General features: G+C 74.2%; 59 protein-coding genes (2 of these 59 running past the window's edge). 24 read left to right on the top strand and 35 right to left on the bottom strand.

Going from position 1 to position 53843, the window contains the following annotated elements; genetic code table 11:
- On the top strand, positions 1-2527 hold the 3' portion of the coding sequence (locus HGA03_RS07060) for a helix-turn-helix transcriptional regulator (RefSeq protein WP_168629560.1). Its footprint begins 26 nt before the window's first position; the window shows 2527 of its 2553 coding nt (coding positions 27-2553); its start codon lies off the left edge, out of view; the stop codon is at positions 2525-2527.
- On the opposite strand, the gene HGA03_RS07065 is transcribed toward HGA03_RS07060, so the two are convergent.
- The 6 genes from HGA03_RS07065 to HGA03_RS07090 form a co-directional block, all read right to left on the bottom strand.
- Positions 2487-3074 (bottom strand): signal peptidase I, encoded by a 588-nt coding sequence (locus tag HGA03_RS07065; protein ID WP_168629561.1) that lies wholly within the window; start codon positions 3072-3074, stop codon positions 2487-2489. The two genes, HGA03_RS07060 and HGA03_RS07065, sit on opposite strands and share 41 nt — an antisense overlap.
- Positions 3071-4474, bottom strand: coding sequence for a BspA family leucine-rich repeat surface protein (locus HGA03_RS19555; RefSeq protein WP_203767512.1), 1404 nt, complete (start codon positions 4472-4474; stop codon positions 3071-3073). Before HGA03_RS19555 ends, HGA03_RS07065 begins: the two co-directional genes overlap by 4 nt.
- Before the next feature lie 44 nt (positions 4475-4518).
- On the bottom strand, positions 4519-5064 hold the full coding sequence (locus HGA03_RS07075) for an alternate-type signal peptide domain-containing protein (protein WP_168629562.1): 546 nt from the start codon (positions 5062-5064) through the stop codon (positions 4519-4521).
- A gap of 321 nt (positions 5065-5385) precedes the next feature.
- Positions 5386-7521 carry an InlB B-repeat-containing protein gene (locus HGA03_RS07080; protein WP_168629563.1) on the bottom strand — a complete coding sequence of 712 codons (2136 nt, stop codon included), beginning with the start codon at positions 7519-7521 and terminating at the stop codon, positions 5386-5388.
- Positions 7522-7751: 230 nt separating this feature from the next.
- Positions 7752-9014, bottom strand: a complete 1263-nt coding sequence (locus tag HGA03_RS07085) for an Ig-like domain-containing protein (protein ID WP_168629564.1) — start codon at positions 9012-9014, stop codon at positions 7752-7754.
- Positions 9015-9225: 211 nt separating this feature from the next.
- Positions 9226-9630, bottom strand: a complete 405-nt coding sequence (locus HGA03_RS07090; protein ID WP_168629565.1) for a RidA family protein — start codon at positions 9628-9630, stop codon at positions 9226-9228.
- 151 nt (positions 9631-9781) lie between these two features.
- On the opposite strand from HGA03_RS07090, the gene HGA03_RS07095 reads away from it, so the two are divergent.
- The 5 genes from HGA03_RS07095 (at position 9782) to HGA03_RS07115 (ending at position 15606) form a co-directional block, all read left to right on the top strand.
- A complete protein-coding gene (locus HGA03_RS07095) occupies positions 9782-11398 on the top strand; it encodes an N-acyl-D-amino-acid deacylase family protein (RefSeq protein WP_168629566.1) in 1617 nt (538 codons plus the stop codon).
- Positions 11399-11528: 130 nt separating this feature from the next.
- The gene (locus tag HGA03_RS07100; protein WP_168629567.1) at positions 11529-12215 is read left to right on the top strand and encodes a hypothetical protein; all 687 of its coding nucleotides are present in this window, start codon (positions 11529-11531) and stop codon (positions 12213-12215) included.
- Between the two features lie 76 nt (positions 12216-12291).
- Positions 12292-13524: a GAF domain-containing protein gene (locus HGA03_RS07105; protein WP_168629568.1), complete on the top strand. Its 1233-nt coding sequence runs from the start codon at positions 12292-12294 to the stop codon at positions 13522-13524.
- A 118-nt stretch (positions 13525-13642) separates the two neighbouring features.
- A complete protein-coding gene (adh, locus tag HGA03_RS07110) occupies positions 13643-15166 on the top strand; it encodes an aldehyde dehydrogenase (protein ID WP_168629569.1) in 1524 nt (507 codons plus the stop codon).
- A 53-nt stretch (positions 15167-15219) separates the two neighbouring features.
- Positions 15220-15606, top strand: a complete 387-nt coding sequence (locus tag HGA03_RS07115; RefSeq protein WP_168629570.1) for a DUF779 domain-containing protein — start codon at positions 15220-15222, stop codon at positions 15604-15606.
- Here HGA03_RS07115 and HGA03_RS07120 read toward each other — a convergent pair.
- The gene (locus HGA03_RS07120) at positions 15585-17231 is read right to left on the bottom strand and encodes an FAD-binding protein (protein WP_168629571.1); all 1647 of its coding nucleotides are present in this window, start codon (positions 17229-17231) and stop codon (positions 15585-15587) included. The two genes, HGA03_RS07115 and HGA03_RS07120, sit on opposite strands and share 22 nt — an antisense overlap.
- 53 nt (positions 17232-17284) lie before the next feature.
- Here HGA03_RS07120 and HGA03_RS18810 point away from each other — a divergent pair, with 53 nt between their 5' ends.
- On the top strand, positions 17285-17866 hold the full coding sequence (locus HGA03_RS18810; RefSeq protein ID WP_168629572.1) for a TetR/AcrR family transcriptional regulator: 582 nt from the start codon (positions 17285-17287) through the stop codon (positions 17864-17866).
- Here the strand turns inward: HGA03_RS18810 and HGA03_RS07130 are convergent.
- Positions 17841-19103 carry a cytochrome P450 family protein gene (locus HGA03_RS07130; RefSeq protein WP_168629573.1) on the bottom strand — a complete coding sequence of 421 codons (1263 nt, stop codon included), beginning with the start codon at positions 19101-19103 and terminating at the stop codon, positions 17841-17843. The genes HGA03_RS18810 and HGA03_RS07130 overlap by 26 nt on opposite strands.
- A 109-nt stretch (positions 19104-19212) precedes the next feature.
- Here HGA03_RS07130 and HGA03_RS07135 point away from each other — a divergent pair, with 109 nt between their 5' ends.
- Complete coding sequence (locus HGA03_RS07135; protein WP_168629574.1) at positions 19213-19950, top strand: ANTAR domain-containing protein; 738 nt, start codon at positions 19213-19215, stop codon at positions 19948-19950.
- A 64-nt stretch (positions 19951-20014) separates the two neighbouring features.
- Here the strand turns inward: HGA03_RS07135 and HGA03_RS07140 are convergent, their stop codons facing one another.
- From HGA03_RS07140 to HGA03_RS07165, 6 genes are all read right to left on the bottom strand, one after another.
- Entirely contained in the window at positions 20015-21181 is a 1167-nt protein-coding gene (locus tag HGA03_RS07140) for a zinc-dependent alcohol dehydrogenase (protein WP_168629575.1), read from the bottom strand.
- Positions 21178-21588 (bottom strand): hypothetical protein, encoded by a 411-nt coding sequence (locus HGA03_RS07145; RefSeq protein WP_168629576.1) that lies wholly within the window; start codon positions 21586-21588, stop codon positions 21178-21180. Before HGA03_RS07145 ends, HGA03_RS07140 begins: the two co-directional genes overlap by 4 nt.
- Positions 21589-21590: 2 nt before the next feature.
- Complete coding sequence (locus HGA03_RS07150) at positions 21591-22472, bottom strand: manganese catalase (protein ID WP_168629577.1); 882 nt, start codon at positions 22470-22472, stop codon at positions 21591-21593.
- A gap of 115 nt (positions 22473-22587) precedes the next feature.
- Entirely contained in the window at positions 22588-23409 is an 822-nt protein-coding gene (locus tag HGA03_RS07155; protein WP_168629578.1) for an alpha/beta fold hydrolase, read from the bottom strand.
- Between the two features lie 124 nt (positions 23410-23533).
- Positions 23534-24022 carry an SRPBCC family protein gene (locus HGA03_RS07160; RefSeq protein WP_168629579.1) on the bottom strand — a complete coding sequence of 163 codons (489 nt, stop codon included), beginning with the start codon at positions 24020-24022 and terminating at the stop codon, positions 23534-23536.
- Positions 24019-24372: an ArsR/SmtB family transcription factor gene (locus HGA03_RS07165; RefSeq protein WP_168629580.1), complete on the bottom strand. Its 354-nt coding sequence runs from the start codon at positions 24370-24372 to the stop codon at positions 24019-24021. Before HGA03_RS07165 ends, HGA03_RS07160 begins: the two co-directional genes overlap by 4 nt.
- A gap of 131 nt (positions 24373-24503) precedes the next feature.
- On the opposite strand from HGA03_RS07165, the gene HGA03_RS07170 reads away from it, so the two are divergent.
- Positions 24504-25091, top strand: a complete 588-nt coding sequence (locus HGA03_RS07170) for a TetR/AcrR family transcriptional regulator (protein ID WP_168629581.1) — start codon at positions 24504-24506, stop codon at positions 25089-25091.
- A gap of 12 nt (positions 25092-25103) precedes the next feature.
- Here HGA03_RS07170 and HGA03_RS07175 read toward each other — a convergent pair whose 3' ends face one another.
- Both HGA03_RS07175 and HGA03_RS07180 read right to left on the bottom strand, forming a co-directional pair.
- Positions 25104-25793, bottom strand: a complete 690-nt coding sequence (locus tag HGA03_RS07175; RefSeq protein WP_168629582.1) for an ABC transporter ATP-binding protein — start codon at positions 25791-25793, stop codon at positions 25104-25106.
- The gene (locus HGA03_RS07180; RefSeq protein ID WP_203767514.1) at positions 25790-26917 is read right to left on the bottom strand and encodes an ABC transporter permease; all 1128 of its coding nucleotides are present in this window, start codon (positions 26915-26917) and stop codon (positions 25790-25792) included. The genes HGA03_RS07175 and HGA03_RS07180 overlap by 4 nt, the downstream gene beginning before the upstream one ends.
- A gap of 152 nt (positions 26918-27069) precedes the next feature.
- Between HGA03_RS07180 and HGA03_RS07185 the strand changes: the two genes are divergently transcribed.
- Positions 27070-27456 (top strand): DUF1304 domain-containing protein, encoded by a 387-nt coding sequence (locus HGA03_RS07185; RefSeq protein ID WP_168629583.1) that lies wholly within the window; start codon positions 27070-27072, stop codon positions 27454-27456.
- A gap of 1 nt (position 27457) precedes the next feature.
- Here HGA03_RS07185 and HGA03_RS07190 read toward each other — a convergent pair whose 3' ends face one another.
- Positions 27458-27940 carry an NUDIX hydrolase gene (locus HGA03_RS07190; protein WP_239073613.1) on the bottom strand — a complete coding sequence of 161 codons (483 nt, stop codon included), beginning with the start codon at positions 27938-27940 and terminating at the stop codon, positions 27458-27460.
- A gap of 145 nt (positions 27941-28085) precedes the next feature.
- Here HGA03_RS07190 and HGA03_RS07195 point away from each other — a divergent pair, with 145 nt between their 5' ends.
- The 3 genes from HGA03_RS07195 to HGA03_RS07205 are packed head-to-tail and all read left to right on the top strand — an operon-like array spanning position 28086 to position 30118.
- Entirely contained in the window at positions 28086-28418 is a 333-nt protein-coding gene (locus HGA03_RS07195; protein WP_168629585.1) for a peptidase inhibitor family I36 protein, read from the top strand.
- A gap of 18 nt (positions 28419-28436) precedes the next feature.
- Positions 28437-28991 (top strand): RNA polymerase sigma factor, encoded by a 555-nt coding sequence (locus HGA03_RS07200; protein WP_168629586.1) that lies wholly within the window; start codon positions 28437-28439, stop codon positions 28989-28991.
- Positions 28988-30118: a hypothetical protein gene (locus HGA03_RS07205; protein ID WP_168629587.1), complete on the top strand. Its 1131-nt coding sequence runs from the start codon at positions 28988-28990 to the stop codon at positions 30116-30118. Before HGA03_RS07200 ends, HGA03_RS07205 begins: the two co-directional genes overlap by 4 nt.
- On the opposite strand, the gene HGA03_RS07210 is transcribed toward HGA03_RS07205, so the two are convergent.
- Positions 30115-30966, bottom strand: coding sequence for an NAD(P)H-hydrate dehydratase (locus HGA03_RS07210; protein WP_168629588.1), 852 nt, complete (start codon positions 30964-30966; stop codon positions 30115-30117). The genes HGA03_RS07205 and HGA03_RS07210 overlap by 4 nt on opposite strands.
- Complete coding sequence (locus HGA03_RS07215) at positions 30963-31748, bottom strand: histidine phosphatase family protein (protein WP_239073614.1); 786 nt, start codon at positions 31746-31748, stop codon at positions 30963-30965. The genes HGA03_RS07210 and HGA03_RS07215 overlap by 4 nt, the downstream gene beginning before the upstream one ends.
- 17 nt (positions 31749-31765) lie before the next feature.
- Between HGA03_RS07215 and HGA03_RS07220 the strand changes: the two genes are divergently transcribed.
- Positions 31766-32269, top strand: a complete 504-nt coding sequence (locus HGA03_RS07220; RefSeq protein WP_168629589.1) for a 2-thiouracil desulfurase family protein — start codon at positions 31766-31768, stop codon at positions 32267-32269.
- A gap of 247 nt (positions 32270-32516) precedes the next feature.
- Here the strand turns inward: HGA03_RS07220 and mqo are convergent, their stop codons facing one another.
- The 5 genes from mqo to HGA03_RS19295 are packed head-to-tail and all read right to left on the bottom strand — an operon-like array spanning position 32517 to position 36480.
- Entirely contained in the window at positions 32517-33983 is a 1467-nt protein-coding gene (gene mqo, locus HGA03_RS07225; protein ID WP_275407596.1) for a malate dehydrogenase (quinone), read from the bottom strand.
- A 56-nt stretch (positions 33984-34039) separates the two neighbouring features.
- Entirely contained in the window at positions 34040-34405 is a 366-nt protein-coding gene (locus HGA03_RS07230) for a PRC-barrel domain containing protein (protein WP_168629590.1), read from the bottom strand.
- Positions 34392-34802 (bottom strand): hypothetical protein, encoded by a 411-nt coding sequence (locus tag HGA03_RS07235; protein ID WP_168629591.1) that lies wholly within the window; start codon positions 34800-34802, stop codon positions 34392-34394. Before HGA03_RS07235 ends, HGA03_RS07230 begins: the two co-directional genes overlap by 14 nt.
- Complete coding sequence (locus HGA03_RS07240) at positions 34799-36028, bottom strand: Nramp family divalent metal transporter (RefSeq protein WP_168629592.1); 1230 nt, start codon at positions 36026-36028, stop codon at positions 34799-34801. Before HGA03_RS07240 ends, HGA03_RS07235 begins: the two co-directional genes overlap by 4 nt.
- Positions 36025-36480 carry a hypothetical protein gene (locus HGA03_RS19295; RefSeq protein ID WP_168629593.1) on the bottom strand — a complete coding sequence of 152 codons (456 nt, stop codon included), beginning with the start codon at positions 36478-36480 and terminating at the stop codon, positions 36025-36027. Before HGA03_RS19295 ends, HGA03_RS07240 begins: the two co-directional genes overlap by 4 nt.
- A 77-nt stretch (positions 36481-36557) precedes the next feature.
- Here HGA03_RS19295 and HGA03_RS07250 point away from each other — a divergent pair, with 77 nt between their 5' ends.
- The 4 genes from HGA03_RS07250 to HGA03_RS07265 are packed head-to-tail and all read left to right on the top strand — an operon-like array spanning position 36558 to position 38841.
- Positions 36558-36719, top strand: coding sequence for a hypothetical protein (locus HGA03_RS07250; RefSeq protein ID WP_168629594.1), 162 nt, complete (start codon positions 36558-36560; stop codon positions 36717-36719).
- Positions 36716-37210: a hypothetical protein gene (locus tag HGA03_RS07255; RefSeq protein WP_168629595.1), complete on the top strand. Its 495-nt coding sequence runs from the start codon at positions 36716-36718 to the stop codon at positions 37208-37210. The genes HGA03_RS07250 and HGA03_RS07255 overlap by 4 nt, the downstream gene beginning before the upstream one ends.
- Entirely contained in the window at positions 37207-38235 is a 1029-nt protein-coding gene (locus tag HGA03_RS07260) for an NAD-dependent epimerase/dehydratase family protein (RefSeq protein WP_168629596.1), read from the top strand. The genes HGA03_RS07255 and HGA03_RS07260 overlap by 4 nt, the downstream gene beginning before the upstream one ends.
- 36 nt (positions 38236-38271) lie before the next feature.
- Complete coding sequence (locus tag HGA03_RS07265; RefSeq protein WP_239073615.1) at positions 38272-38841, top strand: DsbA family protein; 570 nt, start codon at positions 38272-38274, stop codon at positions 38839-38841.
- Positions 38842-38917: 76 nt separating this feature from the next.
- On the opposite strand, the gene HGA03_RS07270 is transcribed toward HGA03_RS07265, so the two are convergent.
- Both HGA03_RS07270 and nhaA read right to left on the bottom strand, forming a co-directional pair.
- On the bottom strand, positions 38918-40675 hold the full coding sequence (locus tag HGA03_RS07270) for an HNH endonuclease signature motif containing protein (RefSeq protein WP_168629597.1): 1758 nt from the start codon (positions 40673-40675) through the stop codon (positions 38918-38920).
- Between the two features lie 101 nt (positions 40676-40776).
- Positions 40777-42237, bottom strand: coding sequence for a Na+/H+ antiporter NhaA (gene nhaA, locus HGA03_RS07275; protein ID WP_239073616.1), 1461 nt, complete (start codon positions 42235-42237; stop codon positions 40777-40779).
- A 121-nt stretch (positions 42238-42358) separates the two neighbouring features.
- Between nhaA and HGA03_RS07280 the strand changes: the two genes are divergently transcribed.
- Complete coding sequence (locus tag HGA03_RS07280; protein ID WP_239073617.1) at positions 42359-43177, top strand: SDR family NAD(P)-dependent oxidoreductase; 819 nt, start codon at positions 42359-42361, stop codon at positions 43175-43177.
- On the opposite strand, the gene HGA03_RS07285 is transcribed toward HGA03_RS07280, so the two are convergent.
- Both HGA03_RS07285 and HGA03_RS07290 read right to left on the bottom strand, forming a co-directional pair.
- A complete protein-coding gene (locus HGA03_RS07285) occupies positions 43174-43620 on the bottom strand; it encodes an HIT family protein (RefSeq protein WP_168629600.1) in 447 nt (148 codons plus the stop codon). The two genes, HGA03_RS07280 and HGA03_RS07285, sit on opposite strands and share 4 nt — an antisense overlap.
- 13 nt (positions 43621-43633) lie before the next feature.
- Positions 43634-44206: a DUF1697 domain-containing protein gene (locus tag HGA03_RS07290; protein ID WP_168629601.1), complete on the bottom strand. Its 573-nt coding sequence runs from the start codon at positions 44204-44206 to the stop codon at positions 43634-43636.
- Positions 44207-44335: 129 nt separating this feature from the next.
- Here HGA03_RS07290 and HGA03_RS07295 point away from each other — a divergent pair, with 129 nt between their 5' ends.
- Positions 44336-44722 (top strand): hypothetical protein, encoded by a 387-nt coding sequence (locus HGA03_RS07295; protein ID WP_168629602.1) that lies wholly within the window; start codon positions 44336-44338, stop codon positions 44720-44722.
- Here HGA03_RS07295 and HGA03_RS07300 read toward each other — a convergent pair.
- Positions 44719-45270, bottom strand: a complete 552-nt coding sequence (locus HGA03_RS07300; RefSeq protein ID WP_168629603.1) for an NYN domain-containing protein — start codon at positions 45268-45270, stop codon at positions 44719-44721. The two genes, HGA03_RS07295 and HGA03_RS07300, sit on opposite strands and share 4 nt — an antisense overlap.
- A 61-nt stretch (positions 45271-45331) precedes the next feature.
- Here HGA03_RS07300 and HGA03_RS07305 point away from each other — a divergent pair, with 61 nt between their 5' ends.
- The 4 genes from HGA03_RS07305 (at position 45332) to hemQ (ending at position 48479) form a co-directional block, all read left to right on the top strand.
- Positions 45332-45796 (top strand): MarR family winged helix-turn-helix transcriptional regulator, encoded by a 465-nt coding sequence (locus tag HGA03_RS07305; RefSeq protein ID WP_168629604.1) that lies wholly within the window; start codon positions 45332-45334, stop codon positions 45794-45796.
- A 126-nt stretch (positions 45797-45922) separates the two neighbouring features.
- The gene (locus HGA03_RS07310; RefSeq protein WP_168629605.1) at positions 45923-46444 is read left to right on the top strand and encodes a flavodoxin domain-containing protein; all 522 of its coding nucleotides are present in this window, start codon (positions 45923-45925) and stop codon (positions 46442-46444) included.
- Between the two features lie 71 nt (positions 46445-46515).
- Entirely contained in the window at positions 46516-47751 is a 1236-nt protein-coding gene (locus HGA03_RS07315) for a ferrochelatase (protein ID WP_373307697.1), read from the top strand.
- Complete coding sequence (gene hemQ / locus HGA03_RS07320; protein ID WP_168629607.1) at positions 47748-48479, top strand: hydrogen peroxide-dependent heme synthase; 732 nt, start codon at positions 47748-47750, stop codon at positions 48477-48479. Before HGA03_RS07315 ends, hemQ begins: the two co-directional genes overlap by 4 nt.
- A gap of 52 nt (positions 48480-48531) precedes the next feature.
- Here the strand turns inward: hemQ and HGA03_RS07325 are convergent, their stop codons facing one another.
- From HGA03_RS07325 to HGA03_RS07350, 6 genes are all read right to left on the bottom strand, one after another.
- Entirely contained in the window at positions 48532-48882 is a 351-nt protein-coding gene (locus tag HGA03_RS07325; protein ID WP_168629608.1) for an META domain-containing protein, read from the bottom strand.
- Positions 48883-48912: 30 nt separating this feature from the next.
- Positions 48913-49935, bottom strand: a complete 1023-nt coding sequence (locus HGA03_RS07330; RefSeq protein ID WP_239073619.1) for an LLM class flavin-dependent oxidoreductase — start codon at positions 49933-49935, stop codon at positions 48913-48915.
- 38 nt (positions 49936-49973) lie between these two features.
- Positions 49974-51266 carry a Glu/Leu/Phe/Val family dehydrogenase gene (locus tag HGA03_RS07335; RefSeq protein WP_168629609.1) on the bottom strand — a complete coding sequence of 431 codons (1293 nt, stop codon included), beginning with the start codon at positions 51264-51266 and terminating at the stop codon, positions 49974-49976.
- Positions 51267-51361: 95 nt separating this feature from the next.
- Positions 51362-52300, bottom strand: coding sequence for a M15 family metallopeptidase (locus HGA03_RS19560; protein ID WP_168629610.1), 939 nt, complete (start codon positions 52298-52300; stop codon positions 51362-51364).
- On the bottom strand, positions 52297-53076 hold the full coding sequence (locus HGA03_RS07345; protein ID WP_168629611.1) for an aldo/keto reductase: 780 nt from the start codon (positions 53074-53076) through the stop codon (positions 52297-52299). Before HGA03_RS07345 ends, HGA03_RS19560 begins: the two co-directional genes overlap by 4 nt.
- Positions 53073-53843: the 3' portion of an AraC family transcriptional regulator gene (locus HGA03_RS07350; RefSeq protein ID WP_168629612.1), read on the bottom strand. Its footprint extends 45 nt past the window's final position; only the last 771 of its 816 coding nucleotides appear in the window; the start codon falls outside the window, past its right edge — the gene reads right to left on this strand; it ends in the stop codon at positions 53073-53075. Before HGA03_RS07350 ends, HGA03_RS07345 begins: the two co-directional genes overlap by 4 nt.

A 53843-nucleotide genomic window follows, 5' to 3' on the forward strand; every position in this document is an offset into this window, starting at 1 on the left:
ATCCGCATTCCTGCACGACGAGGTGCTGGCCGCGGCGCTGCGCCGGCTGCGTACGCACCGGGATGTGGTGCTGATCGGCGACACCGGCTCCGGGCGCAGCACGGTGCTGGCGCAGCTGGCGGAGCGGCTCCGGGCGGCCGGGTCCGCCGTGGTCGAACTCGCGGGATTGGTGTCGGCGCGCGGTCTGCCGCTGGGCGTGTTCGGGGTGCACCCGGTGCTCCGGCCCCGGGCCGGTGCCCGGTACGGGCTCCCGGAAGCCGTGGCGGCGCTGGGCACGGCGCTCGGGACCGGACCCGCGGCGGTGCTGCTGGACGACCCCCACCTGCTGGACGACGTCTCGGCCGCCGCCGTCGCCGCGGTGCTGCGCCGGCGACCCGCCCGGGTGTCCGTCGTGCTCGGCGCGCCCCAGGGCGTCGACCTGCCGGAACTGGCACCGGATCTGGCCCGGGGCGCCGCCGTGGTCCGGATCGAGCCGATGACCATCAGCGCGACGGCGGCGCTGCTCGCGGAGGAGCTGGACGGACCGGCCGATGGCGGTCTGGTCGCCACCGTGCTCGGCCGCTGCGGCGGCAACCCGAGGGTGGCCCTGGACCTGGTCGACGCGGCACGGGAGGCCGGGGCGGTCGGCCGGGTGCGTGGGCGGTGGGCCCAGACCGGCGTGCTGGACCTGGTCCGGGTCGACGCGGTGGTGCACGACCTGCTCGCCGACCTGCCGGGCGACCAGCGGGAGGCGCTGGACCTGCTGGCCTGGCTGGGACTGGTCGACCTGGACACCGCCCGCCGGCTGGCCGGGACCCGGACGCTGTCGGCCCTGGACGCGGCGGGACGGATCGCGGTGCAGCCCAGCGGCCAGGACCATCTGGTCGCGGTCAGTCCGCCGGCCCTCGGCCAGGCACTGCGGCTGCGGATGACCCCCACCGCCCGGGCGGCGGTGCGGGAGCGGGCGGACCAGGTGCTCGGGTCCGACCGGATCGGGCCGGCGACCTCGGGGCTGCCGGAGAGCGCGCACCTGTCGGCGCAGCCGCCGTTCCAGGCCGCCCAGGATCAGACCGCGATCCTCACCGAGTCGGTGCGCACCCAGGCGGCCCGGCACCTGCGGGTCTGGGAGGACCGCCGCGACGTGGCCGCTGCCCTCCCTGTCCTGCGGCTGCGGCTGCTGGACGGGCTGGCGTCGATCGGAGTGGACGAGATCTTCGCCGGGACCGCCGCGACCTCGGCGGACGACCCGGACGATCTGGGGATCTACCTGCTGCTCCGGGCGCAGTGGGCCGGGTGCCGCGGCCGGTCGGTGCGCGAGGCGTTCACGGTGGATCCCGGGCCGTCCGGGGCACTGGCGATGCCGGAGACGCCCGAGCCGTTCCTGGATCTGCTGGACGCGCTCTACCAGGCGCGGATCTGGCCGGCGGACCAGCTGGCGGCGCTCGACGACCGGGACGTGCCGCCGTCGCTGCGTGACCTGGTGCTGATCTGGCGCGGCCGGCTGGCGATCGAGGAGGGCTCGCCGGACCGGGCGCTGGACCTGCTCGGCGGTTGGCGGCCGTCCTCCGGGCATCGGCCGTTCGCGCACCAGCTGGACGCGCTGCGCGGGGACGCCCTGCTGCTGGCGGGTCAGGTGGAGGACGCGGTCGCCTGGGCGCGGGACCGGTTGAGCGCCGCCTCCGCCGAGCTCAGCATGTTCGGCGTCCGGCTGGCCGCGCGCGGGCTGGCCTCGGCGCTGTTCGTCGCGGGGGAGCACGACGAGGCGCTGCGCGTGCTCGGGGTGCTGCTCGGCGCCGGCCGCTGCGGACCGGTGCAGTCCCCGTACGACGAGCGGATCCTGGCGCTGGCGGCGGTGGGGCACGCGCTGCGGGACGAGCACGACCTGGCGGACGTGCTGCTGGACGAGCTGGCCCGCACCCCGCGCCCGTACCAGCCGGTGCTGGACGTCCTCGACCCCTGGGCCCGCGGGGAGGTGGCCTACGTCCGCACCGGCACGGCCGGCTCCGCCGACGGCGAGGCGATGTGGGCGGCCGGCGAGCGGCTGTACCAGGCCGGTCGCCGCACCTCGGCGCTGCTGTGCTGGGCCCTTGCCCCGCTGGTGCTGGACGACGAGCGGCTCCGCCGGCTGGAGGATCTGGCGGGCGCCACCGCGGTCGCCGCGCTCACACCGGTGCTCCGGCTGAACCGGGCGATCGCGCGGGGGAGCGCCGACCAGGTGCTGGCGGCGGTCGCCGCGCTGCGGGTGCCCGGCCCGCTGATCCAGGTGGCGATCGACACCGCCGCCCGCCGGGGTGGGACGGCCGACGGGATCGCCGATGCCGGCGGCCCGCTGGCGGTCGATGCGGTGCGCCGGGGCCGGGAACGCCGGGCACCGCTGACCGGCCGCGAGCAGGAGGTGGTGGCGCTCGCCCGCGACGGACTCACCAACCGGCAGATCGCCAGCCGGCTCTACCTGTCCGTGCGCACGGTGGAGAGCCACCTCTACCGGGCGATGCAGAAGCTGGGCGTCACCGACCGGGCACGGCTCGCCGACCTGCCCGGCGACTGACGCCGCGGCCCCGCCAGGCGCGCCACCAGAGCACGGCGGCCCAGGCGAACAGGGCCCCGGCGGCCAGCCGGACGCCGGCCGTGCGCTGCTCGGCGGTCAGGGCGTCGTTGAGCGCGCCGAGCCAGGGCACCGCGTACACCAGTCGCCCCCGGATCTGGTGTCCGGCGACCGGGTCGTCCACGGCGTCGTTCGCATCGCCCCGGGTGGTGAATACCCGGCTGCCGTCCTGCCGGTGCCCGATGGCGACCACCCGGTGCGTGACGGCGGTCGGGTCGTCCGGGTAGGGCAGGACGGTCACCACGTCACCCACCCGCACGTCCTCCGGTTCCACCGGGAGCACCACCGCCAGCGACCCCACCGGCAGGGCGGGCGCCATCGACCCGGAGCGCACGGTCAGCGGCACGCCACCGGCGACCCGCGGGATCACGACCACCAGCGCGGCGAGGGCGAGCACCAGGGCCAGGACACCGGCGCCGGTCCCGGCGAGCAGGCCGCGCGCGACGGCGTGCGCGCGGGTGACGGGCGGCGGCGCGGTGCGCGGGGTCATGCGGGGCTCCCGGTGCCGTCGGTGTTATCCGTGTCGTCGGTGCTCTCCGTGTCGTCGGTGCCGGTGGTGTCCTCGGTGCCGGTGGTGTCCTCGTTGCCCACCGTGCCCTCGGCGCCCACCGTGTCCGGGCCGGCGCGGAACTTCACCGGCAGGCGCTCCTCCGTCAGTCCGGAGCCGGTGGCGAAGTCGTCCCATGCCAGCACCCGGCCGACGTCCCACCCGGACAGGTCGTGGTCGAAGGCCACGGCGCCGTGGAACATCCCGGTCATGTCGGTGACCGCGGAGGTGTCCCAGCCGCCGATGTCGGTGGCGAAGGTCGCGGCGCCGTGGAACATCCCGGCCATGTCGGTGACCGCCGAGGTGTCCCAGTCCCGGACCACGTCCCAGGCGATGGTGCCGGCGCCGTCGAACATGTGCGCCATGGTGCGCACCCGCTCCGGCTGCCACCCGGGGGCGATCACGGCCCAGAACGGGTCGTCCGTGCTCGCCCCGGCGAAGGCGTACGAGGTGTCGGTCAGCCGGGTGGGCAGCGTGTCGACGCTGATCAGGTTCACGGCGTTCCGGAACGCATGGGCGGCGGAGGTCGAGCCGACGTCGTCCGTCCAGCCCTTGACCTCCCGCAGCGCCCCGATCTGCTCCACGGTCTGCTCCGGCGAGCCGAAGCCACGGAAGGTGCCGATGATCGCGACCTGCGCCACCTCCAGCGGGCGCACCGTGTTCAGGCCGTCCACCGCGGGCTGGAAGCCGGCCCCCCAGACGTAGAGCGTGGTGTCCGGACCCGGGTCGTCGAGGTGGAAGCCCACCGTCCCGTCGGCGTCCCGGCGCAGGTCGAAGGTCAGCGTGACCACACCGCCGGAGGCCGCCGGCTCCTCGGGGAACCCCGGTTCCTCGGGCACGGCCGGCCCGGTCACGAGTGTGCCGGCGTCGAGGGTGGCCGCGTCCGCCCAACCCCGCCCGTTGGTGAGCGTGATCGTCAGGGCGGTCAGGTCGACCACATGCCCACCGGCGGGCAGGTCGGCGGAGGTGGTGACCTCGATCGTGACGGCGGTCTGCCGCCTGCCGTCCGGGCCGGAGTCCACCCCGCGCACCGGATCGGCGGCCACGGCGAGCGACACGTGCGGGACCAGGACGTCCGGCACGACCGCGCCGTCCACGCCGAACTCCGCCACCAGGTTGTCGCCCACCACGGTCACCGGGAACTCCGGCACGGCATGGGCGAGCGTGACCCCCGCGGGCAGGGCGTCGCCGGTGCTGAACGGTGCGCCGTCGAGCGTCCAGGTCCCCGGGTCGAGGGTCTCCCGGTCGATGGCGAGCGCACCGGTCGCGGTGGCGGCCGTCCCGACCGGCGAGGAGACGCTCCACAGCGCCGCCGCGCCCGGCGGGAACCCGGTCGAGATCACCAGGGCGACCGCGACCGCCCACCACGCCGGACGCCGGTGCCGGATCAGTTCAGCACCTGCCGCAGGTCCACGCTGATCGCACTCAGGTCGATCGGTTCCGACATCGAGGCCGCGGCGTCCGCGTCGAAGGCCAGCGTGATGGTGGCGGTGAGCTCGTGCCGGGTGCCGGTGTTGCTGCCCTCCAGGCGCGTCACCGGCTCGCCCTCGCCGTCGGTCAGGGTCACCTCGGCGGTGACGTCCGCCGGCAGCGCGCCCTCGGCGTAGTGCAGCCCGGTGTCCACCAGCAGGTTCTCCCCGGTGGCGGTCACGGAGACGCCGGTGGTGCCGACCAGCGTGTCGCCGGGCACCATCCGGAACGCGGTGATGTCCTCGATGGGGTTGCCCGCTCCGTCGGTGGCGTCCCGCCACCTGGTCTGCGGGTCGAACTCGGCGGTGAGCGCACCGGTGCCGGTGCTGCCCGAACCGATTGCGCCCTGCTGGTTCCACAGGGCGAAGGTGCCTGCTCCGGCGAGCAGCACCGCGATGCCGGCGGTGGCGGCGACGGTCCCCTTGAGCGCGGAGTGGCGGCTCGTGGTGCGGGGGGTCGTCATGGGGTGAGTCCTCCTTCGTCGTTCCCGCCGCGCGATCCCGGATCGTGTCGCGCGCGCGTCCGGGCACGAGGGTGCGCCGCCGGGACGGCCCGGTGGGCGAGGAGGAGGGTCTGCGTCAGTACCACGACGGCCTGACCTGCGCTGATGTGCGCGGGGCCGGCCGAATGCCGTAGTCCCGCCGGATGGCTCAGGATGCCGGGATCCGCAGACGAAGGCCCGCCCGCACGGGGGAGGGGTGCGGGCGGGCCGGGGGGTGTGGATCGCAGTCCACACCGGTGGGCGGGTCGGGTCGGAGGTGACGCTCCGTCCGGCCCGGCCCGGTCAGTGGGTGCGGGCGCGCCGCCGGGCGATCAGGACGGTCGCGGTGCCGGCGCCGAGCAGGACGACCGCGAGGCCGGCCCACAGGGCGATCGGGCCGGCGCCGGTGGTGGCCAGGTTCCCGGTGCTCGCAGTGCTCGCGGTGCCGGTGCCCTTGTCGTTGTCGTTGTCCTGAGTGGTGTTCCCGGCCGGGGTGGTGGTGATGTCCACGCCCAGGTCGGGGCTGGTGGAGGCGGACCAGATGACCTCGCCGGGGATGAACTCGACCCGCAGGGTGTGGGTGCCGGCCACCGCGCCCGGGTAGGTCAGCTCGGCGGTGCCGTCCGCAGCGACCGGCACCGGGTCGCCCACGGCCTGGTCGTCGACGAACAGCTGCGCCGTTCCCTGCGGGACACCGGCGGCCGGGTCGGCGGCCGCGACGGTGGCCTGCACCGGCACGTCCTGCCCGGGGCGCGCCGTGTCCGTGGCGGTCGCGGCGGTGGTGGTGCCGGACAGCCACTGGGCGTAGACGGTGCGGTCGCCGGTCAGCGGGGTGTCGGCGTCGAAGGACACCGAGGACCGGGTGGCGGGCAGTCCGTCCACGGTGTCGGCCCAGCCGATGTGGTCGAAGCCGGTGCGGGTCGGTGAGTCGGGCAGGCTGCGGGCACCGGCGTTGAAGCTGGTGGCGAAGGTCCGGACCTCCGCGGTGCCCTGGCCGCCGTTGGCGTGGAAGGTGGTCAGGTAGTTGTTCGGGGCGAAGGACAGGTCCGCCCAGTCCAGGTTCTCGGTGGGCAGGACCACCGCGCCCTCGTTGACCACGTTGCCGTCGCCGCGGATCTCACCGTCGCCGGTCACCGTGACGCCCTCCGGGATGCGCAGCTCGGCGCCGTCGGGGATCACCAGGGTGGCGGGGGAGTTGATCTCCAGCGAGCCGAAGTCGGTGCCGTCGCTGCCGGACCCGACCGCGGAGGTCTGGTACGGCCTGGTGGTGTTGATCGCGGTGGTGGTGCCGCCGTCCAGGACAACGTCGGCGCCGCCGCCGTCCTCGGTCCAGGTGCCGTCGCCCGAGCCGCCGCCGATCCCGGCTCCGGCCAGGCCGGAGGTGGCGGTCACGGTCGCGTCGCCCGTCACGTGCAGCGAGCCGCCGTCGACCCCTTGGTCCCCGGCGCCGATCCCGGCGCCGAGCCGCTCGGAGGTGGCGACGACCACCGCGTTGCCGCCGATCGTCACGTCGCCGCCGTTGCCGCCCTCGAACCGGGCGCCCGCGTCGCGCTGGGCCGCGTGGCCGCCGCCGATCCCGGCACCGAGCGCCAGGCTCCCGCCGGTCGCGCCCGCCTTGCTGACGGCCGTCACGTTCGCGTCGCCGTCGATCCGGACGGTGCCGCCGTTGCCGCCGCTCACGCCGCCGCCGATCCCGGCGCCCTGGTAGCTGGTCGCCTCGACCACGGCGTGGTCGGTGATGGTGATGTCACCGCCGTCCTGGGCGGTCCGGCCGCCGATCCCGGCGCCGAACTGCGAGTGGGCGGTCACTCGGGCGTTGTCCTCGACGACCAGGGTGCCCACCGGGGGCTGCCCCGGGCGCAGGCCAGTCCCGCCGACCGCGATCGCGGTCTCCCAGGCCCGCGCGTCCACGACGGCGTCGCCGCCGATCGTCACGGTGCCGGTTCCGGAGGTCACGCCGATCCCGGCGGTCACGATCGTCCGGCTGCCCTGGATGTTGTCCGGGTCACCGGCGTCGACGGTGACGTGCGCGCGGCCCTCGATCGTCAGGGTGGCGTTCTCCAACGCGATCGCCGCGTCGGTGGCGGGGTAGGCCGGGTCGACGCTGTCCCAGCTCGCGGCGAAGGTGCCGGGGGTGCCGGTGGAGGAGTCGGTGATGGTCAGCGCGGAACCCGCGGCGAGGGTGACCTCCGAGGTGGTGAGGTCGAAGCCGTTCAGGTCCAGGGTCAGGGACTGGCCGGCGGCCAGGGTCAGCTTCGGCGAGGCGCCCTGCGCCAGGTCGGCGTCGAGGGTGACCTCACCACCGACGGCCGACGGGTCGGCGAAGGCGTCGGCAAGGTCCGCGAACGAACCAGCGGGGTCGGCGGAGGCGGAGCCGGCTCCGGCGACCAGGCACACGGCGGCCAGGGCGGCAGCGGGCAGGAAGACACGAGGGGACATGCTCAGAATGATCGGGAGTTCAGCCGCCACACAGGCGGGCGCCCGGGAGGTAGGTAGGTAGGCGCCCGGCGTCGCCGCTGCTGACGGCGCCGGATCCGCCGGGCCGTGGACCGCTGGGGGTGGCACGGGCCGGTGTTCCACGCGGCGGGGCCCGCGCGAATAAGTGAGCCCACGGCGACGAGGGCCCGCACCGCCAGGCGGTGCGGGCCCTCGTGCGGGGGCCGCGGCCGTCAGCGCCGACGGGCGAGGACCCGGCGGGTGGCGACCAGCACCAGGCCGGCCACCACCGCGATCCCGGCGGTGAGCAGCAGCCCCGGGGTGGCGGAGTCACCGGTGGTGGCGATCCGGTCCGGGGTGGATGCGGAGGCCACCGGGGTGGCGGGCTGGGTGGCCGCGGGGGTGCTGCCGGGGTCGGCCGGGGCGACCGGGGCCGGTGCGGTCGGTTCCGGGTCGGTGGGCACGACCGGGGTCTGGCCGGACGAGGCCACGTGCACCGTCGTGCCGGCGGTGCCGACCTCGGGGACCTGGGTGCCGTCCACCCGCTCGGTGGCGGTCAGCGGGTTGTCCCCCAGGATCAGCCCGGTGACCAGCACCGGGCCCCAGGTGCCGTCCGGGTTGACGGTGGCGCTGCCGACCGTCGCGCCGGCGGCATCGGTGACGGTGACCTCGGACTCCGGGTCCGCGGTGCCGCTGACCTGGACGCTCCGCGCGGTGGCGTCCGGGGTGCCGGCGGCGATGGTGACCGGGTCGGCGACCCGGAAGGTGCCCTGGTCGGTGGTGGGTGCCGGGTCGCCGGTGACGGTCTGGGTGGCGGTCAGCGCGACCTGCTCACCCCAGTCGAAGGCGATCTGCGGGGAGAACGCCCAGGTGCCGTCGGTGGCGACCTCGGCCTGGCCGACCGTGGCGCCGTCGGCGTCGCGGGTCACGACCACCTGCGCCCCGGGGTGGCCGGTGCCGCGGATCTCCGGCTGGCGGGTGAGCACCAGGCCGGTCGGGTCGGTCAGGTCGATCTGGGCGATGAGCTGCGGCGCCTCCACCCCGAAGAACCCCTCCTGGGCCCAGTCGACGATCCCGCCCTGGCTGGCATCACCCAGGTAGTTGCCCTGGTAGGGGCCGTCGGCGGCCATGAAGCCGATCCGGTTGCTGCCCACCTCGGCGACGGTGGTGATGTTCTGGCAGGCGTTGGTGGCGGCCGGTCGCCAGTAGACGACCACGGCTGCGCTGCTGCCCTGTTCGGCGGCGACGCAGTACACCTCGCCGGTGGAGATGGTGTACTCCACCGGCCCGGTGGTCCCGACGGCCGGGACGGTGAACTCGCGGATGGTCGCGGTCGCACTGTTGACGCGCACATATCCCAGGGTGTCCGTGGTGCCCCAGTTCGCGATCGTGGTGGTGATCCGGTCGGTGGGGGCTGCCTGGGCCGGCGCGGCTCCGACCACGGTGAGCGCGGCCAGCAGGGTGGCGGCCGTGCAGAGAGAGGAAAGGCGTCTCATGGTGCCCTACTGCTTCGGGGGTGCCCCTGGGTCTGCGGCTGTGGGGTGCGTAGGGAAGCTAGGCGACCCGGGTGGCGGCCGACGTGGGCCCCGAGTGGCGTCTGGGTACCGAACCCGGCGGCGTGGGTGGGCCGGTGTCCGATTCTGGTGATGGCCCTCAGATGCGACGAGGCCCGGCGGCACCTGCCGCCGGGCCTCGTCGTCTGGGTGGTCAGTCGGTGATCGCCAGCGCGTCGATCTCGACCAGCATCTCCTCGCGCGGGAGCCCGACCATCACGGTGGTCCGGCTGGGCAGCACGCCACCCGGGCAGTGCCGGGAGACGAACTCGCCGTAGGCGTCGTTCATCGCGGCGAAGTCGTCCCGGCTGGTCAGGTAGACCCGCAGCATCACCACGTCGTCGAAGGTGGCGCCGGCGGCCTCGATGATCGCCCGGACGTTCTCCAGGGTGCGGGTGGTCTGGGCGGCGACGTCGCCCGGGAACAGGTACTCGCCGGTGGCCGGGTCCACCGGGCCCTGGCCGGAGACCTGGACGAACGGGCCCTTGCGCACGCCCTGGTGAAAGGTGTGCGCGGGCGCCGGGGCGTGCGGGGTGGTCACGGCGGTCTTGGCGGTCATGCTGCCTCTCAGGGTCGATGGTGGCGGTGCGGTGCGACGCTCTCACGCCGGAGGCGGGCTCCACCATCGGGGGCGGCCGGGGCAGGTGCAGCGCAGGACGCCGCCGGACCGGGGTTCGACGCGGCAGGTGGTCGCGCGGTGGACTGGGGCCATGTTGCTGCGCGGCGGGCTGGTGGTGGACGGGACCGGCGCCCCGCCGGTCACCGCGGACGTGCTGATCGAGGGCGACCGGATCGCCGCGGTCGGCGGGCGGCTGGACGTCACCGGCCACCGGGTGATCGACGCGGACGGCCTGGTGGTCGCCCCGGGGTTCATCGACATGCACGCGCACTCGGACCTGGCGGTGCTGACCGACGGGGCGCATCTGGCCAAGACGATGCAGGGCGTGACCACCGAGGTGCTCGGCCAGGACGGGCTGTCCTACGCGCCGACCACCGATGCCGGCATGGCCGCGGTCCGGGAGCAGATCGCCGGCTGGAACGGGGTGCCCGACGTCGGCTACCGGTGGCGCTCCGTCGCGGAGTACCTGGCCGAGATCGACCGCCGGGGCAGCGCCACCAACGTCGCCTATCTGCTGCCGCAGGGCACGATCCGGATGTCCGTGGTCGGCACCGAGGACCGGCCCGCCACCCCCGCCGAGCTGGCCGAGATGCGCGCGCAGGTGGACCGCGGGATGCGCGAGGGCGCATTCGGGATGTCCTCGGGGCTGACCTACGTGCCCGGGATGTTCGCCGACACCGACGAGCTGGTCGCGCTGTGCCAGGTGGTGGCCCGGCACGGCGGGTGCTACGCCCCGCACCAGCGGTCCTACGGCGCCGGGGCGCTGGCGGCCTATGCGGAGATGATCGAGGTGGCGCGCCGGTCCTCGGTCGCCCTGCACCTGACCCACGCCACGATGAACTTCCCGGAGAACCGCGGCCGGGCCGGGGAACTGCTGGCCCTGGTCGATGCGGCCCTGGCGGACGGCCTGGACCTGACCCTGGACTCCTACCCGTACCTGCCCGGGGCGACCACCCTGTCCGCGCTGCTGCCCAGCTCCGCGGCCACCGGCGGCCCGGCGGCCACCCTGGACCGGCTGCGCGACCCGGCGGAGCGGGCCCGGATCACGCACCAGGTCGAGGTGGTCGGCAGCGACGGCTGTCACGGCGTCCCGGTCGACTGGGACACGATCGAGATCGCCGGGGTGCGCGATCCGGCGCTCGCGGACCGGGTGGGCCGGACGGTGGCCCGGATCGCCGCCGACGAGCACCGGCCGCCGGCCGAGGTCTTCCTGGACCTGCTGATCGCCGACCGGTTGGGCACCGGCATCCTGCAGCACGTCGGCGACGAGGCGAACGTCCGGGCGGTGATGCGCCACCCCCGGCACACCGGCGGCAGCGACGGGATCCTGGTCGGCGCCAAGCCCCACCCGCGGGCGGCGGGCACCTTCGCCCGGTACCTGGGCCGGTATGTCCGTGAGCGGGGCGTGCTCACCCTGGCGGAGGCGGTGCGGCACCTGTCCGGCACCCCGGCGGCGCGGCTCGGGCTGCACGACCGGGGCCGGGTGGCTCCCGGTCGCCGGGCGGACCTGGTGCTGTTCGACCCGCTCACCGTCACCGACCGGGCCACCTTCGACGACCCGCGTGCCACCGCCGAGGGCATCGCCTGGGTGTTCATCGACGGCCGGGCGGTGGTGGAGGCGGGGGAGCGGACCGGGCTGCGGGCCGGCCGGGCGCTGCGGCACGGCACCGGCCGCTCAGGACCGCCGGCCGCCACCACCCAGAGCTGACCGGGGCGGGACCCGGCGCCACCCAGGCCGACGGCCCCGCGGCACCCAGTCTGGGCCCGGAGGCACCGGGGCCGTGCGCGCGCGCGTTCTACCGTCACGGCCAACCTGGACTCCGTCGAAAGGCCGCATCGTGCGTACCCGCTCCCTCCTCCCCGTCGCCGCGGTGTGCGGTCTCGCCCTGGCCCTGACCGGCTGTGGCGGCGACGACGACCCCCAGCCCCGTGACCGCGCCACCACCGAGGCCGCCGCCGACCCGGAGACCACCCGCCCGGTCGCCCCGTCGCCCAGCCCGCTGCCGGAGGAGACCCCGGTCAGCGCCGACCCCGGTGACCGGGTGCAGCCGGGCCAGGTGGTGGAGAACGGCGAGTGGATCACCTACGACTGGGTCGGCTACGACGACTCCCGGGCGGTGCTGCAGACCCGGCTGACCGGCGTCACCCCGGCCTCCGAGGCGGAGATGGCCGAGATCGTCGCCGAGAACCCCGACTTCGCCGGGTACCAGGTGATCTGGGTGACCTGGGAGACCCGCAAGGTCTCCGGCGACGACATCGAGTACGACTCCAACGGCTCGGACTTCACCCCCGCCACCACCGAGGGCACCGCCTCGCAGAGCGCCTGGTCGATCGGCGGCAGCTGCAACTCCGGGCTGTTCGACGAGGAGTTCGACCAGGGCACCGGGGTGTCCGAGGGCTGTGCGATGGGCATCGAGGTCCAGGGCGGCCAGCAGGTCGGTGGGCTGCTGTACACCGGTCCGGCCGCCCAGGACGACAACCCGTTCGACGAGTACCACGGCAGCCCGGTCTTCCTCAAGGGCTGACCGGATTCACCCTGGCGTCCGGCCGCGCGCCGGGTGACACTGACCCCCACGCCGCGACGTCGAGGGGGGTGGGCCGGTGCCGACCGACCGGACGCTGGCACGCACCCGGGCCGCCCACGAGCGGTTCCTGACCACCGGTGCCGCCCCGGACGTCCGCCCGCTGGTGGCCGAGTCCTGGCGGCGCAGTCTGCGCGGCGGGGTGGATCCGGAGCTGCCCGGGCCGCCGGTGGTGCTCAGCGAGGCCGAGCTGCGCCGGCACCGGGACCAGCACCCGCTGCGGCACGCGCTGCCGGTGGTGCGGGGGCTGCTCCTGGACGCGGCGGTCAGCGAGGAGTTCCTGGTCGCGCTCACCGACGCCGACGGCCGGCTGCTCTGGATCGCCGGGGACACCCGGGTCCGCCGGGCGGTGGAACGGGTCGGCTTCGTCGAGGGGGCGGCCTGGGCCGAGCGGCAGGCCGGCACCAACGCGCCGGGCACCGCCTTGGCCACCGGGTCGACGGTGCAGGTGCGCGGGGCCGAGCACTTCAGCCGGGCGGTGCAGCCGTGGAGTTGCACCGCGGCCGTGCTGCGCGGACCGGACGGCCGGGTGCTGGGCGCCCTGGACGTGACCGGGCGGGACGGCGCGGCCTCGCTGCTGATGTTGTCCCTGGTCCGGGCGACCGCGACCGCGGTGGAGTCCGAGTTGCGCGCCCTGGATGCGCTGCGCCACCCGGTCGCCGGCACCGCCCGGCTGGAACTGCTGCGCCCGGACTCCGGGGTGCTGCACGGCCCCGGTCCGGGCGCCCGCGCCCTGTCGCTGCGGCACGCCGAACTGCTCCTGCTGCTGGCCGAGCACCCCCGGGGCCTGCGCGCGGAGGAACTGGCGGTGCTGCTGCACCCGGGGGCGATGTCCGACGTGGCGGTCCGGGCCGAGGTGTCCCGGCTGCGCCGGGTGGTCGGCCCGCTGCTGGACCGGTCGCGGCCCTACCGGTTGGCGGCCGAGCTGGACACCGACGTCGCGGCGGTCCGGTCCGGGCTGGCAGCGGGGGAGGTGCGCTCGGCGCTGGACCGCTACCCCGGGCCGGTGCTGCCCCGCTCCCGGGCGCCGGGGGTGGAGGCGGTGCGCGAGTCGCTGGCCGCGGACGTCCGGGCCGCCGTGCTGCACACCGCGGACCCGGTGCTGCTGGAACGCTGGCTGGACCGGGACGAGGGGGTGGACGACTGGGCCGCCTGGGAGCTGCTGGCCCGGTCCAGCGCCCCCGGGTCGGTGTCCCGGGCCCGGGCCACCGGCCGGCTGGACCTGCTGCGGCGCCGACTGGGCCTGCGCTGACCTCGCTGACCTCGCTGACCTGCGGTGCAACGCGATTGCAACCCTGGGCGACCTAGCGTGCCGGGCACGGCGCACCGCAACGACGCGGTGCCCGGTGACCCTGCACGGAGGCATGCAGATGACCGTCTACGCAGCGCCGGGACAGCCCGGCAGCCCCGCGACCTACCGCGAGCGCTACGACCACTGGATCGGCGGGGAGTACGTCGCCCCGGCGTCCGGCCGCTACTTCGAGAACCCGTCGCCGGTGACCGGCCGGACCTTCACCGAGGTGGCGCGCGGTGACGCCGACGACATCGAGCGGGCGCTGGACGCCGCTCACGGTGCCGCCCGGACCTGGGGCAGGACCACGGCCACCGAGCGGGCGGTGATCCTGAACCGGATCGCCGACCGGATGGAGCAGAACCTGGAGTTGCTCGCGGTCGCCGAGACCTGGGAGAACGGCAAGCCGGTCCGGGAGACCCTGGCCGCCGATCTGCCGCTGGCGGTGGACCACTTCCGGTACTTCGCCGGGGCGGTCCGGGCCCAGGAGGGGTCGATCTCCGAGATCGACGAGGACACCATCGCCTACCACTTCCACGAGCCGCTGGGCGTGGTCGGCCAGATCATCCCGTGGAACTTCCCGATCCTGATGGCGGTGTGGAAGCTGGCTCCCGCGCTGGCGGCCGGGAACACGGTGGTGCTCAAGCCGGCCGAGCAGACCCCGACCTCGATCCTGGTCCTGATGGAGTTGATCGCCGACCTGTTGCCGCCGGGGGTGGTCAACGTGGTCAACGGCTTCGGGGTGGAGGCGGGCAAGCCGCTGGCGTCCAGCCCGCGGATCCGCAAGATCGCCTTCACCGGGGAGACCACCACCGGGCGGCTGATCATGCAGTACGCCAGTCAGAACATCATCCCGGTCACCCTGGAGCTGGGCGGCAAGAGCCCGAACATCTTCTTCGAGGACGTGGCGCGGGCCAAGGACGACTTCTACGACAAGGCGCTGGAGGGCTTCACCATGTTCGCCCTCAACCAGGGCGAGGTGTGCACCTGCCCGTCCCGGGCGCTGATCCAGGAGTCGATCTACGACGGCTTCCTGACCGACGCGATCGCCCGCACCGAGGCGGTCAAGCAGGGCAACCCGCTGGACACCGACACGATGATCGGCGCGCAGGCCTCCAACGACCAGCTGGAGAAGATCCTGTCCTACATCGACATCGGCAAGGCCGAGGGCGCCAAGGTGCTCACCGGCGGTCACCGGGCCGAGCTGGACGGCGACCTGGCCGGCGGGTACTACGTGACCCCGACCATCTTCGAGGGCAAGAACTCGATGCGGATCTTCCAGGAGGAGATCTTCGGCCCGGTGGTCGCGGTGACGTCGTTCTCGGACTACTCGGACGCCATCCACACCGCGAACGACACCCTGTACGGGCTGGGCGCGGGGGTGTGGTCCCGGGAGGGCTCGATCGCCTACCGGGCCGGCCGGGACATCGAGGCCGGGCGGGTGTGGACCAACTGCTACCACGCCTACCCCGCGGCGGCGGCCTTCGGCGGCTACAAGGGCTCCGGCGTCGGCCGGGAGAACCACAAGATGATGCTCGACCACTACCAGCAGACCAAGAACCTGCTGGTGTCCTACTCCGCGCAGAAGCTCGGCTTCTTCTGACCGGCGCCCCGTGGGCCCCGGGGAGACCGGGGCCCACGGGGGAGGGAGACACCATGAGCAGGGTCGATCACACCCCAGCCGCCGCCGACATGCTCCGGCGGCTGCGCGAGCAGCACGGCGACCTGATGTTCCACCAGTCCGGCGGCTGCTGCGACGGGTCCTCGCCGATGTGCTACCCGGCGGGGGAGTTCCTGACCGGCGACGCCGACGTCCAACTGGGCGACCTGGACCTGGGCGACTTCCGGGTGCCGGTCTGGATGAGCCGGAACCAGTTCGCCTACTGGCGGCACACCCACCTGACCATCGACGTGGTGCCCGGCCGGGGTGCCGGGTTCTCGCTGGAGGCGCCGGAGGGGGTGCGGTTCCTGATCCGGTCCCGGCTGCTCACCGACGACGAGTGGGCGGAGCAGGAGGAAGGTCAGCGCCCCGCGCCCATGTGACGGGCCCCGCGCATCCCGAACACCGCCGCCGGCCCGATGGTGGAACCGGGTCCGGGATAGGTGCGGCCCATCACGGTGGCGGAGGTGTTGCCCGCGGCGTACAGCCCCTCGATTACCGAGCCGTCCTCGCGCAGCACCTGGGCGTCGCCGTCGGTGACCACCCCGCCCTTGGTGCCGAGGTCGCCGATCACCACCCGGTAGGCCAGAAACGGTGCGCGCTCCAGCGGGCCGAGGCAGGGGTTGGGCCGCACGGTGGGGTCGCCGTAGTACCGGTCGTAGGCGGAGTTGCCGCGGCCGAAGTCGCCGTCCACCCCGGCCCGGGCCTGGGCGTTGAACCGGTCGACCGTGGCGCGCAGGGCGGCCGGGTCGATCCCGGTCCGGCGGGCCAGTTCGTCCAGGCTGCCGGCCTTGATCATGATCCCGGCCTCGCGCATCGCCTTGGTCGCCCGCGGGTCCATCGCGAACGTCCGCAGGTAGCGCAGGGTGTAGCGGTGGTCGGTGATCAACCAGTAGGCGCCGTCCTTGTCGTGCTCGAGCATGTGGTGGCCCAGGTCCACGTAGGACTCGGACTCGTTCGCGAACCGGGCACCGGCGGCGTCCACCATCAGCGAGTACGGCATCGACCGTTCCCCCACGATGAACGAGGGCTGACCGCCGGGCGGCGCGGCGATCGACGCACCCCACCAGGCGTCGTCCATCAGTTCCAGCGCCGCCCCGTGCTGCCGGGCGATGTCGATCACCGCACCCTGGTTGGCCGGGTTGCCGGAGGGTGCGCCGTCGATGCCGTGGTACTTCTGCCGCCACTCGGGGTTGGACTCGAAGCCACCGGCGGCCAGCATCACGCCGAGCCGGGCGTGCACCGTGGTGCTCACCCCGTCGCGCCGGACCCGGACCCCGGTCACCCGGCCGTCCTCGATCACCAGGTCCTCCAGCGGGCTGTCCAGCCACAGCGGCACCCCGCCGCGCTGCACCACCGCGTGCAGGAAGGAGGTGGCCAGCCCGGCGCCGATCCCGGTCAGCCGCTGACCGCGCACCAGACCGCCGAGCGCCCGGAACACGAACTGCGCGCCACGCACGAACCCGCCCGGCGTGGACCAGGCCCGGCCGAGCAGCCACACGTCGTCGGTCTTGGCCGGCAGCGGCACCGCCCCGCGCAGGGTGTCCCACCACTCGCCGATGATCTTGCTGTCGATCGGCCGGACCTCCACCGCGCGGCCGATCTTCCCGCCGGGCAGCTCGGGGTAGTAGTCCGGGTAGTCGGTCGCCCGGACGAAGCGCATGCCGTGCCGGTGCGCGGTGCGCAGGAAGTCGTCCACGCCGTCCACGAACGCCTCGTGCCGGGCCCGGTCCGAGGCACGCCCCGGTTCGCCGACCGTGGCGGCCAGGTAGGCCAGCGCCTCGTCCCGGGAGTCGGCGACGCCGTCGGCCCGCATCAGCGGGTTGTCCGGCAGCCACAGTCCGCCGCCGGACATCGCGGTCGACCCGCCCCACTGCGGCGACCCCTCGACCATCAATACCCGCAGGCCCTGGTCGAGGGCGCCGAGCGCGGTGGCGAAGCCTGCCCCGCCCGAGCCGATCACGACGACGTCGTAGTGCTGGTCCGCTTGCTGCGTGCTCACACTCATGGGGCGCCCCTCCGTAGACCGGACAACCCTGTCCGGATGGCTAGGCTGCCAGCATGACCACCACCGCCGGTCGCGTCAATCGTGGGCCCGCCGCTGCTGCCGGGAACCGGGAGGCCTTGCTGGCCGCCGCCCGCCGACTGTTCGCCGCCCGCGGGTATCACGTGCCGCTGTCCGCGATCGCCCGGGAGGCCGGCGTCGGCCAGGGCGTGCTCTACCGGCACTTCCCGACCCGGATCGACCTGGCACTGGCGGTCTTCGAGCAGAACTTCGCCGAGCTGGACCAGATCGCCGCCGACCCCGGCCCGGACGCCTTCGGCCGGCTCTGGGACCGGCTGATCGACCTGATCCTGACCGACACTGCGGTGATCGAGCTGGTGATCGACGCCCGCCGCACCCTGCCCGGCTACGAGGGCGACCGGCGGCTGGCGGGACTGGTCGCCCGGACCCTGCCCGCGGCGCTCGCGGCCGGCCTGGTGCCCGACCGGCTCGGCGTGCCCGAGGTGATGCTGGTGCTGCGGATGGTGGTCGGCGTGGTGGTGACCGCCGCGGACGACCCCCGGGAGGCGGTCCGGGCCGCGCTCGCGCTGACCCCGCTCGGCCCGGCCCCGCTCAGACCGGCTCCGCCGCCAGCCTGATCCGGTGGTGCGGCAGCGTGACCGGACCCGGCTCCGCCGCCAGGTCCGGGTGGGTGAGCGGCGACCACCGGGTGTCCCGGACCATCGCGGCCAGCAGCGGGGCCATCGTGTCCACCACCACGTCCCGGCCCGGGCAGATCGCCGGGCCCGCGCTGAACGACAGGTCCACCGGCTCGGCGGCCCGGTGCAGGTAGGCGCTGATCAGCGCCACGCCGGTGCCCGGGTCGAGGGTGGTCCGACCCCACCGGGTGGCGGCGGTGGCGTCCCGCAGGATGACCAGGGTGGTCGGCCAGCGGTGCAGCGCCGCCCGGATCGCGTCGGCGGCGGCCTGCTGCCGGTGACCGGGCTGGTGCTCGGCCTCGTGCCGCACCGCGTCCTGCCGCTCCGGGTCGGCGGCGAGCACCGCGAGTGCGCGCCACAGGGTGATCCGGGCGGCGTCGTAGGCGAACAGCCAGTGCGGCACCTGGGTGGCGGCGAAGGCCGGTGACCCACCGTGCAGCAGCCCGGCCCCGGCCAGGCTGGTCGCCGGTGCGGTGTGCAGGTGGTCCAGCAGCCGCCGGGTGAACCGGGCCCGCCGCCGCCGGTCCAGCGGCCGGGCGAAGGCCAGATTGGCCCGGGACCGTAGCCGGTTCAGGTCGTCGGTCAGGGCGGTGTCCGGCCGGGCGCCGGGGCCGAGCACCAGCTCGCGCACGGTGGCCCACAGCGGCCCGTCCGCCTGCTGCCAGCCGAGTTCCCCGCTGCGGCGGGCGGTGGCGGCGAGCTCGGCGCCGTCCCGCTGTGCCACCGCCACCAGGGTGGCCGCCGCCTGGTGCAGGCCGCCGGGTTGTAGGGCCGCCTCGTTCCACTCCCGCAGCGCGGGCCGGTCGTCCTGGTCGCTGATCAGCACCGCCCGGGGCTGGAAGTGCCGCAACGCGGACCGCTTCTCCCCGGACGCCGGGGTGAAGGGTTCCGGTGTGGCGTCCAGCACGTCCCGGGCGTCGTCCGGGTGCAGCGGCAGCAGCAGGGTGCGCGGGCCGAGCCGGACCAGCAGCGGCCGCCGGTCGTAGCGCTCGGCCAGCCGGTCCAGCAGCCGCACCGCCGCGCTCTCCCAGCCCAGGCGGTCGGCGACGGTGACCACCGGTCCACGCCGGATGATCGGGCCCTCGGCGATCAGCGGGACCAGCACCCGCGCGGTGAGCACGGCGCCGGCCCGCGCGGACAGCCGGACCGGGGTGCGCGGGGAGGTGAACGGGGGCATGGAACTCCTTGGAGCGGTTGTCTGGACCGACCGGCAGGCCTAGCGTCGGGGGTTCACGCAGAGTCGGTCGTCACCCACGGACTCCGCCTGCAGAAAGGGCGAGAGACCCATGAACGATCGGACGCGTCCGCGCGCCGCCGAGACCGCCGCCAGCGGCTGTCATTTCGCGATCGACCTGGCGGCCGAACGCTGGTGGTGGAACGACGAGTGCTTCCGCCTGCTCGGCTTCGAGCCCGGCGACGTGCTGCCCACCACCGGTCTGGTGCGTGCGCATACCGAGGCCGAGGACCGGACCCGGTGGCGGGACGCCCTGGACCACTGGGGCCGCTCGGCCGACACCTGGGCCTCGGTGGTCACGATGGTGGACGCGCGCCGCCGCCGGTTCGAGGCGCTGGTGGTCGGCTCGGCCGACGCGCCGGGCGGCCGGGTGGACGGCTACTTGGTGGACATGTCGGCACCGATCCGGGTGATGGCCTCGGCGGAGGCGTCCCGGCAGATCAAGGAGGCCACCGCCAGCTACGCGACCATCGAGCAGGCCAAGGGCATCCTGGCCGCGATGACCGGGCGTTCGGTGGCCGACAGCTTCCTGCTGCTGCGGCAGACCTCGATGGACCGGAACATCCCGCTGCGGGTGCTCGCCGCGGGGGTGGTCGAGGCGGCCGCGCGGGGTGAGCTGGCCGAACTGGGCCTGGACTCGCCGCTGCTGGGTGGTCACGGCCGGACCGTGGAGGCGGTGGCGACCCCGAGTGTGCGGGCCCGCCTGGAACGGCGCACCGCCGCCACCGAGCCGCCGATGGGCCCGGGCGCCCGGCGCCGCGACCGCAGCTACGACCTGCTGCGCGCCTGAGCGGGCACGTCCGGGCCGGTCCGGCATCCCACCGGACCGGCCTGGACGCTCCTCGCGGCGGCTGCTACGGATGGAGCACCGCCCGCAGGCAGCCGTCGTCCTTGTGCTGGAACAGCCGATAGGCCTCCGGCCCCTGGCCGAGCGCCAGCTCGTGGGTGGCCAGCCGCTCGGCATCCAGCTCGCCGGAGGCCATCAGTTCCAGCAGCGTCGGCACGTACCGCTGCCCGTGCACCTGCGAACTGCGCACGGTCAGCCCCTTGTTCATCAGCGCGCCCAGCGGGAACCGGTTCGCCCAGCCCGCGAACACCCCGAGGATCACCACGGTGCCACCCTTGCGGCAGTGGTAGATCGTCTCGCGCACCGCGGTCGGCCGCTCGGTCTGCACCCGCAGCGCCTGGCCGGCCCGGTCCACCGCGGCCTGCACACCGGTGTCGGCGGCGGCCTCCATCCCGACCGCCTCGATCGCGACATCCGGTCCCCGGCCCGCGGTCAGTTCCAGCAGGCCCTCGCCGGCGTCCCGCGGGTGCAGGGTCGGCACCCCCAGCCAGTCCTCGGCGAACCGCCGCCGGTCCTCCCGCGGCTCGATGATCGCCACCTGGGCGGCGCCCCGGATCTGGGCCGAGCGGGCCGCCATCAGGCCGACCCCGCCCGCCCCCCACACCGCGACGGTGTCGCCCGGGCCGACCTCGCCCAGGTCGGCGCCCATCCAGCCGGTGGCGGCGGCGTCGGAGGCGAACAGCGCCCGCAGTTCGGGGATCTCCTCCGGCACCGGGAACGCCCCGACGTCGGCATAGGGCACCCGGACGTACTCGGCGTGCGAGCCGCCGTAGCCGCCCATCGCGTGCGAGTAGCCGAAGCAGCCGCCGGGGGCGAATCCCCACAGTGCCTCGGTGATGCCCGGGTTCGGGTTGCCGTTGTCGCACAGCGAGAAGTTGCCCTGCCGGCACTGCCAGCACGAGCCGCAGGCGACGAAGGAGCTGACCACCACCCGCTCGCCGACCCGGCGGTCCCGGACCTGAGAGCCGACCTCGACCACCTCGCCGATGAACTCGTGGCCCAGCACGTCGCCGTGCCGCATGAACGGCACGTACCCGGCCAGCAGGTGCAGGTCCGAGCCGCAGGTCACCGTCGAGGTGACCCGCACGATCGCGTCGGTCGGCCGGAGCAGCTCCGGGTCGGGCACGGTCTGCACCGCCAGGGAGTTCACCCCGGTCCAGGTCAGCGCCTTCACAGTCGTCCCCTCCGTCCGGCCTGGGAGATCGCCAGATCCAGCAGCTTCCCGCCGGGGGTGGCGGGGCGGTCGCCGGTGTCGTCCGGCGGCAGGGTGTGGCCGGTCTCCAGCACCTGCTTGAGCAGGCGGAGCTGTTGGCGGGTGTCCGGGCCCGCGGCGGACGGCCGCAGTTCGGTGCCGCGGTCGCCGGGGGCGGGGGTGCGGCGACAGGCGTCCAGCAGGTCACGGTGCTCGGCGGACAGGCCGTCCCGCCGGGCGTCCAGCTCCTCGCCGGACAGCAGCACGGTGATCGCCGGCGGCCGGTCGAGGTGCTGCGGCGGCTGCGGCAGCCGGGCCCGCAGCCGCGCGCCCGCAACGGCGGCGGTGGAGGCCACCGCCGCCGTGGTCAGCAGGGTCCGGGCGCGCACGCTCACTCCTTGTGGAAGGCGTCCTGGACCTTGCCGGCCGCCTTCTCGATCGGGTTGGGCGTGCCGGTGGTGCCGTACAGCCGGGCGTCCGGCGTGGTGGGCGGCGGGGCGGGCACGCCCTCGGGCGGCTCGGGGACGTAGCTGAACTCGCCCTTGCCGTCCGGGGTCGGACCGGAGGCCCAGCTGCCCTGGTCCGCCTCGGTGCCGTTGGAGAAGTTGATGTACTGGTAGGACACCTCGCGGTGCTCCTCGGACAGCGGGAAGTTGGACGGGGTCGGCAGCCCCTCCAGCCCTTCCTCCTGCAGCTCCCGGGCCGCGGCGATCCACTGGTTCTGGTGCATGGTGTCCCGGGCCAGCAGGAAGGCGAGCATGTCCCGCACACCGGGGTCGTCGGTCATGTGGTAGAGCCGGGCGACCTGGATCCGGCCCTGCATCTCGGCATTGGCGTTGGCGGTGAAGTCGGCCAGCAGGTTGCCGCTGGCGGTGACGTAGCCCGCCGACCACGGGTTGCCGTTGGAGTCGACCGGCCGCGCGCCGGCACCGGCCACGATGGCGTGCTGCGGGTCGGTGCCGCCGATGATCGCGGCGACGGTCGGGTCGTCCTGGACGGCACCCTCGACCACGCCGAGCGGAGCCTTCTCCAGCAACTGGGCGATCATCGTCGCCAGCATCTCGACGTGGCCGAACTCCTCGGCCCCGATGCCGTAGAGCAGGTCCCGGTACTTGCCGGGCAGATGGCTGTTCCAGGACTGGAAGCCGTACTGCATGGCGACGGTGATCTCGCCGTACTGGCCGCCCAGCACCTCCTGGAGTTTGCGGGCGTACACCGCGTCCGGCTTCTCCGGGCTGGCCTTGAACTGCAGTTCCTGACGGTGGAAGAACATGGAGCCCCCTGTCGGGGAGGGGTCGCCGACGCATCGGCGACCTGCCGACATGCGCCTGGACTCGACGCGCCACCGCCAGTCTGTGCCGGGCCGGGTCCAGGCGCATGTCGAGCGGTCAGCTCCGGATGAACTCCAGCAGGTCGGCGTCGAAGGCGGTCCGGTAGGCGCCGTACACCCCGTGCGGGGCGCCCGGGTAGACCTTCAGCGTGCCGTGGGCCACCAGCTCGATCGCCTTCTGTGCGGCGTCGTGGATCGGCACGATCTGGTCGTCGTCACCGTGCGCGATCAGGATCGGCACGTCCAGCGCCCTGAGGTCCTCGGTGAAGTCGGTCTCGGAGAACGCCTTCACGCACTCGTAGGCGTTGTGCAGCCCGGCGGCCATGCCCAGTCGCCAGAACTGCTCGCGGGCGCCCTCGGAGACCTGCGACCCCTCCCGGTTCGCGCCGAAGAACGGGTACGCCAGGTCGCGGTAGAACTGCGAGGCGTCGGCCAGCAGCCCGGCCCGGATGTCGTCGAAGGCGGACAGCGGGGTGCCCTCCGGGTTCGACCCGGACTGCACCATCACCGGCGGCACCGCACCCGCGGTCACCACCTTGGTCACCCGGCCCTGACCGTGCCGGGCGGCGTACCGCACCGCCTCGCCGCCGCCGGTGGAGTGCCCGACCACCACCAGGTCGCGCAGGTCCAGGTGGTCGACCAGCTCGGCGAGGTCCCGGGCGTAGGTGTCCATGTCGTTGCCGGCGAACGGCTGGTCCGACCGGCCGTGGCCGCGGCGGTCGTGCGCGATGGCGCGGTAGCCGTGGTCGGCGAGCAGCTTCAGCTCGACGTCCCAGGCATCACCGGACAGCGGCCAGCCGTGGCTGAGCACGACCGGGCGGCCGGTGCCCCAGTCACGGTAGAAGAGCTGCGTCCCGTCGGAGGTGGTGAAGTACGGCATCCGGAATCTCCCTGGTGTCCAATTCTGGGCGATACAGCCCGGATTGGAAGGTATGCCCGGATTGTTGCGAACACCAGAGGCCCGGGGTGGCCAGGTGGTGAACACCGGGCCACCCCGGGGCCGGTCAGCCCTCGGCCAGGAGGGCGTCGATCTGGCCGAGCGCCTCGGACATCCCCTCGACCATTCCCATCTCGACCAGTTGCCGCATCTGGGCCGCGTCGGCGAACCGGGACACGATGGTCATCCGGCTGCCGGAGCCGGTGGGCTCGATGGCCACCTCGGCCCGGGTGACCGGCATCTGCTCGCTGGGCGTGCCGTCCTCGTCGGCGAAGCCGTCGTCGAAGACGAGCGAACTCGGCGCCTGCACGGCGTGGAACTCCCACCAGCCGGCCGCCTTCTCGCCCTCCGGGCCGGTCATGAAGTACGACGCGCGGCCGCCCGGGCGTAGGTCCAGCTCGGTGAAGGTGGCGGGCCAGGTCGGCGGCCCCCACCAGCGCTCCAGCTGGCGCGGGTCGGACCACAGCCGCCAGACCCGCTCGGGGGTGGCGGCGAACTCGGTCACGATGGTGAGGCTGAGGCTCTGGGTGTCGGGAGTGGCGCTGACGACGGTCATGGGTGGTCCCCTTCGGTGTCGGTCTCGTCCAGGATCTGGCCGAAGCGGTCCATCCGGCCGCGCCAGACCCGTTCGTACTCCTCCAGCAGTGCGGCCGCCGAGCGGATGGTGCCCAGATCGGGGCGCACCAGTTGCTGTCGGCCGCGTCGGTGCTTGGTCACCAGGTGTGCCCGTTCCAGCACGGCGACGTGCTTCTGCACCGCGGCAAAGCTCATCCGGTAGCCCTCGGCGAGGGCCGTGACGGATGCCTCCTCCCGGAGCACCCGGCTGACGATGTCCCGTCGGGTGGCATCGGCCAGGGCGGCGAAGATCCGGTCCGCCTCGGCCTGCTCCAACTGACGTACAACCATGAGGTTGTACGTTACGCCGGGGGTCGCGGGGTGACAAGGGGTAGGGCGACACCGGCGCGGGCGACGTGACATCCTGCGCTGACGCCCATCGCGCACGACGCGTGCGACCGGGCCGAGAGGGGAAGGGGACCATGCCGCGGATCGACGCCCCGACCGTCGCCGAGCACCGCGCGGTCCGCCGGCGGGCGCTGCTGGACGCGGCCCGGGACCTGCTCACCGCCCAGCCGGACCACGTCCCCTCGCTCGCGGAGGTCGGCGCGCGGGCCGGGCTGTCCCGGTCGAGCGTCTACCAGTACTTCACCTCGCGCGAGGACCTGCTGTCCGCAGTGGTGGCCGACTCCTTCCCGCGCTGGCAGCACCGCCTGGACGCCGCGGTGGCGGGCGCCGCCGATCCCCGGGACCGGGTGCTGGCCTTCCTGCGCGCCAACCTCCAGCTGGTCGCCGACGGGGAGCACGCGCTGGCCCGGGCGCTGGTGGTCGCGGCGCCGTCCGAGGACCTGGCGCGGCAGTCGCGGGAGTTCCACGACCGGCTGCTGGAACCGGTCACCCGGGCGCTGGCCGACCTCGGCGCCCCCGACCCGGCCACCATGACCGCGCTGATCGGTGCCCTGCTGCACACGGCGTCGGTGCAGGTCGAGCAGGACGGCGACCTGGACCGGGCCGCCGCCGCCCTGGACGCGCTGGTCGGCGCCTACCTGCACGACCTGGGCCGCGGCTGACCCACCGGCGGTTCAGGCCGGGCCGAGCCGCCCGTCGACCATCTCCAGCACCTGGTCGCAGTGCTCCAGCACGTCATGGTCGTGCGTCACCATCACGGTGGCGACCCCCGAGTCGTGCGTCCGGGCCGCCAACAGCTCCACGATCTCGTGGCTGCGCCGCCGGTCCAGCGCGGCGGTCGGCTCGTCCACCAGCAGCACCGACGGGGCGGCGGCCAGGGCGCGGGCGATGCCCACCCGCTGCCGCTCGCCGCCGGACAGCCGGCCCGGTCGCCGGCGCGCGTGCTCGGCCATCCCGACCGCGCGCAGCAGCTCGATCGGCGGCACCGGGCAGGGCCGGCCGGTGATCCGCTCCACCAGCCGGAGCTGGTCCAGCGCGGTGAGCGCCGGGACCAGGTTGCCGGACTGGAACACGAAGCCGACCCGGTCGCGGCGGAACGCGGTCAGCGCCCGGCCGGTGAGGCCGGTCAGCTCGGTGTCGTCCACCGCCACCGACCCGGAGGTCGGCCGGCTCAGTCCGCCCGCCACGGCCAGCAGGCTGGACTTGCCCGCGCCGGACGGGCCGACGACGGCGATCAACCGGCCGGGTGGCACGGTCAGGTCGACCCGGTCCAGTGCGGTCACCTGCTGGTCGCCGTCGCCGAAGGTGAGTGACACCTCGCGCAGGGCGAGGCCGGTGCGGGTGCGGGTCGCGGTGGTGGTCATCGGTTCTCTCCCAGGGCGGTGACGGGGTCGATCGCGGCGACGCGGGCGGTGGCGGCCATCGCACCGATCAGGCCGAGCCCGACCAGGAGCGCCGCGCCGGTGAGCACGGGTCCGGCCTGCAGGGCGAAGGGCATGTCGGTGCCCTGGAGCAGCGCGCCCAGGCCGACGCCGACCCCCACGCCGGCCGCCACCGAGCCGATCAGCAGGATCCCGGCCTGCCAGACCCCGTCGGCGAGCAGGAAGCGGGTCGAGGCGCCCATTGCCCGCATCACCGCGAGCTCCCGGGTCCGCTGCACGGTCCACAGCGCGAAGAACGCTCCGACCACCAGCGCCGAGATCGCGTACAGGAACACCTGGATCAGCTCCATCGTCATCATCTCGGCGGTGTAGCCGGGCGAGGAGTCGTAGGCGGCCTCGAGGTCGCGCGCCGAGGTTCCGGCGGCGGAGTCGCCGGCCGTCAGATCGATCGCACCGTCCGCCGCGCGCAGGGCGACCACGCTGCCGAGATCGCGGGCGGCGGGGTCGGCCGGGTCACCGGCCATCGTGCCGGCGTGCACCTGCTGCCAGGTCTCCAGCGGGACGAAGGCGACGTCGACGTGCCCGAAGGTCCGCTGATCCGCGGTGAAGCCGACCACCCGCAGCTCGGTGCCCAGGCGGTCGAGGGTGATCACGTCACCGAGCGCGACGCCCTCGTCGCGGGCCGACGCGCTCAGCACCGCCTCACCGGGTCCCGCGAGCGCGGTTCCCTCGGCGGCCCCGGGGTCGACGAACCCGCCAGGCACCACCCCGAACAGAGTGAGGTCCACGGCGGTGCCGTCCTGGTTCTTGGCGTTGACGATCGAGGTGCCGAGCAACTCGGCGGCGGCGACGTCGTCCCGGGCCGCCCAGGTGTCGCGCTGCGCGGTGGTCACCTCCGAGCGGGTGAAGGCGGAGTCGGTGCGGGTGCCCTCGGCGAAGGCGACCGCGTCGATCGGGCTGCGCATCAGCCCGGAGACGCCGTCGACCACCAGCCCGGAGGACAGTCCGGACAGCAACACCATCAGGATCGAGATCAGGCCGACGACGGCGCCCATCAGGCCGAAGCGGATGCGCGCGAAGGCGAGTTCGCGCAAGGCCAGGAACACGGAGGACCTCCGGGGGACGGGAGGCGCATCTTTACCGACACGCTGTCAGCATCATATCGACATCGTGTCGGCATCCATCACCGCCGGGCCGTGGACGCGCCACGCCGGGAGGGGTGCGGCGGACTATTCGCCACAACCACGAGAATCGCCCCGTGTTCATCGTCAGCCTGATCCCCGGCCTGCTGGCCGCCCTGGTGCACGTCTACATCTTCGTGCTGGAGTCCGTGCTCTGGACCGGCCCGACCGCTCGGCGGATCTTCGGCACCACCGAGGACGAGGCCCGGATCACCCGCCCGCTGGCCTTCAACCAGGGGTTCTACAACCTGTTCCTGGCCCTGGTCACCGGCGTGGGCCTGATCTACCAGGCGTCCGGGTGGACCGAGGTCGGCACCGCACTGATGCTGGCCGGCACCGGGTCGATGCTGGCCGCGGCCGTCGTGCTGGCGGCCAGCTCGCCGGACAAGCGGCGCTCGGCGGCGATCCAGGGGTTCTTCCCGCTGATCACCGTCGTGCTGCTGCTGGTGGCGCTGTTCGGCTGAGTCAGCTCGGCATCGACCACACCGCCGGCAGATCGCCCGCCCGCCACGCGGCGATCACGGCCGCCTCGTGCGGGACCAGCGGGCTGGGTAGGCGGTCGAGGTCGAACCATTCCACCCGGGCGGCCTTGTCCGGCTCGCGGCGGGTGGCCTCGCCGGTGAAGCGGCGGGTGAGGAAGAACATGTCCGCGCGCTGCTCGACCTGGGGGCCGGTGCGCTGGAATCGGTGCAGCGTGGTCAGCGGCACCAGGTCGGCCGGCTGCACGATGATCCCGGCCTCCTCGCGTGCCTCCCGGACGGCCGCCTCGTGGGCCGACTCGCCGGGGTCGACGTGACCGGCCAGGGTGGCCCAGTGGCCGTCGCGGTAGCCGGTGCCGGACCGCAGTTGGAGCAGCAGGCGGTCGCCGTCCAGCACCAGGAGGTAGGCGGCGGCGACCAGCAGGCTCCGGCCGTCGATGTGGTCGTCGGGGGAGTAGCGCTCGGTCACCCGCCGAGTATCGCAGCTACCTAGTGTGATGAAGATCACAGTCGGTTCCGGTGACGGGTCAGGGGCCGAGCGGGATGTTCGAGATATGACTACGCGATCCCCCCTCCGGCGCCGCCTCGCCGCGGTTGCCCTGTCCTGTGCCATGGTGTTCGCCGTTCCCGCGCTGGCCAGCGCGGATGAGGGCGACGGCGACGTGGCGATCACCCCCTACGCGGCCGGGCAGTGCACCGCAGCCCGGTTCTGCATCTGGTCCAACCCCGGCTACTCGGGCGTCTTCTGGAGCACCGGGACCGCCGGGGTGCAGTCGACCAACATGACCACCGCCAAGACGATCTGGAACCGCACCGGCGTGGCGGTGCGGATGTACGCCGTCACCGGTGGTACCGGGAACTGGACCTGCGTGAATGCTGGCACGCTGTTCACCTCGACCGACCTGCCCGTCCGGTCGATCCGTACGATGACGACGGCGATCTGTTAGCGAGTACTTGAAGGTGACGTGGCAGCAGGGGGCGACGCGGGCCAACCCGCCGCGACGGCGAGCACCGTCGCCGCCTTCGGCGAGCTCTACCGGGAGCTCGCACCCCGGCTGCGTGGCTTCATCCGCCGTCAGGTCCCGCCCGACCAGGTCGAGGACGTCCTGTCCGAGGTCTTCCTGGTGGTGTGGCGGCGCTGGGCCGAGCTGCCGGAGCCGGACCGGGTCCGGCCCTGGGTGTACGGCGTGGCCCGCAACAAGGTCCGGCACGCGCACACCGAGCGCGGACGTGCCGCCCAGGGCACGGAGCTGGCGGCCGGCGCGGTGCCGGAGCACGTCCCCGACCCGGCCGACGGCGTGGCCGCGGACGACCGGGCCCGCCGGCTGGTCGCACTGCTGCCGGAGGCCGAGGCGGACGCGATGACCCTGACCGTCTGGGGTGGGCTCACCCCGACCGAGGCGGCGCGGGAGCTGGGCTGCAGCGTGACCGCGGTGACCAGCCGGCTGTCCCGGGCCCGCGCCCGGCTGGCCGGAGCGGTGCAGGACGAACTCGAACAGGAGAGGGGAGGAGCACGATGATCGAGACGGCAGCCGAGCGGCGCGCCCGCGTCGAGGTCGAGGAGCTCGCCGCACTCCTGGGCGAGGCCGGCCTGGGCGGGATCGCCCCCGCCGTCCCCGCGGATGAGGACACCGACCGGGACCGGATCGCGGCGATCACCGGCTCCGCACCGCGGTCCGGTGCCGAGCCGGCGGCGGTGGTGCCATTGCGCCGCCGCCCGCGCTGGACGATCGCCGTCGGCGCCGCCGCCGCGGTGCTGCTCGGCTTCGGGGTGGCGCTGATGCCCTCGCAGCTCGGCGACCCGCCGGCGCAGGCCGCGACCCCGCCGATGCTGGCCTACCCGATCGACCCGGTCACCCTCGCTGCCGGTCGGGGTCCGGCCGCCGGTCCCGAGCTGGCGGAGCTGTCCGCGGTCGCCGCCGCCCAGGTCGATCCGGAACCGGCCGGCGACATCCAGCACACCCGGTCCCAGAGTTGGCTGCTCTCGGTCCGGGTCGAGGCCGACGGCACCACGATGGCGGTGGAGCCGACCATCGGGGAGACCTGGACTGCTCCGGACGGGTCGGCGGTCTTCGTGCAGTGGCGGGGCCCGGGATTGGCACCCTCCGGTGAGCTGGACCGTGATGTCGTGGTGGACACCACCGCCGCGAACGCCCAGGTGGACCGGCTGCCGGCCGGGACGTTCGACGCGGACCAGGTCGCGAACCTCTCCCGCGAGCCCGCCGAACTGCGCCGCCAGTTGCTGGCGTCGCTCGCCACCCTGGGCTGCGACCGGCCGGACTTCCCGGACACCGCCGCCTGCCTGTACCTGGCGATCACCGACCTGGCCGACCGCCTGGTGCTGCCCTCCGACCTGAACGCCGCGCTCTGGCAGATGCTGGCCGACGAGCCCGGGCTCAGCCTCGGCGGCGAGGTGGTCGACCGGCTGGGCGACGGCGCGGTGGCGCTCGCCTTCCCGGTGGCCACCTGGGACACCGACCCGATGCTCCGGGTGCTGCTGATCGACCCGGACACCGGCCGGATCGCCGGCCGGGAGGAGGTCACGTTGTCCTCCGACCTGCTCGAACTGGACCGGCCGGCCGTCACCCAGTTCCGCTACGACCTGACGGTGGACTGGGTCGACCGGATGGGCCCGGACGCCGGCTAGGCGCCGAACTCCACCAGCAGGCCGGGGAACTCCTCGGTCAGCTCCCGGGCCAGGAAGCCGAGCGGCCCGATCCGGGCGGCCAGCCGGTCCCCGGCGGTGGCGTGCAACGCGGTGCCCCAGCTCGCGGCCTGCTCGGGCGGGCAGCCGCCGGCCAGCAGTCCGCCGATCGCGCCGGAGAGCACGTCCCCGCTGCCCGAGGTGCCCAGCCCCGGGTGCCCCGACGCCGTGGCCCAGAGCCGCCCGTCGGGGTGGGCGATCAGGCCGGCGCAGCTGACCACCGCGCCGTAGCGCGCCGCCAGTTGCCCGGCCGCCAGCTCCGGGTCGACGTCGTCGCGCTCCAGCAACCGGGCCGCCTCGGTGAGGTTCGGGGTGAGCACGGTGCCCGCGGGCAGGGTGACCCCGAGCCCCGGCAGCACGCCGAGGGCGAAGGCGTCGATCAGCACCGCGGTGCCGTCGGCGTCCGCGAGCACGGTGGACAGCAGCGCGGCGGCACCCTCCGGCTCGTCCAGCCCCGGTCCGACGATCACCGCATCCGCCCGGGCGATCTCCCGGTCCATCCCCGGCGCCGCCGCACCGGTCGGGGAGCCGTCCGGTCTCTCCGGCAGCGCGAGCGCCCCGGCCTCCGGGAACTGGGCGGCGCAGCTCGGCGCCACGGACTCGGCCACTGCCAGGGTCAGCCGCCCGGCCCCGACCCGGAGCGCGGCGTATCCGGCCAGCAGCACCGCGCCGGGGGTGGGCCGGGCGCCGCCGATCACCAGCACGCCACCACGGTCGTCCTTGCTGCCCGAGCGGTCCGGCAGCGGCCAGTCCCGCAGGGCGGCGGGGGTCAGGGGTGCGGGGGTGGTCATCGCGGGTGTCCTTCCGGTGCGGCCTTGGCATGGCCCTCGGCATCGGTGCCGGGGTGTTCGGTCACGTCGGCGCCGGTGCGGTCCAGGTGCCGGACGTCGTCGGTGCGGGCGGCCGTCCAACCCTGGCCGTCCCGGGTCAGCACGGTCACCGAGGTGTTGCGCACGCTGCCCCGGCCGATCAGGTCGAACAGCTGCTCCTCGTCCAGCTGCTCCAGGATGTAGCGCAGCAACCAGATCACCGCGTCGTGCGCGACCACCAGCACCCGCTCACCCGGCCCGGACTCGATGTCGGCCAGCACCGAGCGCAGCCGCAGGGCGACATCCGTCCAGGACTCGCCGCCCGGCGGCCGGTAGTAGAACTTGCCCAGGTGGTCGCGGCGGGCGGCCTCCAGCGGGAACCGGTCCCGGATCCCGTGGCTGGTCAGGCCGTCGACGATGCCGAGCTCGCGGTCCCGCAGCCGCTCGTCCACCCGGACCGGCAGCGACAGGCCGGCCCGGTCCAGCGCGATCCGGGCCGTCTCCCGGGCACGCAGGTACGGCGAGCACCAGACCGCGTCCGGCAGCGGGTCGCATCCGGCCCAGTGCTCGCCGAGCGCGGCGGCCTGGTCTGCTCCGGTCGGCGACAACGGGGTGTCGGCATCACGGGTGCTGATCCCGACCTCCGCCAGCCCGGCACGCTCCGCCCGGGTGGCGGCCACATTGCCGACGCTCTCTCCGTGCCGCACCAGCCACAGCTCGCTGACCATGCAGGTCACGGTCGCAGCGATGGGGGAGCGGCGCATCCTGGGACACTGTGGCCATGCGCACGGTCTTCGCCTCCGGTTGCCTCGGTCTGGCCCGGCTCCGCTGGGACGGCGGATCGGTCCCGGTGGATCATCCGGTGTGGTCGCGGTGGCAGGCGGAGGGCCGGCTGTTCCAGTTCTGCCCCGAGGTCGCGGCCGGCCTGCCGATCCCGCGCGAACCGGCCGAGATCTCCGGGGGCACCGCCGCCGACGTGCTGGACGGCCGGGCACGGGTGCTGGGCCGGGACGGCAGCGACCTGACCGCGGACTTCCTGCGCGCCGCCGAGCTCGGGCTGGACCAGATCCGCCGCCACCGTCCGGCGCTGGCCGTCCTGGTGGACCGCAGCCCGTCCTGCGGCAGCACCACCGTCTACGACGGCAGCTTCACCGGCACCCGGATCGCGGGCCGCGGGCTGTCCGCCGAGCTGTTGTACCGGGAGGGTGTGCCGCTGTTCACGCCGGAATCCCTGGACGCTGCCGCGGCTGTCATCCTGCGGGAAGATCCGCACTCGGCCGGGTGAGTTCCGCCGAAACCCTCCCGCGCCGCCGCTCCGCGCGTTAGGCTCGCGGCGCGAAGGTCCCGGATCACCCCCTGCTCCGGGGCCTTCGCCTGTTCCCGGGTGGTGTGACGTAGATCACAGAACTCGGATGTGACAACTCCGACTCCCCACCGGATGACCAGATGACACGGTCACGTGTGGAGGGCACTCAGCCGTGTGCGGCCCGTCGGAGTCTGCAGGGGGCGACTCCGGCGGGCCGCCCCTGTGCTCAGCCCCGGTCGACCGGTTCCAGATCGAGGTCCGGGTCAGCGGACGGGCGGTCGGCGTCTACAGCACCCTCGGCTCCCTCGTCCGCCAGTGACGGCATCATCGCCCGCAGCCGGGGCCGCCAGCCGGCGAACCGCTCCGGGAAGCAGCGGCCCAGCAGGTCGACCATCGCCGAGGCGGCGGTGGACGCGCCGGGGGAGGCGCCCAGCAGGCCGGCGATGCTGCCATCGGCGGCGGTGACCAGTTCGGTGCCGAACTCCAGCACGCCGCCGCCGCGCACCGGCTTGATCACCTGGACCCGCTGGCCGGCGGTGATCAGCTCCCAGTCGCCGTCCCGGGCGGTGGGCAGGTACTCGCGCAGGCTGGCGATCCGGCGCCGACGACCGGCCAGCACCTCGGTGATCAGGTAGCGCAGCAGACCGACGTTCTTCAGCCCGACCGAGATCATCGGCCAGATGTTGTCCGGCCGGATGGTGCGCAGCAGGTCGCCCCAGGAGCCGTGCTTGAGGAACTTCATGCTCCACCCGGCGTAGGGGCCGAACAGCAGCGCGTTCTGGCCACCGACCGCACGGGCGTCCAGGTGCGGCACCGACATCGGCGGGGAGCCGACCGCGGCCTTGCCGTAGACCTTCGCGTGGTGCGCGCCGACCAGGTCGGGGTTGCGGGTGCGCAGGAACTGCCCGGCGATCGGGAAGCCGCCGTAGCCGCGGATCTCCCGGATGCCGGAGCGCTGCAGCAGCCGCAGGGCCCCGCCCCCGGCACCGACGAAGACGAAGCGGGCGTTCAGCACCCGCACCGAGCCGGCCGCACGGTCCTGGATCAGCAGCTGCCAGCCGCCGTCCGGCCCGCGGCGCAGGTCCCGGACCTCCTGGCCGGTGCTGACCCGGGTGCCGCGGCCGCCCAGGTCGTCCAGCAGGTGCCGGGTCAGCGCGCCGAAGTCCACGTCCATCCCGTCCGGGGCGCGGGTGGCAGCCACCGGCCCGGGTGTGCGGCCGGCCATGATCAGCGGCGCCCACTCGGCGATGGTCGCCGGGTCGTCGCTGAACTCCATCCCGGCGAACCGGGGGTGGGCGGTCAGGGCGGCGTGCCGGCGACGGAGATAGTCGACATCCCGCTCACCCTGGACGAAGGTCATGTGCGGCACCGGGGTGCGGAAGTCGTCGCCGGGCAGCCGTCCGGTCCCGATCAGGTGGTCCCACAGCTCCGCCGACAGCGAGAACTGCTCGTTGATCCGCACCGCCTTGGCGATGTCGATCGACCCGTCCGGTCGCTCGGGGGTGTAGTTCAGCTCGCACAGGGCGGCGTGACCCGTCCCGGCGTTGTTCCAGGCGTCCGAACTCTCCCGGGCGACGGCGTCGAGGCGTTCGATCACCTCGATCGACCAGGTGGGTTCCAGTTCGGACAGCAGGGTGGCGAGGGTGGCACTCATCACGCCACCGCCGACCAGGGCGACATCGACCTCAGACACGAGGTCGATGGTAACGACCCAACAGGGACCTTCGGCCCACCGGTCGCGGGCTGAGCTCAGTTTTCCGTTCCGTGCGACGCCTCCGGGGTCGGTCCGGGCAGTCCGGCGTCGTACCGCGGCGCCCCCGGACGCAACCACACCCCGCCCGAGTCGGTGCGTTCGACGTCGGTCCAGTGCACCAGGACCGTGCCGCGGTGCCGCCAGCGCAACCAGCGGGCGATCGGCCACGGGGCATTCACGTCGTGCCGCTCGTAGCCGAGGAACGAGCTGCCGGTGCGCGGGCTGACCAGCAGGCCGTGCAGCCGTGGTGCCGCCAGGGTGCCGTCCACCGGCCCGTCCAGCACCAGCCGCACGTCCACCACGTAACCGATCGGGCCGCCGTCGTCGTGCACCGGCAGGTCCAGCAGGTCACTCAGGATCATGACGACCCCCGGGGATCCGCGCGATGATCCGGTCCCGCACCCAGCGTTCGGTCCAGGTGACGGTGAGCTCGTCGGACTCCCGGGCCAGCCGGACCGTGGTGCCGACGTCGGTCACGTCCCGCCAGGCGATCCGCTCCCACCGCGACCGGGGCGGGGTGCCACCGAAGATCCGGGTGCCGAGCACCGGGCCGGCCAACAGCCCGGTCAGCCGCGGCAGGCCCGCCGGATCGACCTCGACCTCGGCATCGGCCACCGTGGTCACCGGCTCGCCGGAACGGTCCAGCACCAGCCGGTCCAGCAGGTGCAGCCGCGCGTCCAGCAGCCGGCCGGGCTGGGCGGGCTCGGGCTGCGGCGCCGGGCCGGCCGCCGGGCCCGGGCGGATCCGTCGCCGGGTCATGCCCCCACCCCCGTGATGATCAGCAGCGGGATCGCCGCGATGCTCGCCGCCAGGATCAGCACCAGGTAGACCAGGCCGAGCGCATTGGTCAGCCGGCCGTTCACCTGGTCGCCCATGTACTCCGGATCGTTGGCCACCACCAGGATCGGCAGATAGGTCAACGGCAGCGCCACCGCGGAGAACACCACCGAGTACTCCGTGATCCGCACCGGGTCGACGCCGGTCATCAGCACCCCCACCCCGATCAGCAGCGCGAGGATCATCGACAGGTGGAACCGGGCGGCCCGGGCCGGGCGGCGGAATTTGCCCCACGACCAGCCCAGGTACTGCGCCAGGGTGTACCCGCCGGACAGCGTGGTCTCCAGCGCGGCGCCGAAGGTCGCGGCGACGATGCCGACGATCACCACCGCCAGCGCCAGCTTGCCGCCCGCCTCGGCCACCGGCAGCACGATCTGGGACAGCGAGCCGACCTCGATCGACAGCGGCATCAGCACCACCGCGGCGCAACCCGCGATCGCCAGCGACAGCAACCCGCCGAGGGGGAAGCCGACCAGCACGTTCAGCCGGGACTGGGACAGGTCCTTGCGGCTCCACTTCTCCTCCACCGCGCCGGAGCTGAAGAAGAACACCTCGTAGGGCGTCATCGCGGCGCCGAACAGCGCGATCGCGTAGTACCAGTACACCGGGGCGGTCTCGCCCTCGGGGATCACCGGGTCCAGCGCCTGGGAGGCCAGCTCGCCCCAGTCCGGCCCGAGCAGGAACAGCGCCACCGCGAACACCACCAGGCACAGCCCGAGCAGCCCGGTGACGTTCTCCATCACCTGGAACTTGGCCCGCCAGATCACCAGCCAGACCGCCAGCGCCGCCACCGGCACCCACAGCCGCGGTTCGACACTGCTGGCCAGTTGCAGGGCCAGCGCGATGCCGCCCACCTCGGCGGTGAGGGTGAGCAGGTTGATCACGAAGCTGGCCGACAGGTTCGCCAGCGCGGTCCGCGGGCCCAGGCGCTCACGGATGATCTCGAACGTCGCCCGCCCACTGACCGCGGCGACCCGGCCGGACATCTGCGCGAACAGGCAGATCCCGACCACCCCGACCAGCACCGCCCAGGCCAGCGACATGCCGAACCGTGATCCGACCACCGCATTCGTGACCAGGTCGCCGATGTCCAGGAAGCCGCCGATCGCGGTCAGCACGCCGAGGGCGACCCCGAGCAGGCGCTTCATGCCGCCGCCGCCAGCTGCGCGACCGCACCGGCCGCCGCGTCCAGATCGCGGAGCACCTGCGGCGGCACCTCGGTCCGGGCGCCGGGATCGCCGGTGATCCACGCCCCGGCGGCCACCACCGCCGTGGTGGCGTCCTGCACCGCGGCCAGCAACTCGTCCCGGGTCTGCCCGGTGGCCGCATCGGGCGGGGACAGGGTGGTCAGGGTGCGGGTGGCCTGCTCCAGCACCCGGATCGAGTCCGCCTGGGTGGTGTCGGCGACCGCCGGGGTGATCCGGTCCTCGCCGAGTAGCCGGACCGCGGTGCGCACGGTGGTCACCGCGGACGCGGCCTGGTCCCCGGCGTCGGACAGGCTCGCGGCCACCTCGGCCGGGTCGCGGTGCTGCTCACCGACCGCGCAGCCGCCGAGCAGCAGCGCCAGCGCCACGGCGATCAGTCCTCGCACCCCTGTCATGCCCCGCATCGTGCTCGCGCCCGGCGGGGTCCGCATCTGCGGGTGCGAACGGGAGGTCACGGTGCGACCGTGGGGCCATGACCACTGACAACGACCCCCAGGGCTACGACCCCGAGCAGGACCCGGACAGCGACCCGGAGATGCTCAACCCGCGCACCGGCGCCCAGGCGGCCGGCGGAGAAGCGGACGGCGACGCCGACACCGACGCCGAGCCGGACAACCTCAACCCCCGATCGTGACCGGGATCGATCGCCACCAGCTGCGGATCTACCTGGCCGACCACCTCTCCGGCGCCTCGGCCGGGGCGGCCCGGATCCGGCGGATGGCGCAGGCCTACCGCGATACTCCGCTCGGACCGGAGCTGGCCCGGGTCGCCGAGGAGATCTCCGGCGAGCGGGACTGGTTGGAGCAGTCGATGCGGGAGTGGGACCTGCCCCCGCACCGGCTCAAGCAGCTGGTGGTCAGCGCCGGTGAGCGGATCGGCCGGCTCAAACCGAACGGCCGGGTGGTCACCCCCGCGCCGATGACCGCGGTGCTGGAGCTGGAACTGATGCGCTCCGCGGTGGCCGGCAAGCGCGGGCTGTGGGAGACGCTGCGGGTGTACGCCGAACCGCTCGGCCTGGACCCGGCCCGCCCCGCGGAGTTGATCGCGACCGCGGACGAGCAGATCGCCACCCTCAGCCGGCTGGGCGAGCGGGCCCGGCAGCGCGCGTTCCGGAGCGCGGCATGAGAGTCGTCGTGGTGGGGGCCAGCGGGAACGTCGGCACCGCGGTGCTGCGCCGGCTGCGCCGGGACGAGACTGTCACCTCGGTGGTGGCGCTCGCCCGCCGGGTGCCGCACACCGCGGCGCCCGCGCCCTACGACGTCGCCGAGTGGCGGCCGGTCGACCTGGCGGCGGGTGGGCCGGACGAGCGCACCATCGACCACCTGCGCCGGGCGTTCGCCGGGGCCGATGCGGTCGTGCACCTGGCCTGGGCGATCCAGCCCAGCCACGACCGGGACCGGCTGCGCCGGGTGAACGTCGAGGGCAGCCGCCGGGTGATCGAGGCCGCCGTGCTGGCCGGGGTGCCGCACCTGGTCACGGTGTCCTCGGTGGGCGCCTACTCGCCGGTGTACGACGACGTCCCCCGGGACGAGAGCTGGCCGACCGACGGCATCCGCAGCTCGGACTACAGCCAGGACAAGGCCGCCCAGGAGCGCCTGCTGGACGAGGCCGAACGGCGGCACACCGGCCTGCGGATCGCCCGGGTACGGCCGGCCCTGGTGTTCCAGCACGCGGCCGGCCCGGAGGTGAAGCGGCTGTTCCTCGGCCCGTTCGTGCCCCGCCGGATCCTGGCCGGACAGCTGCCGGTGCTGCCGTGGCCGGAGGGCCTGCGGGTCCAGGCGGTGCACGGCGACGACCTGGCCGACGGCATCCGCGAGGTGATCGTCCGCCAGGCCACCGGCCCGTTCAACCTGGCCGGCACCGGGATCATCCGGGCCGCCGACGCCGCCCAGGTGCTCTCCGGCGGGAACTGGCGGGAGGTGCCGCACGCCCCGGTGCGCCGGGCACTGTGGGCCGCCTGGCAGCTCCGGCTGGCGCCGATCGGACCCGGCTGGTTCGACATGGCCGCCGCAGCGCCCCTGCTGGACACCTCCCGCGCCGAACGTGAACTCGACTTCCGGCCGCAGTGGAGCTCGGTCGCCGCGATGCGGGACCTGCTGGACGGGATGCTGAACGGCCGGGGGACCGCCAGCCCGCCGCTGAAGCGGTGACCGGCATGGATCACGAGCAGGGAGTGTTGCACCGCCGTGACTGCTGACGACGCCGAACGCTGCGAGGCCGGCCCGGGTGGACTGCCCGAGCCCGCCGCACGCCCCGAGGGACCCGCCCGCCTGGTGCTCGGCGACCCGGACGCCCCGGTGACCGTGACCGAGTTCGGCGACCTGGAGTGCCCGTACTGCCGCCAGGCCGAGGAGCCCCTGCGCCGCCTGGTCGCCGAGTCCGACGGCCGGGTCCGCCTGGTCTGGCGGCACTTCCCACTGTTCCAGGTGCACCCGCACGCCCTGATCGCCGCGCTCGCGGTGGAGGCCGCCGCCGACCAGGGGATGTTCTGGCCGATGCAGCAGGCGCTGTTCGCCCAGCAGGGCCGTCTGACCGAGCCCGACCTGCGCGGCGTGGCCCGCACCCTCGGCCTGGACCCGGACTCCGTCGCCGGGCCGGTCGCCCAGGAGCGCTATGCCGCGCGGGTGGAGGCGGACTACGTCGCGGGGCTGGACCTCGGGGTGGCCGGGACGCCGACGATCTTCATCCAGGGCGAGCCGTACCAGGGGCCGCTCACGCTCGCCGGGCTGCGGCGGGCACTGCCGGCGACGGTCTGAGGACGTCGAGGGGTCGGGCGGGGCGCGCAGAACCGTCCGATTCGGAGTGGAACGACCAGGCAGCGCGGGCCGCGGCTCAGAACGGGATGACCTCGTCCGCTGGGTCGGTGCCCGAGGTGGTGTGTCCCCGCCGGTCCGTTCCGGGTGGCTGTCCGGGTCGGCCGGGCAGCCTGTGGTGTTCACCGTCACGTCCGGGCACGGAGACGAATCGCCGGGTCAGGCTGGTCCACACGATCTGCCCGGCCGTGGTCTGTTCGATCCGGTGCCCGGCGTGCGTGCGGAGCAGGTGGTCGCGTCGGCACAGCGGTGCCAGGTTGCCCGCCGAGGTGGTTCCGCCGTCGCCGTAGGGGATCGTGTGGTCGAGGTCGCAGTGGGTGGCGGGCACCGTGCAGCCGGGTCTGGCGCAGGTCCGGTCCCGGGCGATCACGTGGTCGGCGAGCTCCTTCGGCGGTCGGTATCGGGTTCGCCCGACGTCGAGGACTGCCCCGGACAGGGGGTCGGTGACCAGTCGCCGCCACACGCCCCCTGCGGCCAGCGCCCGGGCGGTGAGCGCGTCGATCGGGCCGTGGCCGTCCAGGTCGGCCGGTTCCTGGTCCGCACCGATCAGGGTGGAGAGCGCCACGGTCACCCGGACCTCGGCCCGGGGCGGGACCACCGACGGAGCCCGATGCGCCGGGCCTGCACCCTCGCCGGCGGTGGTGTTGTCGCCCTCGCCGGCCGTGGTGTCATGGCTCTTGTCGGTGTCGGTGTGCTGGCCGGTGCCGTCTCCGGTGTGCTGACAGGTGCAGCTGCCGGTGGCGGCGTCGGCGTCCTGGCCCTGCCCGGCATCGTGGTGGGTGTGGTGGTCCGGTTGCAGGGGTGCCCACGCCGGTCCGACCAGCGCCGCGTCGAGCAGGGCGTCGGCGCGCAGCTGGGCGACGGTGCGGGGGTCCCCAGCCCGGCGCAGGGCGTGGGCGGAGGCGTTGAGAGCGTGGTCCAACCGGGTGGCGTCGGGGGCGGGTAGGCAGGCCCAGATCCCGGCCATCCCGTTGCCCAGTGCGGTGGGCCGCCCGACGTGCCGGTCCGCCCGGCCTCGTTGGTGTCGTCGCGCCCCACCCTCGGGGTCGATCCGCAGCAACGCCTTCTCGATGTCCCTCGCCAGTTGTGCCGGGGTCCGCTCACCGGCCCTGGGCAGGACGCTGGCCTCGACGTCCTCGACGGTGAACAGGTCGAACCCGTCCAGGGCGCGCACCATGACCCGGGCGCGGGCGGCATCGATCCGCCCGGTGCGCAACGCCTCACCGGTACCGAACAACCGCTGCTCATAGGCCAGGCCCTCGTCCACCAGCGCCCGCGCCGAGCGGCGACCGATGCCCAGACAGATCGCCAACTCGTCCGGGGCGGTGTTCGGCTGGTGCACCGCGGTGGGCCAGTCGGGGTTCATCTGCGGGCGGCGAGCCAGCTGCGCGGCCACCCGCGCGGCGACGGCGTGCGCCCAGGACTCCAGTCGCCGCGCCGCGGCCGCGACCTCCGGCAGGTCCAGCAGGTCCACCGCGTCCAGATCGATGTCCGCCAGCAGGGCGGCCAGCACCGGCCCGTTCTCGGCGCCGAGCATCGAGTCCACCTGCGCCCGCGGGTCCATCGAGGGGTAGGCGGTGGCCTGCTCCGCGGCGGTCCGGGCCGCCACCACCGGGTCGTCCACCCACCGGGGCGGGGCGTCCTCGATCGGCTCGCGCAGATCCTCCCCGTCCAGCCACCACAGGTCGCCACCGACATCCCAGGGGTCGGTGAACACCCGCGCACGCGACCGCACCGGGAGCTCCCGGGGATCGCATTCGCGCAGGTCAACCGCCATGAAACGACACTAGCCGCCACCACTGACACGCCGGCGTGCGAGCCGCCCCGCACCCGACCACAGCAACCCGCCGGACCGCTCCGACCCCCGTGCGCGTCCCGCTAGACCGACCCGACCGCCCACGGCCCGGTCGGCAACCGGCTGGGCAGCGCCTCCTCCGGGGAGCACAGCGGCAGCTTGTTGCCCAGCACCCGCAGCAGCACGCTGCCGAGCACCGCGGCGACCAGCGATCCCGCCAGGATGCCGATCTTGGCCTGCTCCTGCATCGCACCCTCGAAGGCCAGCTCGGCGATGAACAGCGAGATGGTGAACCCGATCCCGGCCAGCACCGCCCCGCCGAGCAGGTGCCCCCACCGCACCCGCCCGGGCAACCGCCCCAGCCCGGTGCGGATCGCCAGGGTGGCCGCCCCGGTGATGCCGATCGTGTTCCCGGCCACCAGGGCCACCGCCACGCCGATGGTCACCGGCGACCCGGCCGCCGCCCGCAGCGCCTCCGGGTCGAGCCGTACCCCGGCGTTGGCCAGCCCGAACACCGGCACGATCGCGAAGGCGCTCCAGGGGTGCAGCAGCCGTTGCAGCCGTTCACTGGCCGGGACGGCGGCCCGGGCGGCGAGCTCGGTGAGGTGTTCGCGGTCCGCGGTGGTCTCGGCGACCAGGCCGTCGGCCCAGCGCGGCACCTGCTCCACGTGTTCGCGGGCCATCGAGCGCGACGGCAGCAGCAGCCCGACCAGCACCCCGGCCAGGGTGGCGTGCACCCCGGAGGCGTTCACCGCGAACCACAGCGCGATCCCGATCAGCGCGTACGGCGTCAGCCGCCACACCCCGAGCCAGCGCAGCACCAGCAGGGCGACCACCAGCACGGCGGCGATGCCGAGCGCGGGCCAGACCACCCCGTCGGTGTAGAACACCGCCATCACGGTGATCGCGCCGATGTCGTCGACGATCGCCAGGGTGAGCAGGAACAGTCGTAGCCGGTCCGGGCAGGCCGGGCCGAACAGCGCCAGGATGCCGACCAGGAAGGCGGTGTCCGTGCTCATCACCACGCCCCAGCCGTGTGCGGCGTCGGTGCCGGCATTGAACGCCAGGTAGATCAGCGCGGGCACCGCCAGACCGCCGAGCGCGCCCAGGGCGGGCACCGCGATGGTCCGCCGGTCGCGCAGTTCACCGCTGGTGACCTCCCGGTTGATCTCCAGCCCGACCACGCAGAAGAACACCGCCATCGCGGCGTCGTTCACCCAGTGGTGCAGGCTCAGATCCAGGCCCCAGGAGCCCAGGTGGAAGCCCGCCGAGGTCGACCACAGCGCGTCGTACCCGTCGGCCCACGGGCTGTTCGCCCAGACCAGCGCCACCACGGTCGCGGCGAGCAGCGCCATCGCGGACCCGGCCTCGGTCGCCAGGAAGTCCCGCACCGAGGGGTTCACCCCCGGCAGCCGCACCCGCAGCGACGGACCCGGGGTCAGCGGGCCGGTCGGCGCCACCGGCAGCGGCTCGGCCTGGGCGGCCGCGGCGGGCTGCGGTTCCTCCTCGGTGGTGGTTCCCTCTCCGGTGGCTCCGGCGGTCACGAGCGGCTCCCTGCAGACGTTCCACGGCTGACGTTCCCTTCCCCGACCGGTGGCAACGCGCCCGGTCCGGCCAGTATGCCCACCTGCGCCGGAGTCGCACCCGGATGCGACGATGGGCGCCATGAGCACCGCACCGCGCACCGCACTCGTCACCGGCGCCGGCCGGGGGATCGGCCGGGGGATCGCCCTCGGCCTGGCCGCCACCGGCTGGGAGCTGGCCCTGGTCGGCCGCACCCCCGAGCACCTGGACGCGGTCGCCGCCGAGATCCGCGCCGCCCACCCGGGCCGCACCGTGCTGACCCTGCCCGCGGACGTGACCGACACCGCCCAGGTCTCGGCCGCGGTCGCTGCCGCCGAGGACGGACTGCCCGGTGGGATCGGCCTGGTGGTGAACAACGCCGGGGTGATCGAGCGGCAGGAGACCGACCTGGCCGCCGACGACGTCGAGGACGTCTGGCGGGTGATCGAGACCAACGTGCGCGGCCCGCTGCTGGTCAGCCACGCCGTGCTGCCGGGGATGCTGGCCCGGGGCAGCGGACACGTGGTCAACATCAACTCCGGTTCCGGCCACCGGCCGTCCGGGGTGTACACCGGCTACGGGATCAGCAAGGGCGCGCTGGCCCGGCTGACCACCATGATCAACGCGCAGTACGCCGACCGCGGCGTGACGGTGCTCGACCTGGCACCGGGGGTGGTGGTCACCGACATGACCCAGGCGATGCCGCTGCACGACGGCCGCGAGCAGTGGACGCCGGTGTCGGCCAGCGTCGAGCTGATCGACGCCTTCGGCTCCGGCCGGCTGGACGCGCTCTCCGGCCGGTTCGTCCGGGCCGGCACCGACACCGTCGACAGCCTGCTGGCCCACGCGGAGCAGATCCGCGACCGGGACGCCCGCACCCTGCGCCTGGCGGCCTGGGGCGAGGACGACCCGGTGGCCTAGAGCGCCGCCGAGCCGAGCTGGGCCGGGACGTTCCCGCCGTGACCGCCCGCCCGGAGCTCCGCCCGCAGTCGCTCGGCCGCCGCGTCCAGCTGCTCGGCGGGCAGGTCGTGCCGGGCGTGGTCGAAGCTGAGCTGCTGCTCGCCCCAGGCCGGCAGCACGTGCAGGTGCAGGTGCGGCACCTCGAAGCCGGCGACCAGGAGCGCGGCCCGCGGGGCGTCGAAGGCCTGCTGCTGGGCGGTGCCGACGATCTTGGCCACCCGCATCAGGTGCGCGAGCAGGTCGTCGTCGGCATCGGTGAACCGGGCGACCTCCTGCCGGGGCACCACCAGCACATGGCCGTCGGTGATCGGCGCGATGGTGGCGAAGGCGACGCAGCGGTCGTCGGCCCAGACGAACCGGCCCGGGATCTCGCCGTCGATGATGCGGGTGAACAGGGTGCTCATGCGGCCACGGTACTCAGCCGCCCAGGTCGTGCAGCTTGCGGGTGACCTTCAGGACGGTGTTCCAGTTCCGGCCCGACCCCTTGGCCCCGGCGGTGCGGTCCAGCACCTTGCCGGTCAGCCGGGAGGTGCCGATGCCGTCGGTGTAGTCGATGTAGCCCTCCTCGCCGTGGAAGGTGGTCGCCTCCGGGCCGTAGGCGCTCAGGTCCGGGACCCCCGCGGTGACCGGGCCGTCGTAGAACATCACCACCAGCCGGGACGGGCGTTCGGCGGCGGCCTGCGGGTACGGGTTGGCCGCGACCACGGCGTCCATCTGGGCGGCGGTGCGCAGCACCAGGCCGAGCGGCAGGTCCAACTCCGCGCGCAGGTGGTCGGTCAGCTCGGTGACCAGGTCGGCGCGGGTGCCGGACCAGCCGGCCCGCGGTCGCAGCAGCAGGTTCCCGGTGGCCAGCCAGGTGCCGACGTCGCGGTGGCCGAGGGCGGCGGTCACCTCGCGCAGCCGGGGCATCGGCACCATGCCGTAGCGGCCGAGGTTCACCGCCTGCAGCAGGGCGACCACGGGGGTGTCCTCGGCGAGCTGTCCGGTCATCCCGGCACTGTGCCCCCTAGCCGGCCCGAGGTCCAGCGCTCAGCCGGGGCGGATGTCCACCCAGACCGGTCCGCCGCGGGTGCCCGCCGTGGTTAGCGTGCGATCGACACCCGCCGACAGGAGCCCCGCATGTTCCCGCCACCCGTTCCCCATGCCGCCCTGCCCCCCTCGTCCCGCGGCGCCGAACAGCGCGGCATGGTCGCCGTCTGCCTGGCCGGTGCCGTGGTGGTGCTGGGGTCGGTGGTCAGGGTGATCACCCACTGGATGGTGTACACCGCATCGTCACAGGGCTCGATGGATCAGTTCCGGGTGGTGAACTTCCTGGACTCCGCGTGGACGGTGCTCGCGCTGGCGCTGGCCGGGGCCGGGCTCGGGCTCGGGCTCAGCGCACTGATCGGTCCCCGGTCGACCCGGGCACGCGTGCTGGGTGCGCTCGCCACCGGGGTGTGCGGCTACGCGCTGATCACCCATCTGGTCGGGCTCGGGCTCACGATGAGCACGAGCCTGTTCGACTAGAGGTAGCGCAGCGGGTCGAACTCCTCCAGGGGGATGATCCGCAGCCGGGGCAGCGTGACGTTGAACGCCTTGACGTCGGTCTCCAGGTCGAAGGTCTCCAGCCCGTCCTCGACCAGGTGCGACAGCTGGTTGCTGGTGAACTCGCGGAAGGCGAGCAGGCCGACCCGCCGGTCGTCGTCGTCGAGCAGCGCCTCCATCTCGGGGGCGAAGTCGCCGTCGTGCGAGGCCAGCAGCACGTCGCCCTCGCGCTCGGCCAGGGCGGCCAGGGTGCGCTTGATGCCGATGTCGACGACCTTGCCCTCACCGGCCAGCGGGATCGGCTGGAACCCGATCGCCAGCAGCGCCTGGACGAAGGACATCGGCAGCGTGCCGCTGGTGGCGTTGAGGAAGAACAGGCCCTTGGTCTCCTGGCCCCAGGTGCGCTGGGCGAAGTCGAGCACCCGCTCCCACCGTGGCCGCTGCTCCGGCGTCGGCCGCCCGTTGAGGATCGAGGATCCGAGCGTGGCGTCGATGTTCTCGCCGTCGACCAGGAGGTAGGTGCTCCGCATGGGCTCAGCGTACGGGCGGTCGGCCACAATGAGGCGGCTGACCCCGACCGAGAGGACGACGATGACCGGCGACGCACGGCTGGCGGCCGAGGCCTGGGAGGAACTGTTCCGCACCCAGGTGGCGATCATGCGCCGGTTGCAGCGCGACCCGATCTGGGACCGGATCTCGCTGCGGGAGTACGACCTGCTGTTCACCCTGTCCACCGCGCCCGGCCACCGACTGCGGCTGCGGGAGCTGGCCGAGTACAGCCTGTTGAGCCAGCCGAGCCTGAGCCGGATGGTGGAGCGGCTGGAGGCGGCGGGCTGGGTGCGCCGGGACCGGGCGCCGGAGGACGGGCGCGGCGTGCTGGTCGGGCTGACCGAGGACGGCGCGGAGCTGCAGCGCGAGGTCGGGCGCCGGCACGTGGAGGCGATCGCGCACTACGTCGGTGGCGCGCTGGACGATCGGCGGCTGCAGCAGTTGCGCGAACTGACCGGCGCACTACGGTCGGCCCAGGCCGGGATCGGTGATCTGCGCCGGGAGTGACCGGCGCCACGCCGCTCCGGGACGATCGGGGACCTCCGGCCCACGAACCGCCCGGAACGGGCACGGACCATGGATCGATCGGGTGCACATCACGCCCCGCTTCGTCTCAGCCGCAGGAGGGACCCCATGCGAGTCTTGGTCACGGTGGCCTCGCGTCATGGCGCCACCGCCGAGATCGGTTCGGCGATCGGCCGCGTGCTGGCCGAGGCCGGGCACGACGTCCGCGAGGTCGCGCCCGAGGACGTCACCAGCCTGGACGACGTGGACGTGGTGGTGCTCGGTTCCGCGGTGTACACCGCGCACTGGTTGCCCGCCGCCCGCGACTTCGCCCGTCGCTGGGAGGAGGAGCTGCGGCACCGCCGGGTGTGGGTGTTCTCCTCCGGCCTGGCCACCCAGCCGGCGGCCTCGGCGAACTCCCCGCACGAGCTGATGGCCCTGCGGGAGCGGGTCGGCGCGCTCGGGCACCGGTCCTTCGCCGGCCGGTTGCTGCGCAGCGAGCTGGCCTTCGCCGAGCGCGCCCTGATCGCCGGGGCCCGCGCGAAGGAGGGTGACCACCGCGACTTCGAGGCGGTCGCCGCCTGGGCGCGGGAGATCGCCGACGAGCTCGCCGCAATGCCGCAGCGCACGCCGGTGGCGCCCGGGAACTGACGCCGCGTCAGGACAACGTCACGGCGGGAGGGGTCCGTGATCGCCATTCTGGAACTGTTCAAGATGGCATGATGCAGGGCGTGACTTCCGTTCTCCCGACGACGTCGTCGCTCGCCCCGTACGACGCCGTGATCCTGTTGTCCTTCGGTGGCCCGGAGCAGCCTGCCGACGTCCTGCCGTTCATGCGGAACGTGACCCGCGGCAAGGGCATCCCCGAGGAGCGGCTGGTCGAGGTCAGCCAGCACTACGCGCTGTTCGGCGGCAAGAGCCCGATCAACGACCAGAACCGCGCCCTGATCGCCGCGCTCGGCGAGGAGCTGGACGCCCGCGGGATCGACGTGCCGATCGCCTGGGGCAACCGGAACTGGGACCCGTACACCGAGGGCGCGCTGGAGGCGCTGCGCGAGCAGGGTCACCACCGGGTGCTGGCCGTGGTGACCAGTGCCTACGGCTCGTACTCCGGCTGCCGGCAGTACCGCGAGCACGTGGCCGCCGCCCTGCGCGGGCTGGGCGCGGACGCCACCGAGGACCCCACCGGCGACCTCGGCACCGCGGGTATCCGGGTGGACAAGCTCCGGCACTACTTCAACAACCCCGGCTTCGTGCAGGCGAACGCCGACGCGGTGACCGAGGCGTACCTCGATCTGGCCGAGCGCACCGGCCGCCCGGTGACCGCGCTGCTGGCCGAGGCCCCGCTGCTGTTCGTCACGCACGCGATCCCGCTGGCGATGGAGGCGGGCTCCGGTGCCCGCCGGCCGTCGTACCTGACCCAGCACCAGGAGGTCGCCCGCGAGGTGGCCGGGCTGGTCGCCGAGCGGCTGGGCGCCGCGCCGGAGTTCGACCTGGCGTTCTGCTCCCGCTCCGGGCCGCCGCAGCAGCCCTGGCTGGAGCCCGACATCAACGACGTGCTGACCGAGCGGGCCGGCGCGGGCGTCACCGCCGTGGTGATGTCCCCGATCGGCTTCGTCTCCGACCACATGGAGGTCGCCTTCGACCTCGACACCGAGGCGATGGCCACCGCCGCCGACCTGGGCATCACCGCGGTGCGCGCCGGGTCGGCCTCCACCCGGGCGCCGTTCGTCTCCGGCCTGGTCGACATGATCGTCGAGCGCGCCGCCCGGGAGCGGGGCGAGGACGCCGAGGTGGTCACCACCGGCGAGCTCGGCCCCTGGCCCGACCGCTGCGCCACCGGCTGCTGCTTCCAGCGCGCCGGCCAGGACACCGGCATCCCCGCGATCGCCGGATCCGATTCCCCCGCCTGCGACGACGCGGGCTGCGCCACACCGGAGGAGACGACAGCACCATGAGCAGCACCCCCGTGGCCGGAGGCCACACCCCCGAGGTCGCCGACCAGATCAACTCCTCGATCCGCTACGCGATGTACGCGGTCTTCGAGGTCGCGAGCCCGCTGCCGGCCGGTGACGAGCGCTCCCGGATGGCCGCCGACGTGCTCGCCACCCTCACCGGCGACGACCGCCCCGAGGACCTGGTGGTCCGCGGCTGGTACGACGTCGCCGGGCTCCGGGCCGACGCCGACCTGATGGTCTGGTGGCACGGCCCGACCGTGGAGTCGGTGCAGGAGGCCTACCACCGGCTCCGCGCCAGCGACCTGGGCGCCCACCTGGTGCCGGTCTGGTCCGTGGTGGCGATGCACCGGCCCGCGGAGTTCAACCGGGGCCACGTGCCGGCGTTCCTGGCGGGGGAGGAGCCGCGCGGCTACCTGTGCGTGTATCCGTTCGTGCGGTCCTACGAGTGGTACGTGCTGCCGGATGCCGAGCGCCGGGAACTGCTGCGCGAGCACGGGCACGCCGCCCGGGACTACGCCGACGTGCGGGCCAACACCCTGGCGTCCTTCGCGCTGGGCGACTACGAGTGGATCCTCGGCTTCGAGGCGGACGAGCTGCACCGGATCGTCGACCTGATGCGTGACCTGCGCGCCACCGGCGCCCGGCTGCACGTGCGCGAGGAGACCCCGTTCTTCACCGGTCCCCGGGTCGAGCTCGCCGAGTGGGTGGAGCGCCAGCCCCGCGCCTGACGGACGCGACGAACGCCCCGGGAGGACGATCTCCCGGGGCGTTCGTGCTGTCTCAGAGCAGTTCGGACTCCGGCGGCGCGGGCACCAGCCGGGCGGTCCGGCCGTCCTCGGCGGACAGCAGCAGCTCGTCCTCGGCCACCGTCACGGTCAGCGGTCCGCTGAGCAGGCCGAGCACCGCGCGCTCCACCGCCATCCGCTCCGGCGGCCCGGCCATCAGCGTCGCCACCATCGGCCCGAAGGTCAGCCGGCCCTCGGTGAGGGTCCAGGTGCCGCGCACCCGGTTCACCCCGCCGGTGCCGTAGACCTGCCCGTCCTGCTCGAAGTGCAGGGTGGGTGGCCGGTCGCCGACCGCCTCCCCGGACAGATCCGTGACCATCCAGCTGCGACCGACGACCTCGTCCATGGCGCCGATGATGTCATCGCAGGCGGCGGGTCACCACAGCGCGGCGATCTCCTCCAGGGTGCGGATCCGGTCGGCCACGTCGTAGGTGGTGGCGGTGAGCATCAGCTCGTCGGCGGCCACCCGGTCCACCAGTGCGCGCAGCTCGGCCACCGCGCGGTCGGCGGTGGTGGCGATCTGGGTGCCCGGGATCTGCGCCATGATCGCCCGGCCGTCCGGGTCCGCGGCCAGAGTGTCCAGCAGTTGCTCGGCCTCCTCCGGAGTGACCACCGGGCCAAGCGGGCCTCGGGTGCGCAGCCGGAGCATCATCACCCGGCTCGGCCCGGACAGCCACGCCGCCCGCTGGTCGGAATCGGCGACGATCACCGAGGACGACACCATGAACCGCGGCCGGTCCAGCACCGCCGACGGCTGGAAGCCGCTGCGGTAGGCCTGCGCCGCCTGCTCGGTCAGGCCGGTGTTGAAGTGGTGCGCGTAGCTGAAGGCCAACCCGAGCCGGGCGGCGAGCTGCGCGCTGTACAGGCTGGAGCCGAGCAGCCAGACCTGTGGGGTGCCGGTGGCCGCGGGGGTCGCGATCAACCGGGTGGCGGCCGGGCTCGGGGCCAGGCCGGCCGGCGGCTGACCCAGCAGGGTCAGCACGTCCACCAGTTCGGCCGGGAAGTCCTCCTCCCCGGTCCGGTGCAGTGCGGCGGCGGTCATCGGGTCCGCGCCGGGCGCCCGGCCGATGCCCAGGTCGATCCGGCCCGGGTGCAGCGCCTCCAGCATCGCGAACTGCTCGGCCACCACCAGCGAGGGGTGGTTCGGCAGCATCACACCGCCGGAGCCGAGCCGGATCCGCTCGGTGTGCGCGCCCAGGTGGGCCAACAGCACGGCCGGGGAGGTGGAGGCCACCGCCGGCATCGAGTGGTGCTCGGCCACCCAGAACCGGTGGAAGCCCAGCCGGTCGGCGGCGCGGGCCAGGTCGGTGGAGTCGGCCAGGGCCTGGGAGCTGGTGCGCCCGGTGCCGACACCGGACAGGTCGAGCACGGACAGGGGGACGGTGCGCTGATCGGTCACCTCAGCCGCAACGTCCCCCTGCCGTCAGGACTTCCCGATCAGGGGTACAGCCCGCGCAGCTGGTGTGCCTCGGCCACCCGGCTGACCCCGATCACCAGCGCGGCGTCCCGCAGGCTGATCCCGTCCGCCCGGGCCCGGGTGGCGACCGCCTGGTACGCGGTGCGCATCCGGTGCGCCAGCTTCTCCGCGATCTCGGCCTCGGTCCACCAGTACGCCTGGTTGGCCTGCACCCACTCGAAGTAGGAGACCACCACGCCACCGGCGTTGGCCAGGATGTCCGGCACCACGGTGATCCCGCGCTCGGCCAGCACCCGGTCGCCCTCGGAGGTGGTCGGGCCGTTCGCGCCCTCCACCACCCAGCGGGCCTTCACCCGGGTCGCGGTGTCGGCATCCAGCACGTTCTCCACCGCCGCGGGCACCAGCACGTCCACGTCCAGCGCGAGCAGCTCGTCGCCGGCGATCGGGTCGGCCTGGGCGAAGCCGACCACCGTCCCGGTCTCGGCCACGTGCCGCTGCAGTGCGGCCATGTCCAGGCCCTCGGCCGCCTGCACGCCACCGTTCTCGTCGCTGACCGCGACCACCCGGGCGCCACCGTCGGCCAGGAACCGCGCCGCGTGCGACCCGACCTTGCCGAAGCCCTGCACCGCGCAGGTCACCTCGGGCAGCCCGGTGCCGGCCTCCGCCAGCGCCGCCTCCGCCGCGTGCACCACGCCGCGGGAGGTCGCGGTGGCCCGGCCGAGCGAACCGCCCACCGCCAGCGGCTTGCCGGTGACCACCGCGGGGGTGGTGAAGCCGGTGTTCACCGAGTACGTGTCCATCACCCAGCTCATGGTCTGCTCGGTGGTGCCGACGTCCGGGGCCATGATGTCCTGCCCCGGCCCGATCAGCGGCATCAGCTCCGAGGTGTACCGCCGGGTCACCCGCTCCAGCTCGGCCTGGGAGTAGCCGCGCGGGTCGATCGCCACGCCACCCTTCGCCCCGCCGTAGGGCAGGTCGGCCACCGCGCACTTCCAGGTCATCCACATCGCCAGGGCGCGCACCTCGTCGATGTCCACCCCGGGCGCGTAGCGCAGGCCGCCCTTTCCCGGTCCGCGGGAAATGTTGTGCTGCACCCGGTACCCGGCCAGCAGTTCGATGCTGCCGTCGTCGCGGCGCAACGGCACCGCCACGTGCATCTCCCGGCGCGGGGTGGCCAGCATCCGGTGCAGGCCCTCGTCGTAGCCGAGCAGCCGGACGGCGGAACTGAGCTGGTCCTGGGCCGTATCCAACGGCGAGACGCGGGGGTGGGTGGGGTCCGGTGCCGCGGGGGTGTGCGGCTCAAGGGCGGTCATGCGGTGCCTCCTGGGCGGGTGGCGGTCCCGGGCGGAGCCTCGTCGCACCGCCGTCGACGGAAGACCGCCGGACGCAGGTCACTGTGCCACACCGATCAGCTGGTGCGACCCGGTTCGTATTCGAAGTGCCAGTACTCGGCATAGGGCTGGCCCTCGCGGACCCGCTGCGGGGCGTACCAGCCGTAGCTGGGGCCGTTCTGGACCAGCCAGGTGTAGCGCTCGGTGCCGAAGCCGTACGTCTGCGGCCACTCCTGCACGTCCAGCGCCAGCCCGAGGCCGTGGCTGGAGGTGCCCGGGGTGGCGGCCAGCCCACCCAGTGCCGCCTTCATCGCCACCTGGTCCTGGTACGACCGGTACGTCAGGTCCAGGTCGAGCGAGGCACCGAAGACCGCCCGGTAGGCGTCGTTCAGCCGGGTGAGGGCGTCCGCGGCGTCGCAGCGCAGGTACTGGGTGAAGCCGAGCTGGTCGGTGCCCCAGCCGATCGCGCACATCGCCGACATCGGCATGTGGCCGTTGGACCCGTCGCCGCCGGCGGTCGGCACCGAGGTCACCCACAGCACGTTGCCGGCGGAGTCGACCGGGCGGCCGTCCACCCAGCCTGCGATCCGGGGGTGGCTCGGGGCGCCGGGCGGGGGTGCCTCACCGGCCGGCTCCGCGGCGGCCTGCGCGGCGGCCCGGTCGGCGGCCTCCTTCTCCGCCGCCGCCGCTGCCGCCTGGTCTGCCGCCGCCTGGTCCGCCGCGGCCTGGGCAGCCTGTGCTGCCGCCTGCTCCGCCGCGGCGCGCTCGGCGGCACTGCGCTCGCGCACCTGCCGGGAGGTCTCCTGCGCGGTGATCCGCTCCCGGACGGCCAGGAACTCCGGCTCGTCCGCGCTCAGGTCGGTCAGGTCGAGGGCCACCGGCACCGGGTCCGGGTCCGGGCGCAGCACCAGGGCGCCGGCGACGGCGGCGGTGGCGACCAGGGCCACCGCCACCGACGCGGCGATCAATCGGGCACGGCGCCGGTGGTGGACCGGGCCCTCGACGGCATGGGTCACTGTCCGAGGGCGTCGATCCGGGCGAGCTCGTCGGCCGAGAGCTGGAAGCCCAGCACGTCCAGATTCGACTCGATCCGCTCCCGGTGCACGGACTTGGGGATCACGACGATGCCGTGGTCGATGTGCCAGCGCAGCACCACCTGCTGCGGGCTGACGCCGTGCGCCCGGGCGATCTCGGTCAGCACCGGGGCGGACATGTCGGTCCGCTTGAACGGGCTGTAGCCCTCCAGCTTCACCCCGCGCTCGGCGTGGGCGGCGACCAGGTCGGCGTCCCAGTCGGTGGGGCTCCACGGGATCTGGTTCACCGCCGGGGCCTCGCCGGTGGCGGCGATCAGCTCGTCGATCTGGGCGATCGAGTAGTTGGACACCCCGATGTCGCGCACCAGGCCCTCGTCCCGGGCGGCGATGAACTCCCGCCAGGTCTCCGGGGTGGCCTGCCGGTTCGGCGGCCAGTGCACCAGCCACAGGTCCAGGTGGTCGGTGCCCAGCTCGGCCAGCGACTCGGCCAGGGTCTGGCGCTCGCGGCCGGCGTGGTCCGGCGGCAGCTTGGTGGTGACGAAGACGCTGTCCCGGTCGATGCCGACCGCGGCCAGCGCCCGGCCGACCTGGGCCTGGTTGCCGTAACCGGTGGCGGTGTCGATGTGGGTGTACCCGAGCTCCAGGGCGGTGATCACGGCGCGCTCGGCGTCGTCGCCCTCGGACTGCCAGGTGCCCAGCCCGAGCAGGGGCATCCGGCCGTGGGGCAGCGGGATGGTGGGAATCGATGGTGCGGTCATGCCCCCATCGTGTCCCGGTCCGGCGGGGACGGCCAGGGGAGACCGCCGGTGGCCGGTTGCCCGTCGCCGGCATCGCGGGCGGCGCGCCGGAACTGGGCGGGGGTCTCCCCGGTGAGCCGGCCGAAGGTGCGGGTGAAGGAGGCCTGGTCGTAGAAGCCGGCCGCCCGGGCCACCTCGGCCACCGGCAGGGTGCTGCCGCCGAGCAGCGCCGCGGCGTGGTCCACCCGGGCCCGCAGCACGTACTGCTGCGGTGACAGGGCGAACACCCGGCGCAGCCGCCGGTCCAGGGTGGCAGGCGAGCACCCGGCGGCCGCGGCCAGCTCGGCCACCGTCGGCGGGTGGGCGATCCGCTCCCGGACCAGGGTGGCCACCCGGGTCAGCGAGGCGACCGTCTCCGGGTCGGCGTCCTGGCCGCGCAATGCCTGGGAGATCGACACCAGCCCGACCACCGTGCCGTCCTCGGCCCGCACCGGCGCCTTGGAGGTCAGGTACCAGCCGGGGGTGCCGCCGGGACGCCGGATCAGCTCCAGCTCCCGGCGCAGTTCGCGGCCCTGCTCCAGCACCTCGCGGTCCTGCTCGTCGTAGCGCGCCGCCAGCATCGGCTCGAACAGCTGGTCGGCGGTCCGGCCCACCACCGCCCGCCGGGACCGCTCGTTGGTCCGGCGGACGAAGGCGTCGTTGACCAGCACGTAGTGGCCCTCGACGTCCTTGGCGCAGAACATGGTGCCGGTCAGATCCTCGGTCATGGTCAGCAGGGCGGGGCTCAG

It is taken from the genome of Cellulomonas denverensis, assembly GCF_012396125.1.
GTDB lineage: Bacteria > Actinomycetota > Actinomycetes > Actinomycetales > Cellulomonadaceae > Cellulomonas > Cellulomonas denverensis.

Excerpts from the sequence above, each read along its gene's own strand:
- HGA03_RS07065 (WP_168629561.1), bottom strand. The coding sequence starts at position 3,074 with ATGACCCCGCGCACCGCGCCGCCGCCCGTCACCCGCGCGCACGCCGTC.
- HGA03_RS07075 (WP_168629562.1), bottom strand. The coding sequence starts at position 5,064 with ATGACGACCCCCCGCACCACGAGCCGCCACTCCGCGCTCAAGGGGACC.
- HGA03_RS07080 (WP_168629563.1), bottom strand. The coding sequence starts at position 7,521 with ATGTCCCCTCGTGTCTTCCTGCCCGCTGCCGCCCTGGCCGCCGTGTGC.
- HGA03_RS07085 (WP_168629564.1), bottom strand. The coding sequence starts at position 9,014 with ATGAGACGCCTTTCCTCTCTCTGCACGGCCGCCACCCTGCTGGCCGCG.
- HGA03_RS07090 (WP_168629565.1), bottom strand. The coding sequence starts at position 9,630 with ATGACCGCCAAGACCGCCGTGACCACCCCGCACGCCCCGGCGCCCGCG.
- HGA03_RS07095 (WP_168629566.1), top strand. The coding sequence starts at position 9,782 with ATGTTGCTGCGCGGCGGGCTGGTGGTGGACGGGACCGGCGCCCCGCCG.
- adh (WP_168629569.1), top strand. The coding sequence starts at position 13,643 with ATGACCGTCTACGCAGCGCCGGGACAGCCCGGCAGCCCCGCGACCTAC.
- HGA03_RS07115 (WP_168629570.1), top strand. The coding sequence starts at position 15,220 with ATGAGCAGGGTCGATCACACCCCAGCCGCCGCCGACATGCTCCGGCGG.
- HGA03_RS07120 (WP_168629571.1), bottom strand. The coding sequence starts at position 17,231 with ATGAGTGTGAGCACGCAGCAAGCGGACCAGCACTACGACGTCGTCGTG.
- HGA03_RS18810 (WP_168629572.1), top strand. The coding sequence starts at position 17,285 with ATGACCACCACCGCCGGTCGCGTCAATCGTGGGCCCGCCGCTGCTGCC.
- HGA03_RS07130 (WP_168629573.1), bottom strand. The coding sequence starts at position 19,103 with ATGCCCCCGTTCACCTCCCCGCGCACCCCGGTCCGGCTGTCCGCGCGG.
- HGA03_RS07135 (WP_168629574.1), top strand. The coding sequence starts at position 19,213 with ATGAACGATCGGACGCGTCCGCGCGCCGCCGAGACCGCCGCCAGCGGC.
- HGA03_RS07150 (WP_168629577.1), bottom strand. The coding sequence starts at position 22,472 with ATGTTCTTCCACCGTCAGGAACTGCAGTTCAAGGCCAGCCCGGAGAAG.
- HGA03_RS07155 (WP_168629578.1), bottom strand. The coding sequence starts at position 23,409 with ATGCCGTACTTCACCACCTCCGACGGGACGCAGCTCTTCTACCGTGAC.
- HGA03_RS07160 (WP_168629579.1), bottom strand. The coding sequence starts at position 24,022 with ATGACCGTCGTCAGCGCCACTCCCGACACCCAGAGCCTCAGCCTCACC.
- HGA03_RS07165 (WP_168629580.1), bottom strand. The coding sequence starts at position 24,372 with ATGGTTGTACGTCAGTTGGAGCAGGCCGAGGCGGACCGGATCTTCGCC.
- HGA03_RS07170 (WP_168629581.1), top strand. The coding sequence starts at position 24,504 with ATGCCGCGGATCGACGCCCCGACCGTCGCCGAGCACCGCGCGGTCCGC.
- HGA03_RS07175 (WP_168629582.1), bottom strand. The coding sequence starts at position 25,793 with ATGACCACCACCGCGACCCGCACCCGCACCGGCCTCGCCCTGCGCGAG.
- HGA03_RS07205 (WP_168629587.1), top strand. The coding sequence starts at position 28,988 with ATGATCGAGACGGCAGCCGAGCGGCGCGCCCGCGTCGAGGTCGAGGAG.
- HGA03_RS07210 (WP_168629588.1), bottom strand. The coding sequence starts at position 30,966 with ATGACCACCCCCGCACCCCTGACCCCCGCCGCCCTGCGGGACTGGCCG.
- HGA03_RS07215 (WP_239073614.1), bottom strand. The coding sequence starts at position 31,748 with ATGCGCCGCTCCCCCATCGCTGCGACCGTGACCTGCATGGTCAGCGAG.
- HGA03_RS07220 (WP_168629589.1), top strand. The coding sequence starts at position 31,766 with ATGCGCACGGTCTTCGCCTCCGGTTGCCTCGGTCTGGCCCGGCTCCGC.
- HGA03_RS07230 (WP_168629590.1), bottom strand. The coding sequence starts at position 34,405 with ATGATCCTGAGTGACCTGCTGGACCTGCCGGTGCACGACGACGGCGGC.
- HGA03_RS07235 (WP_168629591.1), bottom strand. The coding sequence starts at position 34,802 with ATGACCCGGCGACGGATCCGCCCGGGCCCGGCGGCCGGCCCGGCGCCG.
- HGA03_RS07240 (WP_168629592.1), bottom strand. The coding sequence starts at position 36,028 with ATGAAGCGCCTGCTCGGGGTCGCCCTCGGCGTGCTGACCGCGATCGGC.
- HGA03_RS19295 (WP_168629593.1), bottom strand. The coding sequence starts at position 36,480 with ATGACAGGGGTGCGAGGACTGATCGCCGTGGCGCTGGCGCTGCTGCTC.
- HGA03_RS07250 (WP_168629594.1), top strand. The coding sequence starts at position 36,558 with ATGACCACTGACAACGACCCCCAGGGCTACGACCCCGAGCAGGACCCG.
- HGA03_RS07260 (WP_168629596.1), top strand. The coding sequence starts at position 37,207 with ATGAGAGTCGTCGTGGTGGGGGCCAGCGGGAACGTCGGCACCGCGGTG.
- HGA03_RS07270 (WP_168629597.1), bottom strand. The coding sequence starts at position 40,675 with ATGGCGGTTGACCTGCGCGAATGCGATCCCCGGGAGCTCCCGGTGCGG.
- HGA03_RS07280 (WP_239073617.1), top strand. The coding sequence starts at position 42,359 with ATGAGCACCGCACCGCGCACCGCACTCGTCACCGGCGCCGGCCGGGGG.
- HGA03_RS07285 (WP_168629600.1), bottom strand. The coding sequence starts at position 43,620 with ATGAGCACCCTGTTCACCCGCATCATCGACGGCGAGATCCCGGGCCGG.
- HGA03_RS07290 (WP_168629601.1), bottom strand. The coding sequence starts at position 44,206 with ATGACCGGACAGCTCGCCGAGGACACCCCCGTGGTCGCCCTGCTGCAG.
- HGA03_RS07295 (WP_168629602.1), top strand. The coding sequence starts at position 44,336 with ATGTTCCCGCCACCCGTTCCCCATGCCGCCCTGCCCCCCTCGTCCCGC.
- HGA03_RS07300 (WP_168629603.1), bottom strand. The coding sequence starts at position 45,270 with ATGCGGAGCACCTACCTCCTGGTCGACGGCGAGAACATCGACGCCACG.
- HGA03_RS07305 (WP_168629604.1), top strand. The coding sequence starts at position 45,332 with ATGACCGGCGACGCACGGCTGGCGGCCGAGGCCTGGGAGGAACTGTTC.
- HGA03_RS07310 (WP_168629605.1), top strand. The coding sequence starts at position 45,923 with ATGCGAGTCTTGGTCACGGTGGCCTCGCGTCATGGCGCCACCGCCGAG.
- HGA03_RS07315 (WP_373307697.1), top strand. The coding sequence starts at position 46,516 with ATGCAGGGCGTGACTTCCGTTCTCCCGACGACGTCGTCGCTCGCCCCG.
- hemQ (WP_168629607.1), top strand. The coding sequence starts at position 47,748 with ATGAGCAGCACCCCCGTGGCCGGAGGCCACACCCCCGAGGTCGCCGAC.
- HGA03_RS07325 (WP_168629608.1), bottom strand. The coding sequence starts at position 48,882 with ATGGACGAGGTCGTCGGTCGCAGCTGGATGGTCACGGATCTGTCCGGG.
- HGA03_RS07335 (WP_168629609.1), bottom strand. The coding sequence starts at position 51,266 with ATGACCGCCCTTGAGCCGCACACCCCCGCGGCACCGGACCCCACCCAC.
- HGA03_RS07345 (WP_168629611.1), bottom strand. The coding sequence starts at position 53,076 with ATGACCGCACCATCGATTCCCACCATCCCGCTGCCCCACGGCCGGATG.